Genomic DNA, 56,947 nt, shown 5'->3' with positions numbered 1-56,947 from the left:
CTTGCTTCAATAGATCCTTTCTCGACAAGAGAATGTAATACGCGTTTGGAAAACACCTGGCTACATTATCGAAACCACCAAACAGCTTGATGTGCGGATAATGAAGCTTTATTCCAAACACGCCGTTAGGCGATGTCCTTCGTCGCTTTATTTCCGCCATAACCGCTTGCAAATCCTCTTTTTTTAGTCGCCTCTTCCATTCCAAAAGATTTGCAGGGTTCGCATACTCCAGTGGGAAACCAAATCTGTTGGTTTCATGTAATGCATGTCCAAGCATATGACTGCCGCACCTTCCCGTGGATGCGATAATCAACACCTTGGAAGGGGCTTCCACTCTTGGGTAGTCATGACTTTCTGAAAATTGTTCTTCATATAGATGCATTGGATCACCTCCATATGCAAGACAGATAGACGCTACAGCCCCTGCCCCGCAGTATGGATGATAATTCGCATCTTCCCTAGTGATCCCCAATCACATGATTCGGGGGCGCCTAAGCGCCCCCGGTGTTGGCCTACTGAAACCCAAGTGATCGCTCAGTGCCAGCTACCCTTACCACCGCCGACGCCGGTGACGATGGAGACAGCCCCCGACTGGAAGTGGCCCAGCAGGTTGCTGTGGCTGTCGAAGTACAGGATGCTCAGGTAGACCGGCGTGGCCTGGAACTCGAAGCTCACGGTATCGCGGGGGTGCTGACCGCATCAGCTCGGTATCACCACGAACGCCGGTATCAGCCCTGCCAAGCGTAACGGATCACTTCGGTATCACCTCGCCTCACCCCCTTGGTCGCAACATCCTCCTGGTGGATTCTTATGAAAATAACGAATGGGGGGCGCCACCATGGACCATGCACCGCTACGGATCGCCATCATCGGCGGCGGGGTTTCCGGCCTGTCGCTGGCCTACTATCTGCAAAAACTCGGCTGCCAGAAGCTGGGGCACGAGGCGGCCCGGCAGCTCGAGGTCACCATCTTCGAGCGCAAGGCCACCCTGGGCGGCAATGCCGAGACGGTGTGGGTCGACCTGGGCTGTCGGCGCTATCCGGGAAAGCCCGACTCGCCCTACCGCCGCTGGGCCGACCTGGGGGTCAATGACGTCAACCTGGCGACCTACCACCGCCTGCGCACGATACTCGGCGAGATCGGTGAGCTGGAACGCATGAAGCCGCTGGAGAATACCGAGAGCTATTTCAGCCGTGATGGAAGCATCGCCCTGACCGATGACAAGGACCTGTTCCGTGGCGTCAGCGACCCGGCCCATGAGTTGAGCAAGGTCGATGGCGGCCGGCTGGCACTATTGATCCCCGTGGTTCACCAAAGCGCCATCGCCCTGGTGGAGAATCACCGCGTTACGCCGCGCTATACGGTGGATGACTTCTTCGATGCCTGTATCGCCGCCCCCGCCGATATGCTGGCCGCGGCGGCGGAACGTTTAAGCGTCTCCATCGACTGGCAGGACCCGGAGCTGCCGTCGCGGCTGGAGCGTATCCGCCAGACCATCTACTACCCCCGCATCTCGGCCATGTATTTCGCCGACGATCGCGGCCCGGGCGGCATGCCGCTCCAGGCCCCCTTCGAGTATTACCGCATTCAGGAAGGCGGCTCGCCCCCGGACCGCCGCTACTTCGAGCATGGCGCCCAGCACTGGCTGGAAGCCCTGGCCGCACATGTCACCAACCCGAATACACCGGGCCCCCGCGTTCAGATCCTGCGCGGTATCGAGGTGGAGGCCAGCCTCTCGACCCAGGGCGTAACACTGACGGAGTGTGCTCCCGGCGACCGCCGCTGGGACGCCGACCTGCTGATCATGGCCACCCATGCCGAAGACGCCCTGCCGCTGCTGACGTTCGGTAACGGCCTGAGCGACACCCAACGGGAGCTGCGGCATATCCTCGGCAAGGTGCGCTATACCCGCAGCTTCAGCGTTTGCCACACAGCCGCCGCCCGCCTGCCGCCCAATCGCAACCTGTGGCGCACCTACAACATCGAGGTGCGCAACCCCGAGGACACCTTCTTCCCCTACCGTATCGACTACGTGGCGAACCGCCACCAGAACGATGCGGAGAACCCCGCCTACAACCAGGCAGGCCTGCCGCAGTACTTCGTCTCCCTGGTGGATGACCTCAACCGGATTCCCCGCAGCGAGATGCTCGAGCGGCAGTCCTCTCCCCTGGACGCGCCCGTAGCGCTGGCGAACACCGCATCCGGCGAGGCAGGCTACCGGGACCGGCTGCCGCCACTGGACAGCGCCCTGGAGGCCAAGGCCTGGACCCTGTTCAAGCACAATGTGCTGGATGCCAACTGCCTGGAGGCGCAAGCGGAGATCGAGCGCTATAACCAGAGCACTGCCCGGCGGCGCTTCGAGGGCCATCAGGATGGTTGCCCGCTGCTGTTCGCCGGCGGCTGGACTCGCGGTGCCGGCCTGCAGGAGCAGTGCCTGGAGCAATCGGAGCACCTCGTCGCCCTGCTGCTGACGGCACCGGAGCGTCGGATCGAGGGTCCCCTGCGGTTAGCGTCGACTGGCAGCAAGGCGAGGCAGCGTCATCACCAGGCCAGCGGCTTCGCCACGGTGCCAGCACGCCCGTAGGGCTTCCAGGGTGCTCGCCTCGCTGCCCTTGTCGCCGCCCGCCTGCCCGCTCTCCAGCCAGTCGGCGTGGGCCTCGATCAGGGCGCGGTGGTGCTCGCCCCAGGCACAGGGCTCCGCCGCCATCAGTTGGGTCAGGCGCTGGGCATAATGACGCGCCGCGTCGGGACGCTGGTCGAGCAGGCTGACCTCCGCCGCCGCGATCAGGAAGCGATAGCCGTTGTGCCCCACGCAGCCGGCATCCAGCAGCGCTTCGCCCTGTTGTAGCGTCGCCAAGCGAGCCTCGGGCTCCTCTTCCAGCAGTGCCCGGGTGCCCAGCACCCAAGGGCCGATAAAGGCCTTCAGCCCATGCTGTTCGACCAGCTGCCAGGCACGCTCGATGCTGGCCCGCGCCTCGGCCAGCCGCCCGGTGATCAGCTCGACCCGGGCACGACTCTCCAGCAGGAAGGCCTCGAAGCGCCCCGAGCCCAGGCCACGCGCCACTGTCAGCGCCTGTTCAATCTGCTCGTCCGCCGCCTGGGGGTCGCCCTGGGAGATCAGAATCCACCCCGCCGTGAGCCGTGCGACCACCTCGGCACGCCGATTACCGACCCGCTTGCCCAGCTCGGCGGCATCGAAGCAGTCGGCGAGCGCCGCCTCAGTCTGGTTGGCATAGATGCGCGCCGTACCCAGCATGAACAAGTTGGAGGCCTCCAGGTCGGCGTGGCCATGGGTCCGACAGAGCGTTACGCAGTGGTCGAACAGCTCGAGGGTGCTGCGCATCTGCCCCTCGGCATAGTGCGCATCGCCAAGCCCGCTCAGGGCCTGGATCTCGGTGCGCACGCCGCCGCCACGGCGGGCCTGCTCCAGGGCCCGGGTGTGATAGGCCCGGCTGGTGGCGAAATCGCCCCGGGGGAAATAGAGGTTGCCCTTGAGATAGAGCGCCTCGGCCAGGGGCAAGGGGTCCTCCAGCGCTTCGGCCAGGGGCAGCAGGCCATCGAGTATCGCCTCCTCCGCCGCCAGCGCATCGAGCATGTTCAGCACCCGGGCCAGCCACAGGTCGGCGCTGATGCGCTGCCCCTCCTCCCGGGCGAACGCACGGGCCGCCTCGAAGTGCTCCCGCGCCGCCTGGATGTGCCCGGTGGCCATCGCCACCTGGCCCTGCAGCAGCATCAGCCGGTACTCATCCTTAGGCGCATAGTCGATGGAGCGGCACTGCTTCAGCAGCGCCAGGGCTTCCTCGTGCCGGTAGCGGCCCATTTCCGCCGCCACCGCCTGCAGGAAGGCATTCGGCGCCTCCAGCGAGCGCGCCCGATGAAGGTGGCGCGCCCGCAGGCCCGGTTCCGCCTCGCCGTAGAGTTCGGCCAGGCGCAGGTGCAGGCGGTCGCGCTGTATCTTGGGAATGCCTTCGTAGATCCCTTGCAGGATCAGGTCATGCACGAAGCGGTAACTGCCCTCTTCCAGCGGGCGAACCAGGCTGTAGCGCTGGGGCAGTTCGGGCTGGTAATCGGCCTGCCCCAACACCTCTTGCAGCGAGGCCAGGGAGAAGCGCTGCCCCATCACGGCGGCGATGCACATGGCCCGACGATCCAGGTCGGTGAGCTGGTCCAGCTTGGTCTGTACCAGGTTGGCGAGGCTGGCCGGCAAGCTGCGGTGGGGGTGAAACAGCAGCAGCTGGGTCAGGAACAGCGGGTTGCCCTGGGCCTGGGTGACGCAGCGGGCGGCATGCTCGGCGGGCACCGTGCCGAAGCTGGCTACCAGGGCCTCGGCCTCCTGGGCGCGCAGCGGCGGCAGCTCGATCAGCGTGAGCGGCAGCTCGGGCAGCTGTGGCCGCAGGCGGGTCTCCAGCGGGTCCTGCTCCAGGCGCGAGGTAAACAGCCAGATCACCGGCGCATCCTGGGTCTCCTGCAGCAACCCGGTGAGGGTGGCCAGCAGCGCCTCGTCGGCCCAGTGCAGGTCCTCCACCACCACCAGTTGGGGGCGATGAATGGAGCGTGCCAGGAGCACGTCGCGCAGCGCCTGTACCAAGCGCTGGCTGCGGGTCGCGGGGGCCATGGCCGCATAGAGCGACTGCGCCTCCTCCGGCTGGGCCAACCCCAGCAACGGACGCAGCAGCATGGCATGATCCACCGGTAGACGTAGCGCCGAGAGGCGGGCAAGCAGTTGCGCCTCGTCTATTGCATCACCCTGCGCCTCGCCCTTCGCCTCCCCCTGCGCCTCGCCGGACGTTTGCAGCAGCGAGCGCGTGAGCTGCATCAGCGGGCCTTCATCGGCACGGGTGCCGAAATCCAGCACCTCGGCCTGGTGATGATCGGCATGGGCCGCGGCCATCTCGGCAAATTCCGCGCTGAGGCGAGTCTTGCCGATGCCGGCCACGCCGCGGATATAGACGAGATGACCGGCCTGGTAGGCCCGGGTACTCTCCAGGATGGCTTGCAGCTGCCCCAGCTCCACTCGGCGCCCCACCAGATCGAAGCGGGCCTCGTGCGCCTCGTCCCGCGGACGGCGATAGTGCAGCCACTCCCCGCCTTCGTCATCGAAAACGAAACGCTCCGCCAACTGCACCGCCACCCCACGCTCGACCCAGACGCCGCTCTGCTCTCCCGACATCGAAAGCGGCGTATCCGTAGGCCAGTGGCCAGCCTGAAGATAAACGCCACGGGCCACCCCCTGCTCCACCAGGGTGGCGGCACACAGCAGACCGCGCTGCGCATCGCTGCGGTAGGCCCGGGGCAGCCCGAACAGTGCCGTGCCCCCTTCCTCCAGGCTGCCGCCGAAATGCTGCACCCAGCTCGCCAGCGCCGAGGGATCGGCGGCCACGGCGTGCAGCTGGATCAGCACGCGGGCGCGCTCCATCTCTTCGATATCGGAAGCGACAACGGCAGCCTCCTCAGCCTCCGCCGACAGCTCCTCGACCTCGACCTCGTAGATCTCGGCCAGATGGCGCGCGGTACGATACAGCACCGCCTTGCCACTCTCCGCCCGCTTGATGGAAGCGATGGAGACACACAAACGCCGATCAAAACAGTACTCGGCCAGCGCCTCCTGACTCAGGCCCAGCCGCTTGCGATGCTGCTTCAAGCGCTCACGATCCAGCCGCAAGCGCCCGTCTTGGGGGATGATCACTAGTGGATGTTTTCCTGCATTTATGGGGCATGAGAGGGATGGTTAGCGAACGCCCAAATTATGTGCCTGTTTGGAGCTACAAAGCAGCGGTAAATCGGTTGTTGCGCAGCCGATTGTTAGAAAACTTAGTCAAACTTGATTTCGCCACCGCCGGCATTTAACGGCGGCATCTCGCCATGCACTTTAAAAAAGGCATCTATCGCAAGAGCCTCCTGCCAGTATAAAAAACCAGATTTTAGATGCGGCGCCAACTCTTGATACAGAGGAAAGAACGCAACCTTCATCTGTTCGATCTTCGCCTCAGGCCACCGCCAAGCTGCGGAATGTCCATTATACCTTCCGTCGTAATGTATTCCGGCAGATGATGCGAACTGGGCCATTCGATTTTTGAAATTATCTGTCATTCCAATATATTGAACGTAACCATCAGCAGGGTTTGGCACCCCTAAGGAATCGCCCCAAGCAATGACATAAATTCCAGAGCTAAGCCGTACAGGTCCTAGCTCAGGATCTACCTTCTCTGAACGCCCCCCTGCTCCTGGCCAGAAGCATTCATTTATGCGCGCCCATTCAAACCACTTACCTGCAAAAGGTTCCAAAATAAAATCTTGCACTAGGACTCCTTAGCATTGCTAACACCGCGCTCTACAGAAATTCAGGAGCGCTAGCGAGTTAATTTTTCGTAGCAGCACCTTGTTATAAGACGATATTACTTAAAATAGAGCTTGTCAGCACTACCTTTACCAAAGTACTTCTCATACTCCTGAGCAGCATAGGAATCCATCATTCCTGATATATAGTCCGTCACTAATCGCGCCTTACAGTCATCGAGAGAACGCAACTCTGCCGGCAACAAAATATTCCCCTTGTTATATTTTCCATCCGAATAAACCTCAAATAGCCCACGTATTATTTTCTCGCCGCGGCGCTCATATAACTGAACATCTTTTTTCCTCAAGATTGCTTTAAATAGAAGCTTTTTTAAACCTTCTGCCAAATCAGCGTAATGCTTGTAACCTAGTCGACCGTCGACTAAATCGATATCAGAACAAAGTGTGTTTACTATTTTTGAAGTCAACTCCTTTTTAAGCACAATTGCGTACTCTTCAGAAGTACCAGCTCTATTTGCTTGCATTGCTTCAGTTTGCGCTTCTTGTGCAATATTTGAAATTGCTGAGTACGCAGACTGGAATCGCGCACTTACTTTAAACTCATGCACAATTTCGCCCAAACTAATCATGCCAAAGCTTAATGCATCCTCCAAATCATGTGCGGCATAAGCAATTTCATCAGCCAAGTCCATGATTTCAGCATCTATGCTCTTCTTTATTAAAATATCATGCTTGTCCAGCTCATCCCTTAAAAAACAAAAATCATCGTCATATAGGAATTTTTTATCATTTTGCTGTTTGTTATAAAAATACTTGGTTATAGCCATTAAGGTACGAACATTAAGATTCAAACCAGTGTAAGAATGATGTTTTATTTCAAGCGTCCGTAAAATACGAAACGCTTGAGCATTTCCTTCATATCCACCACAATCTGAGCTCAATTCATTTAATACAACTTCCCCGTAATGTCCAAAAGGAGGATTACCTATATCATGAGCCAAGGCAGCAGTTTCTGTTACAACGGTATCCTTAAGATCCAAATTATAAGCAATTGAGCGTGCAATTTGAGCGACTTCTAAACTATGAGTCAGTCGATTTCGGTTAAATTTGCTTCCGTCTACGCCGAGAAGCTGCATTTTACCTTGCAAACGTCTAAAAGAAGATGAATAGAGAACACGAGCATAGTCTCGCATTAAGGTATCTCTATTTTCTGCACGACTATCCTCGAATGTATAAACACGATACTCTAATTTAGATATTAGCCTTTCTTGGTTTTTTGCATATTCAATTAATTCACGGTCATACATAGTTATTTACTCTAATTTTATTGACCAAGCAAGTTCTTGGCTTATAACGTAGCCTTCAGCTGCGGCGTGTAGCGACAGCGTAACAGCGTCAGCTGGAAGGCAGTGGAGTTCCCCCACTCCAGGGTCGACTGAAGCGGCTTGTTAGCTGGCCTGGGTATCATTCGCACCTCTAAATCCTACCCCTAGCGCGAGTGGTGTACAGCTCAGCACTAAACCACCATCATCTCTTTCTGCCAATGACTTGACGAGCAACAAAGCAGCACAAGTTTGGTGTCCTTGGAACGATACGGTCTTTGATGTAGCTCCAAACATATCAATGGTGTCCACATAGAACTCGACATGAACCTTATTCTTGAAAGTTTGACACCTTCTATGATCGTTTTCTTGCGTTTCGTCAATCGATTTGAAATATATTCCTTTATTGAAGAAAATAAGCTCACCCGGTCTTACTAAGCTTCTTACTCTTGCTTTTGTCCACGTCGATGGTTCCAAATGGATCACATTGGTGTTGCGACTAATTTGATCAACCATCTCAGAGTATAATGCGCGCAACCGTTGGTCATCCCCAAAATCGAACCAATTATAAACACTGTTTCTGATAAAAGAGTTGCTCATTGACGAATTGAGGGGCTTAATAATGATCGCATTCTCATCAACCATTTCTTTATCGAGACAATACTTTAGAAGCCTCTGTCCTTTGTTAGATATGGCTCCAATATCCGACATTTCCGCGACACGCTTGTGATTGATGTAGCCCCATGATACTCCTACAGAAAGCCATCCATTCTTGGTATTTTTTGTTTGACCTTCTAGTGTCGCTGCCAAAGTACGTGAATTTCGAACCTGCTTAGTCCACTCACTTTTAGCGTGGCGTAATGCTCGCGCATCCAAGTTATTCGACATTGTCCGCATTGTGTGCGATTCATCGTGGTGAGCGACACACAGGACAATAAGATTATCTTCAGTGTTGTTAGAATGATCTTGATCAATATGGTGAATTTGACATCCGCTTTTCTGACATATAGCGCAGCAATACTGACTCTCATAGAGCAGTTTATTTTTAAGTGTCGGTGGAATTGCTTTTCTTGGCATAAGAATTCACTACTTGTAAGATATAACTGTTTTTATCATCTAACCCCCGCAGCACAAGCGGCTTTGTAGTGTAGGCGAAGCCGAAACGAAAATGCTGTCGCTGTGCTTGGCCTTGTTATATCTCCTGTAACTCGAGGCTATAGTAATCCTGATTCTTTCTTGCTTTCCAGACATCTAGATACCCTGTAGAGGATGCGTACCCTCCAATGACATTCTTCTTTTCAAGATCCGACCTAAGTCCAAACAAGCAATTATTGATGCTGCTAGATGATAACTTCATCAAATACACCACATTGGGATTACGACTTAACTTCGCCAAATGCATTGAAAGTGATACCCTTTCAACATCATCTTGAATGCCCATAAGATCAATAACAGCTCGGCCACTATTCGGATCAATAAAAGACCACTCTGCAGACGAAACTCGGTCTCTAACACGTTCGTTAGGTATAAGGTCAATACATTCAAGAACCACTCGGTCTGACTGCTCTAATCTAAGGACCACTCGGTGCTCTTGTTCATAAATCCATTCGTCACTTTTTCGCATAAATACTTCATAGAGTATTCTATCAGCACCTTCCACTGAGATATTCGAGTAGTCATAGTCGAATTTGTCATTTCTGTATCGCAGCCCTTTCCTATAGGAAACCGGCTTAGGAATTCCGTCAAATGGTGAGTATACCTCGCCCCAAGAAGAATTTATCAAAGCATCCGATCTGAACAGGTTATGGAAAATGGACCCATTGCCAGGAATAGACACTATGCCGATAGCAAGCCCATTATGCTCGTTTGCATAATGAGCCCACATCAATAGATTCTCTTTGTTTTCGGAAAAGCATATAACACCGATGTTATGCATCCGCATTTCGATGTACTGAGAAAAGCTCAAATCGCCGAATTCTGGATCTTGGGCCGTTGGATAATCAAAATGGCCGGCTAATTCTTCTAAGCTATCCTCGCAGAATGAAGCCTCGAATGGGTCATTCAAAACTGCTGGCTGAGATAGTCGAATGAACCCATCACTAAAGATATCTCTTGGTTCATTCATGTACTTAAACAATTGCTTCAATACTGATCCCCGGGACAAAAATATAACGCCCGCGTAATAGGCTCGAGCTTGCAAGCGCCCTAATTGACGCGATTTTTATGTGCTTATTCTCCAAACCGGAGAAACTCTATCAAACGAACCACTTCTCTTGGCGGTCTGTTTAGTGGAGCAACAGTTTTAACCGTGACTTTAATTAGACAATTTTTTCCGATCACGCTGTCAGTGGCTTTTGTAAACTGATCAACAGCCTCTTTAGTAGCGGAGCCATAGAAAAGTTTTCCTGCATTGTCAGCCAGTTCAAATTTTCGGTGCTCTGGCAAAAATCCTACCAGAGTTCCTTCAATTTCAATTGTTTTTTCTTCAATGCTTGTAGCTTCCGTTCTAACTTTCGCCCTATGGATAGAAGGACCATCAAGAGTAAAATCCAGCTCTTTTTCAACAACCCTTATAGTTGCTTTACTTGAATCCAAGTTGGAAAAAAAGTCCCTGAGAGCGATTAGCGTTCTCGGCTCTAATTCCTCTAAAATAGACTCAAAAACCGCATCGTCCTGGGCAGCAGAATCCCGAAGAAGAAGTGCAGCCTTGTCTATAACATGCGATAACTGTGAAGACTCCATTTGAATTTGTTCGCTCATTTCATCAAGAACAAAACCAAAAGAACCCCTTGCCAAGCCAGTAACCATTAGCTCTGAGCTTGCCTTGAATGGCACTTTCCCTCTTTCACCTAAATCGCCGACTTCATTGTTGGCGAAAACTTTAGCGATAAGATCCTGAAACTGCTCTAATGCTGTTCCAGCAAATTCTGCAGCAATTCCTTTTGAACCAAGCACAGGCTGCCCACCAAAAAATAGAGCAACGCTCGCGCTGTTATCAGAGACTGAGCCCTCTTTCAATAATTCTAATTTACTCGATAATTCACAAATTCGATGCTCGAGCTGCATCTCACCTACGAAATCGCCAGATTGACGCGCACTAGAAAGCAGCTCATTAAGAGTTTTAATTTCAGAAGATAGGCTGTCAACATTGAGCTTCTTAGGCATTACCTGCCTCCCTATCCAAAATCTCTAGCGCCTCATCGTCACTGCAATCAATCGGTATTTCCACCATTCCTTTCCAAAGGTAAGATTCGCGCTGGTGTGAAAACAATCCAAACCAGTACCGAGTGTTGCTCACTACATGTATAGGATGCGTGTTTAGGTCAACGAAATACGCATCGCAACAGTATTTCTGCTTTGCTTCATTGGGAAAAAAAAGATCTGTGTTTTCGTAGACCAATTTCTTCCATAACTCTAAATCATTTGTAGGTCTCAAAGCGAATGTGACTATATCCACATCTGATGGAGGTCGGCCACGGTTTAACTCTACATTCTCGACAAAGCTACCATCGAGCCACTGGAAGCCGTTACGAACACCAATACTCTTAAGCTTTCTACGATAATCCAGCAACCCTTTAAGTATAGCTCTCCTCTCAGAAGTGTGTGCATAACGAAGAATGAACTCTGTTATCGTAGTCTTATAGGGAGCCATACCAGCAGGGTCGGTTGGCCCTTGCTCGGGTATAAAAGGCGGCAGCACTCCTGATTGATTTAATTCTGGTATCACGCTTCAATCTTCCTATGTTCTTTCAGATAACGCTGGCACATAGCGCTCGGCTCTGGGGCTGCATGGAGCGCAGCGTAATGCAGTCCCTAGCAGCCGCTTGTTAGGTGCTCTCTGGCTCCCCGAGAGAATTAACACGGATAAAAAGACTTGGCTGCATCCTTTTTTGTATTCACCATAAAGTCAGTATCCTTAAGCGACTTTTCGATCAGTGCTTTTCTGTTTGGGATATGTAGAGTGGGCACTGAATCCATTGAGTCTCGAAACTTTGGCAACTTATCCCAAAGATCCCTTATCTGCTTTTTGAACGTTTTTGACTGGCAGTTAATAATGTCAGATTTTTCCGTGTACTCTGGATATACAACTATAACCGGCAAACCTAATGTATTTATTCCGCAGTCGATTTCTTCACGAATGGCTTTTGAGCTTTTTGTCACAGAGCTTAAGAACAATATTATATTCTTAGATTTACTGAGTCGTTCTCTAATTCTCGGTTTTAAAGTTTTTTCCCAATCGCTACCGTCCCTTACATTGTAATTTTTATTGTGGGAATCATTAAATGGAAAGTCTGAATCCTTTCCTTTCCATGCTCTAAGCATGCTGTAGCTTACAAAATCTCTAGTTGCATGAGCGCCTAGACCACCTTCAGTGAATGGCTCACTGACGTAAAACGCTGAATAATTTCCGTTTCGATATGCCATTTCTGCTCCTAACTCTATAAGTCTCGTTTTTGGTGCTAATTTTTAAAGCCCATTGTTGGACGATTTAATATCGAGTAAATTAATAGTATCCATTTTCTCTGGATGAATAATGATAGTTAGTTTTGCTGGATACTTGAATCGCATCTCACTAATCCTGAATGTCCAAAGCATGATCTTAAGCAAGTCTTCATCACTGATATTTTTGTGCTCTTTAATCCGCGTTATCCCTGATCCAAAAATCGGGACCGAAACGCTTTTTTGTGCGTAGATTCTATTTACCCTGTCCCAGAAGTTAATAAGAAAGCTGAGGTATTCCGGCATCGTTAACCGAGCTCGGTTTTTATCATCAAATTTCGAAAAGGCTGTTAAAAGATACTCGCCATATACACAAATGGAGCCAATTTCGAAACGTGTCTTTTTTCCGCTTTTTCTCTCCGGATTTTCGCCAACAACATCTTCATCTTCGAAAGGATAGTTTTCGATATGACGATCAAGATCAACAACCGAGGCGTCAAGATGGCTATTAATGAATATGCCGTTCAGTGATTTGCTAGATATAATCTTGTCATCCACTTGCGTATCTAAGTATTCATTAAATGCTATGACTTTAAAATCAGGTTGCTCAAATATATCCCCTTTTTTTATCGTGACATCACTTCCCTCGATTTTAGTGTGAATCTGCTGCAAGTTGTTAGATCTAACCCACAGAGCCACATAGACGAATAAAAGCAATATTAAAAATATGCCACCCACCGCGAGCTTGCAATCTTTGGGTATCTCAACAAATATAAATGTAAGCGATGCCACTACACTTATTACAGAGACAACTTCAAGAAATTGCCTGAAAATTCTCTTATCCAGAAAACTTACCTTTGCCAAAGACTTTCTCCCTTAATTTTGCCAGCCTGATCTTGGCTGATACCATTTACACTGACACCTAACGCCTGACATCACCGGCAGAAGGAAGCAGGGCGACGAGGAACGAGGAGCGGCGCTTTCTTCTGTCCGAGTGCATGTGATTGTTAGCCTGTTGTAACGAAACGCAAGGCAAGGCAAGGCAAGGCAAGGCAATGCAATGCAATGCAATGAAAATAATAGCAATAAAGCCAAGGACGACAGCTCCGAGGTAATACTTGCGCACATCCTTCTCATCGGCTAGCCACTTCTCAAGCTCGCCCTGCGTACATACGCGTTCGCCTTTGCCTTGATAGCCATAGCGCGTGACGTTGAACAAATACATAACTGAGTGAGCGGGAGTATATGCCCTTTTCTGCGCCGACTCCCACTCTGGAGGAAGTCCAGAGATGGGAATTGGCTCACCGCCAACTGTGATGCAACTTGGTCGGTGACCCTCTGTTAGAACCTTACGCATCTTTTCAACCCGTGTCTTTCTGGATATTCTCTTCTCAAGAGCAGCAAAAAGCACAAGGTCTTTGTCGTCGTTATAAATCCAGGATTCCGGAAATCCGCTTGCGGACTTGAGTCTATCAAGCCCCTCCATTGCCGCGTTTCTCACAAACCATCGGTCAAGCTTACCTGAATGCTCCAAGTATGCGTACAGCACGGTCAGAAACGGCGGTGCCAAAAATAGAGCTAGAAGATAATAGTTCATATGATTTTTAGGCTAACGCCGCAGTTTGGGGCGCCGGAGCGCCAGCGAAGGCATCCCCGCATCTCGATTTTGTGCCGCGACAACACCGCTTTGTTAGCTGATTGAGTTGTACACATTGATAAAATTGGGGATCTGAGAATGATCAGCTCCGGCGTCTTTGAGATACGTAAAAGCAACCTCTGCTCTCTCCGCATTCATTTGTGGGTCGAAGCCGGACTCTTTGAGTCGAGACTTCCACCACTTGATATTCTCCGCATGGTCGTTCTTTGAAATCTCGAAGACGATAAAAGTATACACACCTTTCTCAATAAACTCATCGCCACCGCGAGACATTTGATCTACAAACATCAGACCTCGCTTAGAACCCATTGCAGTGATCATGCTCTCAATGAAATGTGGCTTCACATTGATTCTTCGCCCAATTTCGTAGGCTACTGATTTCGGCTTTTCGGAAATAAGGCGGTAGATTATGGCTAGCGCTATTGCAATGCCAATTATCCAGTACCAGTTCATTCTGTGCCCCATAGAGTATTTCAGCTAACGCCCAATTAAGCGAGCAATTGAAGCGCAGCGTAAATTTATCCGCTGCAATTATTTGTTAGAGGAGGCGGTCTCAAGTTCCAAGCGCAACACTATTGAAGGGTGTCCGGTCCAGCGACCGACTTCTTGAGCACCTCGGCATAGACTTCCAAAGGCGTCCGCCAGTCCAATGTCTTGCGTGGTCGTGTGTTCAGTGAATCAGCAATGGCATCGAGCTCTTCCTGGCTATAGATCGACAGGTCCGTGCCCTTCGGCAAATACTGCCGGAGCAGACCGTTGGTGTTTTCGTTCGAGCCCCGCTGCCACGGACTATGGGGGTCGGCGAAATAGATCGCTGTTCCGGTCCGCTGTGTGATCTCGGCATGCTTCATCATCTCCCTGCCCTGGTCGTAGGTCATGGAGAGCCGCAGGGCGCGTGGGACCTCGTTCAGCTTGTCGCTGAACCCGATGGCAGCGGTGGTGGCCGTCGTGCCATCCAGCTTTGCCAGGATCACCAGGCGCGTGGAACGCTCCACCAGCGTGCCAACGGCGGACCGGTTATTGGCACCCATGATCAGGTCGCCTTCCCAATGGCCAGGCATCAGGCGGTCTTCGATCTCGGGTGGGCGCATGTGAATGCTGACCAGGTCCGGGAACTGGCCACGCCGGTCCGTACCCCGACTGCGTGGCCGACGCTTGCCGTTGCCCTGCCGCAAGCAGGCGATGAGCTCTTTCTTGAGAGAGCCCCGGGGCATCACACAGAGCGCGTTGTAGATGGCCTCGTGGGAGACCTGGCGGCGAGTATCATCAGGAAACATGAGTGACAGTGTGCTGGCGATCTGCTGCGGTGACCAGTATTGGCGCAGGAGATAGGCGACTAAATCGAACAGCTCGCCGCCAGGATGCAGCTTCGGTTGACGACGTGGGCGATGTCGCGTTAACCGGGTTCGATAGCCTGCCAGGCTGGCGTCGTAGCCTCTGTCAGCATCGACGGTATGGCGAGCAAGCTCCCGTGACACGGTACTTGGCGCTCGCCCCAGATGCGTGGCGATGGCCCGGATCGAGTGGGTGGTTCGCATCATCATGATGGCGGCTCGGTCTTCAGCAGTGAGGTGGCGATAGCAATGAGACATGGCAGCACGATACCTGATGGGTCAGGTGTTGCACTTGGTCATTGAGACCGCCGGATTTAGGCGCAGACTACATGTCGCATGACTGCACCGTACTGATCCTTCAACTTCCCAGAATTAACTTTGACACCTGCTTCCTTAGCTAGTGTTTTAGTTAGGCTCCACAGCTTGTTTGGATCATCTGGATGGCCTGAAGAATATTCAGACAAGCTTGCGCTGCTCACAAATTTTGCCTCGCTATCGAACCCCACTGGAGATCGTTCACCGTAGTAAATTTGGGGAGCATCCAGAGTAAGGAGATCTTTCGATGCAAACACTGGTGGGAAAGCGTAGCCTCCAATATTTGGCATGCATACCGATGCATCAAGAACCAAGTCATCCACTGCCACCCATGAGTGATCAAAGAAGCTTTGTTCATCAATTTTAACTTCCCCAATACAAAGGCTAGACTTGACTCCTTGCTCTTCAAGAAGTATGTGGAGTGCCGCCGACGTATCATGACACCCACCCCTATAATTGTTTTTCACTATCCAATTTAATACAGCCTTGAATGCTTTCTTAGCTTTGTAGTCAACGCTCGTTGAGCATAAGGAAATTCGGTCTATGTTTTTCAACCAAATCTTCGAATTCATGCTTTCCTCTAACGCCATGGTAAGCCGCCGAGACGTAGCGCAGCGTAGTGTCAGTCGGCTTCACCTAATTGTTAAATTTCACCTTGGTAACGACAACAAGAAATCGTCAGCCAGCTCAAATAAATAATCAGTTGGGTCCTCTCCTTGCTCTTTCATATGGAGCATCCTGCACAGGTTTTTATCGTCAACAACTAACATAAGTTTCCCGTGCTCACGCATTGCGCCCTGCATCATTTTGAAGGCGTTCTTATCAGCTCCAGCCCGAGTGAGGACAATTGCAACTTTTCTCAAGCCTCGTTCAAGTAGGTATTTTTCGGTTGTTAGCACCTGACCTTGCTTTATTTTCCCTACATAATTTTTAAATTCAAATATTACGTACCTGCTATTAAGGTGCTCCACTAAGAAGCTCCAGAACTCGGTCATCGGACGGACTCGACAAACAAAGTCGTACCTACTTACCCCATCATCTGTTCTTTTCTGGGCATGCCAGCCTTGCAAGTCGTTCGGAAATAAGTACTTAAGGACATCTATACAAAGCTCTTCATACTGAGACCATGTTTGCTTCCCACGCTTTGTATCTTTCAATCTGGTGCACAGCTCTGTGCCTTTGGTATCAGACGGGGGCGCCTGACGTTCATTTATAGAGCGGCTTCTATTCCAGGGCGCCTCCTTTCGGTCGGACAAATCACGAGCCAAGTCTGGATCTGCTTCAAGTAAAGAATCTAGCTCTTCCGCAAGAGCCGGAGAAACTGAAGCATAATTCCTCAAGTCAGTTCTATCTGCGAAAGAAATACTGAATTTCTCTTCCAGAACAAGCCGCATTTCTGATGGTAAAACACTTGATATGACTAACATTCCTTTCTGAGCACCACCACGCAAGCCGTTGTTGACTACACGGGCTGCGGCTGACTCTATTAGCGAAGGGCGAGCTCTTGCTGTCCTGTAATATTTGACTTCAATTGCCCATTGATCATTTCCCAAAATACCAAGAAAGTCGAAACCGGAGTCACCTCGTGGCGAATGTGACTGGATGCGAAAATTGTTCGCCTCAAGAATTCTGCGAACGAGGTCTTCAAACTGTTCCCATGTAGGCTTCGTCTTAAACATATACCATTACTTCTTTGTAAATTTAACGCCCGCATTTGCGGCTGGTTTGGAGTGCAGCGGAAAACCAGTCCGACAAAATGCGTTTGTTAGCCATTTGCCTGCTTGTTGATATCAGATAGTAAATTTCTGCAACAGTCGAAATACTTAGGTTTTAGCTTTTTGTTGCTATCGTACAATCCCTCTTTTATTACATTTCCTTCTTTGTCGAGCTTATCTCGAATATCACCAGCAGGTATAATAAAACTAAAATATTCTGGAAAAATTTCGTTAAACTCTGTAGCGTCTTCGGGTTTGTCTCCGTCATATACAGCTGAAATATTCTTGAATCCAAGACTATTTAACACTTTAGCGATTAGCTTTATTTTCGAAGCTCCACCAGCTCCGAACCCCCAAAATGGAATGGAATAATTTAGATTAAGGTCGCCAACCATTTTGTTGAAAAAAACAACATCTTCTTGGCCTTCTGTTATCACTAAATTATCTTCCGCAAACAAACAAGCGACAGACTCATAAGCAAACGCATGGGGGTTAAACAAATCACCTTCTAATTTCTTAAATATATCTCTACATTCGTCATCTAGCCTGTAAACTGTACTTCCATTTTCCTCGTCAACAACACGCGATACCTCCATGCCATTTAGAATCGCGTCAATACTGACCATTTCAGGTGAGTGCGTGGCGAACAATACCTGCCTATCTTTCGCTAATTCACCAAGAGCCAGCATTAATCTACGTTGAAGCTGGGGATGTAAACTTAGCTCAGGCTCATCAATTACCAATATTTCGTTGTCACTGGATTCAAAAATTGCATCAACAAGAAATAGCAATGAGACAAGACCTTCTCCCATTCCGTCGGAATTGTGAAAAACATTGCCTGGCTTCTCAATTTTAACGTAGTACTGTTCGTTGTCATTTTGGTCAATAGTCCAGCTAAGCTCTTTGCCATATACCTTTTTGAAAACGGCGTTAAACTGCTCATACTTATCAAGAGCATTAAACAAACGGTGACTAAAATTGTTTATCGGCTCAGCTCTATTTGTAAACTTACTAGAGTTTCGGTAATACTGATCCCTATTCCATTTTCCTGTTGAAAAATAAGGATCGAATACTCGCCTAGATGGAAGAAAGCTGATTTTTGGAGGAGTTTTGTTATCAGTAGACACCCACTCCGTCTCCGATCCGCCTTTATCGACAGTTTTCAATACTCCTGAAGCACCATCAAATTCCACCTCTATCGAAACGCGATCTCCCGCATGCTTATTCCGCTTACCCTCAGTGAAGCTTACATCCCTCACGTTAGACAACCTTCTAAAGGCTTCGATGAGAGTGGACTTTCCGCCACCATTTGGGCCAATTAAAATTGTAAGTCCACTACCAAAATCTCCATTTGGTTGAGCAAGAGTAATTTCTTGTCTAGTTTGAAATCCTCTGTACCCGTGACATGATATTTTGTTGATTACTTGCATGCTCTTCCTTTGGATGGCTAACGCCGAAGGTAACGGGCCGCTTTGGAGCATAGCCGAAGGCGGCGCGTAAAAGCGGTCCCGTTCACCGCCTGGTTATGCCTCTAGCCAAGCGTAAAACTCAGCAGGCATCTCGTCTTCAACGGCTTCGATCGACTTGATGTCGACAGTTGAATTACACCCTATCAAGGGGACTTCAATCACCTTTTCTTGATCCGACCATTCCACCAATAAATAACGCGTATTGTTCTGATCGTATGCCACCGAACTCACCCTGCCGTGACCATAAAGCTTCATCGTCTTGCCAAATTTTTCGCGCTTTTTAAGAACTACCAAGTCGCCTTTGCAGATTGAATTGAATCTTTCTGCTTGGTGCTCACTTTCTAGATAATCAAACCTACAGATTCCTTGTTCCTTCCAAGCTATATCTAATCTCTCGCCGAAATCAGCACCTGGACAGAACCCCATGAACAAAATGTAGGAGTCAGTTGGTGTAGCGTTGTTGATTGCATCCAAAACAAGCTGTGCTTCGGTGTCGCCGGTGGACAATTTGTGTTCTGCATTACGTTTTAGCTTCGCGAGGTCCGCACGCGCCATTTCACCACTTCTGACTCGTTCGATCGTTTTCTCATATTTCATTAGCTTGAGTCCTCACTGTTTCGGGTTGAGCCCTTCAGGATTCAAGGGCCCCTCATTGCTAACAGGCTTAAAGGACTCCTAGGCGCTCTTTTGGCATAACGCCTGAATTAAGCCGCGCCGCGAAGCGGCGTCGGCTTGAATGAATCGTTAGGTTGCGTCCGACGAGGGATAACCAGGAATGTGTACACGGAGGTAGTGCAGGATATCGCCCGCCGCATCCTCTGCGTGTCCGCGTACATACTCATGCTCATCATGAAGCGCTGCTGCAACGACTGGCGCAACTGCTGCCAGGTCAAGGCGCCGGCAGATACGCGCAAGGTGGCCGAAGCCAAGAATTGCGTTGCCGCGAACGTTGAAATGCGGGTGCTCAGCCAATGTAAGACAAATACTCTCGGCCCAGGCACAGTCGGGCGGGTCCATAGTTATGACGATTGGCACATATAGCAGCTCTTCCGGGATGCCTCGAGCGACTACAGCCTCAACATCTTGCTCTGTCCATCCGTCTCGAAATGGTCCCATTTCGCAACCTAACGCCCGCAGCATGCGCGGCTTTGTAGTGAAGGCGAAGCCGCAACGGAAAAGCCGTCGCCGTGCCTGCGATTGTTAGGCAATTTGCCTATTTTTGCACTGGATATGACCAAATTTGACCCGCCCTATGGATCTGGATGCACAAGCCGGCTGCCACCAAGCGCCCGGAAATATGGAAAATATGGTTAACATAGCCATCGTTGCCGGATACCTTCGATACACTTTCCAAGACCTTGCCTGAGCTGGTTGAACTAAAATCGGTAGCAAGCCGCAAGCTCACTTCTACATCTTGCCAAGACTCACCCAGGGGACGTTCAAACTTCGCGCAAACTGTTACTGTAGCACCTTCAACTGTGCAGCTGACCAAAGGGCTCGGATACCAGCTATCCCTTAAACCCTCACGGTATTCCTGTCGAACTTGTTCCAATGAAGGCTCGTAGCCCGAGTTCGCCTCCATCTCACCGATGCAGCCCCAGCAATCTCCACCACAATCTAAAGAAAGCGGGTCATCGTCAACATTGAGTTTTCTCTTACAGATATAACAGTGCATGGACCCTTTGGACTCGATTTCTGCCTAACAGTGATTGGACTGCACGCCCTGATATTGAATGAACATCCTGCGCGTTCAACAGTATTATCTGATGCGCCTCAATTCTTCCAACTCCTTGATTTCGCCAGAACCTAAGTATAGCTCGGCCACCTATGCAGAATTCGCACGCATACGCGTTTTGTCGGAGCCAATATACTGTATGCACACCTACTAATAGACAAAGAGGCAACCAGGCGCGTCAAGCGCTACACACGACGATCTATTAATCGAACCCCAAACCAGCCCAAACGCTCGCAGTCTCTCCTGCATAAACAAGCCACCCAACCACCACACAGTTAACTACCACCCCACACCAAAAAATAGCCTGAAACGGCTGCTTCCTGGTTTTGTGCCGGAATAGCCGCTGTGCCACCAGCGCACCGGGCCAGCCACCGATCAAGCCTGCGAAGAGAAGCGTGGCTTCTGGTGTGCGCCTTCTGCCCTTCCCTGCTGCGGCTTTGTCGATGCCGTACATGGCGAAGGTGATTACGCTCAGCAGGGCATATGCCGCCAGGAGCTGCATTGGCACGTGCCCTAGAGCGCTCAGGGCTGCCAGAAGTGCGAAAAACGCAGCGGCTATGGCGCATGCCAGGGTCAGCCCTTTGGAGCGCGGGGATGCATGGCGAGCCGCTTCTAGGTAGAGCGCCTTCTGCGCCCTAGGCCTGTTCTGGCTGTCACGGGTCAGGTGGTAGGCAATCGGCTCGTTGAGTGTTGGGCGGCGCCCACCGCGGGGAAAGGCGCTGATGTGGACGAATACACGGGGGCCGCCTACGGTCGGTGTGATGAAGCCGAAGCCCTTGTCGTCGTTCCACTGTGTGAGCTTGCCCTCGTGCCGCATCGAGTTATCTCTATGTCATCAGTATTCGTCGGAGAATACCACGCGGCGAAATCGACTTTTAAATCCAATAAGTTAATGGGTACTTTAGATAAAGCTGGGTTTTGTCAGGCGGGAGAGGAAATAGGGAGTCGGGGCACGCTACCGCCCCTGCTGGCAGAATTGATGATAATTCGCATCATCATTAGTGCGGCAGTCCCTGCGTACTACTTGGTCTCTAAGCTATCTTCTGCAGCTTTTTACTAACCGTAAACAACCGTTACGCTGAGATCAACGCCAACGAAAGCATGAGGGGAAATAAAAACCCCGAAGGCGGGGGGCCCACCTACGGGGTCGGTTTGGAGCCAGGTCCGCGTTACTGCTGCGGACCCGTCATTCAGCGGTGCAGGTCGAAGCGGTCGTTCTCCATGACCTTGACCCACCCTTTCACGAAGCGGTCGATCATGCGCTCCTCGCCGCCGTTGGCGGCGTACTCCTCGGCAATGGCGCGTAGTTGGGAGTTGGAGCCGTAGACGAGGTCGACGCGGGTGGCGGTCCACTTCTTCTCGCCCGTCTTGCGGTGGCGGCCTTCGAAGCGTTCCTCTTCCTCGTCGAGTGGCTCCCAGACGGTGCCCATGTCGACGAGGTTGACGAAGAAGTCATTGGTCAGCTGGCCGGGGCGGTCGGTGAAGACACCATCGTTGCTGTTGTCGCCGACGTTGACGCCGATGGCCCGCATGCCGCCGAGCAGCGCCGTCATCTGCGGTACGCTGAGGTTCAGCATGAAGGCGCGGTCGATCATTAGGTGCTCGGCCGGAATGTTGGTCGCCTGGGGCTGCATGTAGTTGCGGAAGGCATCGTGCCTCGGCTCGAGGTAGGCATGTGCATCGATCTCGGTCATCTCCTGGCTCGCGTCGGTGCGGCCCGGGGAGAACGGTACCGTGATGTGGTGGCCGGCTGCCTTCGCTGCCATCTCGACTCCCACGTTGCCGCCCAGCACGATCATGTCCGCCAGCGAGATGTTAATGCCGGAGGCGTCCTTGATCTGCTCAAGCCGGTCGAGCACTTCGGGCACGCCGGCGCGTACGTTCACGTCCCAGCCAATCTGCGGCTCGAGACGGATACGCGCACCGTTGACGCCGCCGCGGTGGTCGGTCTGGCGGTAGGTGCAGGCCGCGGCCCAGGCGGTGCCCACCAGTTGCTTGACGTTCAGGCCGGAGTCGGCGATCTGCTGCTTGAGCGTGGCGACCTGCTGGTCATTGACCAGCGGCCCTTCATGCTTGGGCACCGGGTCCTGCCAGACGAGGTCTTCGTTGGGCACATGCGGGCCGAGGTAGCGGGCTTGCGGACCCATGTCACGGTGCAGCAGCTTGTACCAGGCGCGGGCGAACTCGTCGGCGAGCACGTCCGGGTTCTGGTGAAACTCGTTGGCGATCTCGAGGTAGATGGGATCGGTGATCATCGCCATGTCGGCGGTGTTCATCACCGGCGGGTTCTTCTTGCCTTCGACATGGGCGTCGGGCACCCAGTACCCCTCCTTGACCTCGACCGGCTCCCACTGGTTGGCACCCGCGGGCGACTTCTTGACCTCCCACTGGTGGGCGAAGATGGTGTTGAGGTAGGCGTTGTCCCACTTGGTCGGCGTCGGGGTCCAGGCCCCTTCGAGGCCGGAGGTGACCGTGTACTCACCAAGGCCGGTCTCGTGCTTGTTGGCCCAGCCGATCCCCTGCTGGTGAATCTTCGCGGCCTCGGGCGCGTCGCCGACGGCATCGGCCGGCCCGTTGCCGTGCATCTTGCCAAAGGTGTGGCCGCCTACTGTCAGCGCGACGGTCTCGCGGTCGTTCATGCCCATGCGGGCGAAGGTCTCGCGTACGTCCTGGGCGGACTTCATCGCGTCGGGAATGCCATTGGGGCCCTCCGGGTTGACGTAGATCAGCCCCATCTGCACCGCGGCGAGCGGGTTGTCGAGGGTGCGGCTGCCGTCTTCCCAGGTGCCGGTATAACGCTCGTCGTTGGTCGAGAGCCACTCGGCCTCGGGGCCCCAGTAGATGTCGTCCTCGGGCGCCCAGATATCGGAGCGGCCGAAGCCGAAACCGAAGGTGCGAAAACCCATGGTCTCCAGCGCGCGATTGCCGGCAAGGACCAGCAGGTCGGCCCAGGAGATCTTCTCGCCGTACTTCTGCTTGATCGGCCACAGCAGCCGGCGCGCCTTGTCCAGGTTGCCGTTGTCGGGCCAGCTGTTGAGCGGTGCGAAGCGCTGGGCGCCGGTGCCGCCGCCACCGCGGCCGTCGATAGCGCGGTAGGTTCCGGCGGCGTGCCACGACATGCGAATGAAGAACGGTCCGTAGTGGCCCCAGTCGGCGGGCCACCACTCTTGGGAGTCGGTCATCAAGGCATCGAGATCGGCGCAGAGTTCGTCGACGTTGAGCTGCGAGAACGCCTCGGCATAGCTGAAGTCGGCACCGAATGGGCTGGCGTCAGGGTGCTTCTGGTGCAGCACGTTGAGGTTGAGCTGGTCGGGCCACCAGTGTTCGTTGCCCTGCAGACTGGGTGTGGTGCGTGCCCCCCACTCCCGGCGTTTAGACTTTTGTTCAGACACGGTCTTCTCCTCGACTGGATGGTGGCCTACAGGAGATTTGAGCCGACGTCGCCGCATCGCCTCATTTTCGTCATTCCTACAAGCCGTCAGATATCAGTGAAGGATTCAGGACCGGAACCGTCAAGGCGAAGGGAGGCTTTCACCTCGATAGAAAGAAGCTATGAGAGCAGCTAGCAGGAGCAGCGAAGCCTCAACATCTCACTAATCGACAGGGGTATCCATCCCCCTCGCGTAACTCAGCTAGCTAAAATGCTTCATCGACCGACCAGCATTGCAACTCTGGCAACCATAAGCTTCGCGACGAACTTGAACGGATATGTTGCATAGCTGGGCACATCGTTCGGAATGTCGCCGTTCTCAGGCTTGAACTTGGTTTGGATACGCATCTGCAACGGAGGTGCATTACTCCCGAACCTTGCTCGGTACACCGAGAACCAGTGCCCCTTCTGAAAGTCGAGATACATGGCTGAATTGCAGCATGTTGCGACGACCCTTTGCGTGGGAGACTCAGGCTTGATCCTGTAGGCCTGCATGAGATCGCTCCCCTTTGAGCATCTCACGCGGTCCTTGCGGTAGAGCAAATATTCTGTCCCGCCATCCGGCTCCAGAACCGGGCGTGCGCTCGGGAGCGCTTCGACCTGCCGAGCCCCTTCCTGGCAATCGTCGCAATAACAGGCTGCGCCCATAATCGGTGAGCCGGTTATCTCGAGTTCGACGCTTCCACAAGCGCAGCGAGCAATCGGTTCGTACGCGGTTGTCATCAGCGACTCCTCTCTGGTGGCGTATGACGCCATAATCCCACACTTGACTGGTGACCCGTGCTTACTCTTGAACAAGGCTCTCAAACAGCTCAAAAGGTGGGAATTTCTCGAAACTGTGGATCGCGGGTGTCATCACCCAAGGCAACTGCGGTAGCTTGATCGAATCCGACACACCATCATCCTTGACGTGCTCCAGCGATGGCTACGGGTTCGATGAGCATTCGCTAGAACATACGTTCACCAGGCAGGTTGGACGCCTGGCGAATCCACTCCGCTACCTGCTCTTCTTCGATCTGTTCGTCCTGGTGGATATGCAGGTAGCGGGTATTGGGGTCCTTGGATGCGATGGGCGGCAGCGGCTCCAGCGAGGCGCCGTTGAGAAACGCCACCTTGATGTACTTCGTGAAGCAATGGAATGTGAGGAACCACCCCTCTCCCTCGATTCCATAGAAGGGTGAGTTCCACCTCACGGCCTTGCGCACGTTGGGGACCGTACGCTCAATCAGCGCATCGAGCCGGCGCCCGACGTCTTGCTTCCACTCCGGCATGGCAGCGATGTAGGCCTGCACGGGGGCGTCGCCGTCAGCCTTGGGGATCTGCGGGTTGCCTCCCGAGAGGAGCTTTGGCTTGGCTTCTGCGGGTGGGTTGGCCTTGTCGCGTGTCATCGCCGTTTTCCTCCTTATCAGTCTGAAGGGGGCACTAGCTGCGCCTCGATAGCCCCTTTGTCGATGACGGACCACACCTCTGCGATCTTCTCGCCGCGGAACTCATAGAACACGTTTTCGGCAAAGGACACCCTTCTTCCGCAAACAGCCAAACCAAGAAATTTCCCCTTTGGTGTGCAGTTGAAGCGGAGTCGGCTGGCTATGTAGGGCGGGTTCGAAACCAGCAATTCAACATGGAAGGATAGATCAGGGATCTCGGAGAAGTCTCTCTCCAGCATGCGCCGGTAGCCCGATATCCCGAGTTGCGCGCCGTTATGCTTGACGTCTTCATGAACGAAGCGCTCCAACGCTGGCCAATCCTGGCTGTTCAAGCAGGCGATGTAGTCTCGATAGACGTTCGATAGTTCGGACTGGGTCACCTAGGGTCTCCTCTTGTACGGCAAGGCTCGCCCATCGGTTGGAAGCGGCGTCGATACCCGGAGGGTTAGGCTATGCGGAGCGGGCTCTGCTCCTACCCCGTGGCATCCAGCATGTCTTCCAGCTCGCTTTCGTTCACACCAAGCATCTGCAGGATGTTGCGCTGGGCGGCGTTGAGGATGTGCTGGCGCTCCTGCTCGCCGGGCAGGCTCTTGGCGATGGCCACGGCGCCGACCAAGGAGGCAAGTATGGCGCGGGACTTGTCGGCGATGACCTCGCGGTCGGGCTCGAAGGGCAGTTTCTTGAGCCGGCTGAGAGCGATGAGGCGGGTTTCCAGCATCTTCTTCATGCGCAGGTAGGAGGCTTCGAAGAGCGTGCGGATCTCGGCGTTCTCGTTGCCGATCTCGTTGAACAGCACCGTCTCGGGCCCCGGCTTGTGCTTGCGTTCCAGCTCCTGGAGGTTCCAGCAGTTGGCGACCAGCTCCGTCAGGTGCTTCACCGAGAGCGGCCCCTTGACCAGCCGGGCTGCACGGCTGCTCTCCAAGGTTTCCCGCACCGAGGCGTGGTAGAGCGCTTCCTTCGAGGCGAAGTGCGCGTAGAAGGCGCCGTGGGTCATCTTGGCCAGCTTCATGATCTGGCCGATGGAGACCTTCTCGAAGCCTTGGCGGCTGAACAGCTCGATGGCGGACTTGAGGATTCGCTCCCGCGATTTGGCCTTGCGGTTCGTCGAGTAGGGCATGACGGCTTCACACTCCCACGCTGAATATTATCTTGATCATATCAAGCTTGGTGTTAGCGTGGCACAACCCCAAGCTGTTCAGGAAATTACCATGCAATCACCGCTCGTCATCACCGGCATGGGCATGATCAGCCCCCTCGGTTGCGGCGTCAAGGCAGGCTGGGAACGCCTGCTTGCCGGCCGTTCCGGCATTTCCTCGATCAATCGCTTCGATACCGGCGAGCTGCCGATCAAGGTCGCGGGTTCGGTGCCCGGCATCGAGGACGACCCGGAAGCCGGCCTCGACCCGGACCGGGTGCTGGACGTCAAGGAACGTCGCAAGATGGAGCTGTTCAGCCTGTACGCCATGGCCGCCGCCGAAGAGGCGCTGGCCCAGGCCAACTGGTTCCCCGAAAGCGATGCGGATCGGCTGGCTACGGCCACCATCATCGGCTCCGGCATCGGCGGTTTCCCCACCATCACCCAGGCGCAGAACACCCTCTCGACGCGCGGCCACCGCCGGCTCTCCCCTTTCACCGTGCCGGCCTTCCTGGCCAACCTGGCGGCGGGCAATGTCTCGATTCGCTATGGCTTGCGCGGGCCGATGGGCTGCCCGGTGACGGCCTGCGCGGCCGGTGTGCAAGCCATCGGCGACGGCATGCGCATGATCCGCAGCGGCGAAGCCGAGGTGGCCCTGGTGGGCGGCGCCGAGGCCTGTATCGACCCGCTCTCGCTGGCCAGCTTCCACGCCATGAAGGCGCTCTCCACCGAGCAGGACGCCCCCACCAAGGCCTCGCGGCCCTTCGACCAGGCCCGCAACGGCTTCGTCATGGGCGAAGGTGCGGGGCTATTGGTGATCGAAACCCTGGCCCACGCCGAGGCGCGTGGGGCAACGCCGCTGGCCATCCTCAGCGGCTACGGCACCAGCGCGGATGCCCACCACATCACCGCCGGCCCGGTAGATGGCGCTGGGGCCGCTGCGGCCATTCGCGCGGCGCTGCGGATGGCGGGGCTCTCCCCCGAGGCGATCGACCATATCAATGCCCACGCCACCTCGACACCAGTCGGCGACCGCGCCGAGGTCGCGTCGCTGCGCAATGCCTTCGGCGAGGCTCTCGGTGGCATCCCGATCTCTGCCACCAAATCCTCGACTGGTCACCTGCTCGGTGCCGCCGGCGGCGTGGAAAGCATCTTCTCTGCCCTGGCGGTGATGCACGACCGCCTGCCCCCTACCCTGAACCTGGAGAACCGCGACGCGGACCTGCACGACCTGGATATCGTCTCGGGCTCGGCACGCGAGCATGCGACCCAGCATGTGCTGTGCAACGGCTTCGGTTTTGGTGGGGTGAATGCGGCGCTGATCGTCAGCAAGGTGTAGTTAGCCCAGACGCCAGGAACCTACAAACGACAACACCCCGAGCCTGTAGCTGGCTCGGGGTGTTGGGTTGTCTTACGAAGTCTCAATGACAGTGAACTCTACCTACGCTGTTATCCATGTGGCAGCACTGCCCTGGCGGGGAACTCTTGCGGCAGCCTCCGCCATGGGCCAGAACGCTGCTGCTGAACACCAACAGCGCAAAAGCAACGATTACAATTTTCATAGCTTCCCCTTCATTTAATTATTATCGGAAGTCCTGCACTGCCAGATTGCCTGAACCCCATCTTCGGCGGCAACTCACAGTCTGTACGCGTTGGCGCAGGAATAACTCCAACGCGATTCAGCACGCCCGCTACCAGGCGTACTCGAGGCTTTCATATGCGTTGCGCTGCTCCCGAGACTCTAGTGACGATGACCGTCACTTCCGTAGCTTCGCAGGTGACTGTAACGCCGGACCTGCTCGTCATCGAGCACCGTAAGCATGTGCAGGTGGTATTCGAGGTGTACCGCCCGCAGCTGGCCCCAGAGCCGAGCCGCCTGTTCGGTCAGGCGGTTGACCTCCTCAAGCGTCGCATGTCGTTCTGCAAAGAGCCGGTCGAGTTCGCGCTCGCTTTCGATCACCTGCTCGCCGAGTTCGATGGATCGAGCGCGCATGTTCGCGTAGGCCTGTTCGGTTCGCTCCCGCTGCTCTTCGGTCAGGTTCAGTGCATCGGCCAGTTCCAGCACGTGCATGGGACCTGGATAGCCGTTCAACTCCGCCGGCAGGGCTTGCGCCATCCCTCTGCCCAGCCGAAGCCCTTCCATGTCGCTGGCGGAGAGCGCCTTGATCTCGCGTGAATGAAACCCGGCGTAGGCGCCATGCTCTACCGCTTCCCCCTGGGCCGCCCCGGTGGTCAGAACTAACAGCACAAAAGCCAGCAGACGTGTCATTGGAGTGCCCTCTCTCGGTTTTCGGTTGCACCTAGAGTGGGCCCGGCAGCATCATTTGGGTATGAGCGAGATCATATCCAGTCAGCCACCGGGCATCGCCTCGACCCTGGAGACGCTAGCCGGCCGCCCTGGCCATCGGCGGCGACTTGCCGCGGGGGAGATGCTGTTTCACGCCGGGGAGGCGGTCACTTCGGTGTACGTGATCGTGTCCGGCCAGGTTCGGCTGATGCGGGTGAGTCAGGTGGGCGCGGAAGTGACCGTTGACCGCGCCGGCCCCACCCGCTGGTTGGCCGAAGCATCGCTGTTCGCGGAACGCTACCATTGCGATGCGTTGGCTGATGCAGCGGCCTGCCTGCTCAGCTTCCCCAAGGCAGCCGTGGTCGAAGGCATGCAGCGGCAACCGGCGCTGGCCGCCGATCTCATGATCGATCTGGCCCGGCGGCTGCATGAGGCACGCCTGCGCATCGAGATCCTCAACATACCCAGCGCTCAGGAACGCCTGCTCGCCTATTTGCAGGCGCACGCCAGCGGTGAAAACGCGGAGTTCACACTGCCGGGTAGCTGGAAAGCCCTGGCAGGTGAGATCGGGCTGACGCACGAATCGGTCTATCGTGCGCTGGCACAGCTTCAGCGCGAAGGAAGGATCCAGCGAGAGGGTCGGCGGGTCTGGTTAGCGCCCTAAGAACCTGAATATCGTCTTAGGGGGAGCCCGCTAGCACTGCAGCAACATTCCTTTTCCTCGGAACCTTATTCGTAGTGGCTCCAGAGCCTGAGCACCTTCACGGTTCGCTCGTCTTCGAGCACTTGATAAACCAAGCGATGCTGGATATTGATTCGCCTTGAGTAGGCACCTGCAAGATCGCCGATGAGTTTTTCAAAGGGTGGCGGTTTCCGGTAGGGATCTTGCGAAATCAGCTCCAACAGCTCCTGGGCCTTGGGCTTCAGGCCGCTAGCGGCCAGTTTTTTTGCATCCTTCTGAGCCTGCTTGGTGTAGACCAATCTCCATGTCACCAGTCAAGCTCCCCATCACACTCATCGACGGACGTCTCCATTCCCTTGCGGATAGACTCCCGCATGCCGGGCACCGAGAGCAGGTACAGCGTTTCTTGTATGGCAGCCCAATCTTCTTCTGACACCAACACGGCCTTGTTCCGCTTGCCCATGATGACAATCGGTTGGTGAGACTCGGCAGTTTCGTCGATCAACCGATAGAGATTGCTGCGCGCTTCCGTTGCGGTAATTCCGGACATGACACACCTCAGGCGTTAACTACCTAACAGCAGTGTACGCCTTTGGGTACGTACGTCAACACGTGCGTAATATCCATCACTCCGCGACGATGCGGTCCCGCCCGCCCTGCTTGGCCCGGTACAGCAGCCTATCCGCCTTCTCGATCAGCGAGGCCTGACCGCCGCCGTCCGCCGGATTGGCAGTTGCCACTCCCATGCTGACGGTGACGAGGTGGGAAACATCGGATGCTCGGTGAGGGATGGATGCGTCACTGATGGCTGCCCGGCAACGCTCCGCAACCTGCCGGGCGGATTCCAGATCCGTCTCGGGCAAGACGAGCGCGAACTCCTCGCCGCCGAAACGCGCCAGCAAGTCGCGCGGCCGCAGGATCGACGCGGCGAGGATCTGTGCGACTCGGCGCAGGCAGTCGTCCCCGGCGAGATGGCCGTAGTGGTCGTTGTACTGCTTGAAGCAGTCGATATCCAACATGATGAACGAGAGTGGCTGGCCGCTGCGCCGGGCACTTGCCCACTCTGTCTCCAGCACGGAGTCGAGCAGGCGGCGGTTGGCGACCCCGGTAAGGCCATCCTGATACGAGAGTTCCTCTAGCTCCCGTTGCAGCCGCAGCAGTTTCTCTTCGTTCTGCTTGCGCTCGCTGATGTCGAACATGAAGCCAATCAGCGCTTCCACCTCGCCCGCGCCGTTGCGTACCACATGCACGACGTCACGAATCCACACGTAGGTGCCGTCCGCCTTCAGCGCGCGGTAGTCCGCTTCGTGGTCGACTCCCGCCTTGGACTGCGCGACGCAGAAGTTGACGACGCGGTCGCGGTCCTCGGGGTGCATGCGCGCTATCCAGTCGTCGATGCCGACCCAACTATGCGGCGCCCACCCCAGCAGGCTTTCGATCTGTGGTCCGATATAGGCGAAGCGCAGCGTTTCCCAGTCGATCTTCCAGGGGATGGCCTTGGTAGACTCCAGCAGCGTTTTATAAACGGCGGTGTCTACGTTCATCTCTACGACATCGTCACTCATGGATTCATGGCCTCCGCAAATTGCTATGCGCGTCCATGCAGGATCTCACCTTGCTCCATGACTCTGCCACGGGCAACCGGAGCCAGGGCAGGAATACGACCAATAGACGCTTGGGCGAGTGCGTTGCAGGATGCGAGTGCCGCGATGAGATGATCAGTCAGCATGGGGGGCGGCACGCTCAGCCCAGAGTGTCCGGCGCGTCGGTACGCGCGCGCCTGATGCGTGCCTTGATCCGGCTGAGGGCCACCGGTGTGACCCGGACGTAGCCCGCGATGTCCCGGTCGGTCACTCGCATGGCGATGTGTGGGTATTCCTCGATGAAGCGCTGGTAGCGCTCTTCCGCGGAGAGGGTCAAGAGGTCGCGCTCGCGGGCTTCCTTGCGGAAGCCGTAGAGCTCGAAGGATCGCCTGAGTGCGCGCTGCCATTGAGGATACCTGTCGCCGAGCTGGTCCAGGAGGTGATACGGCAACGATTCGACCGACGCCGCGCAGGCAGCAATGGCGCTGAAGCTGGTGGTGCCCCCCGGCGAAAGCGCGGCAAGACTGGCAAAGAACCTGTCTTCTGCGGCAAAGGCCTTGACCCAGGCATCGCCTTCGCAGGTTTCGTAGATCATCTTGATGATCCCGCTTTCCACGAAGTAAACGAAGGGATGCACCACGCCGGCCCGAAAAACGGTATCGCCGGGAAGTAACCTCTTGCGCCGAAGCGAAGGTTCGACGCGCTGCCACTCGGGAAGTGAGCAGCCGGCCAGCTGCTCGAGAATGTGCTTCGCTGTACTCAAAAGATCCCCATGCGCATTAACCTGGGCGCTGCTGCTTCTCCACATGTCGCCCGAAGTTATCTAGGATAGCCTGCCAGCCTTGGCGCTGCATCTCCGGCGGGTTCTCTGGGCCAGGGTCGAATACCGACCTTACGAGTACGCCGTCGGCGAGCTCGATGAACTCTCGACTTCCCTGCCGTCGCTCATCCGATACTCGATGAGCTGAAGTGGCACGATGCGGGTGTAGGGTCATGAGATGGGTTCTTTTGCTTTCGTCATCAAGAGCCAGTCACCCGTATGCGGGCAGCCAGGAAACGGGACTATCGGTCGACGCGCATGTACTTGATAACCGAGCTTTTCGTACAGCCGGTGGGCGGCAGCATTCTGTTCCGCCACGATCAAGCTAAGCGTCGTCGCATGTGAGTCAGCGGCAAGTCGATCCGCCTCTTCCATGAGCATGCGCCCCACCCCCTGGCCGCGACACGCCGAGTCTGTCGCCACGGCGTTGACGTACCAGGAGCCGGGAACCAGCGCTTCCATCTCGACGAGCGACCGGACGACGGCAGGGATCTCATCCAGCGGCCCGGTTTCATAGGGATCGGGTAGCCGATAGCCGAGCAACATGCCGGCGATTACACCATCGCATTCCGCGACATGAGCATTGATATAGCTGAACCCACTTTCGGTCCCGGCCACTCGACGAGCGCCAAACGCCATGACGTCCTCGCCTGGGTCAGCCATGCGCTCCCAGAGATAGGCAGGTATCCCCTCGCCCGCCACGTTCATGAGTTCGGCCAGTTTCGGAGCGTCTTCAGCCTTGGCTTTGCGTATCGTCGTTTTCATGGCTCTGCTTTCCACGCAATCGTTGCGGATCGTCTGGACGGCATTCGTGACAACGTTAACCGATAGCACTTCCTGATCGTCTACCGGTCTGGCAACCTGCGATTTGTTCAGCCGTGGATACCATTCGCGAGGCCCACACCCACACCAAGCGACAGGCCGCCCCTCTGCATAAGCTAGGATACCCGGCACATCGCCTGCATCCACGCAAGCCTTCATTGCCCGACGATTCCCCTCACCTTGTTGCTTCTTCCAATCGGGAAATGACAGACGCCAGTGCATGCACCAGCAGCCCTTGCAACCCTCATAGGCACCTAATAGCGCCTCAAAGTCGTGCCAAGTTGCTGTGGTTAATGGTTTGAACGACAAAACCATTGGCCCCCCTTGCCTATATCTTGATGCTGAACCGATTAGAGATGCGAGAAGTATTGAGGAGGTTCTTGCCGGTCGTTCATACCATCGACATAAGTGATGGGAACGTTCGACAGTTCTTCCTCGGTGACCCCTTCCAGGCAACCTATATTGACACCATACATCTTGCCGATCGGCGTGTCGTTGCCAACACCAAAAGCTCGCACACCACATACTTTACAGAAGAAGTGCTGATTCTTTTTTGTATTGAAGAGGTACTCAGTGAGATAATCCTCTCCTGTCAAGAGACGAAATCCGTCCTCCTTCGCAACAGCAGGCCAGAACCGATTGCGTCGGCAAATGGAGCAGTTACAGCGAAATGAGCTTTGAGTAAGGTCCAAATCCGCCTCAAAGCGGACTTCACCACAATGGCAACTGCCTTGATAGGTTTTCAACATACCCATTCTCCTGCATTATCGGGCGGCCCAGCCTTCGCTGTACGACTCAACGCCTCCTTTGGAGGACGACATGGGTGGCCCTGTCGGTAGCCGACCTCTCCACACACTGGTAGCCGAGAGCGCGCATGTCGATATCGGCGAACAAGTGCTCCCCTGCGCCGAGCAGAGCAGGCGTGATGGCAAGGTGGAGTTCGTCGACCAATTGCGCCCTTAGATATTGTTGAAGCGTAGCCACGCCCCCACCGAGACGCACATCCATACCGTTGGCAGCCTCTTTGGCGCGCTCCAGCGCCACATGGATGCCTTCCGTGACGAAGTGGAACGTGGTGCCGCCTGCCATTTCGATGGGGTCGCGAGCATGATGCGTCAGCACGAAGACAGGCGCATGAAAAGGCGGGCTGTCTCCCCACCAGCCCTTCCACTCTTCGTCCTGCCAGGGGCCGCGCACGGGGCCGAACATGTTGCGGCCCAGGATCCAGGCGCCGACGTTCTCGAAGCCGCGCACCACGAAGTCATCGTCGGTTCCGGTTTCACCACCCTGCGTGCCCAGCACCCTTTGCTGAAACGTCGCGGTCGGAAACACCCAGTCATGGATCTCCATGCCATTGAGGCCCATTGGGTTTTCCAGGCTCTGCTCGGGGCCGGCGGCAAACCCGTCCAGCGAAATACTGAAACATGACACGCGCAGCTGAGTCATCGTGATCTCCTGAACGGGAACGACACACAATCAGTCATCGAACGGCCCGCTCGGATTTCGACATCCAAGCTGACCGGACTCGAGCCGGAGTGCCAGCGCTCTTGCCAACTCACCCGCCCAGCTCGCCGGCACCAGCGGATGCCCTGAAGAGGCACTGACCAGCACGATATCGATACTGGGCAGTGCCGGCATTTCATGAATGGCATCGACTTCGATCAAATCAGACGGCAAGGAAGCCGTGGCCGCCGCGGTGACGGCCTTGCCCTGTCGAACCAGAGCCATCAAGGCGCCGGCGTTGGCACTGAGTGCCTTGATGCGATAGGGCCGGTGCGTCTTGTTCAAGCCATCCAGAGCCGAGCTATGAAATTTGCAATCGGCTTCATAAAGCGCCAGGGGCAAGGCTTCGTGCTGCTGCCAGTCGAATTCGGGGTGCTGTATCCAGATCCCCCTATCGAGCATCAGCACATGGCCTTCATCACTATTGACCGCGCGAGTCAGGATGGCCAGGTCCAATGCCCCTTCATCCAACAGGTTTCTCAGCTTGGTGGTAGGCGCACAGGTCAGCTGCAATTGGACGTTTGGGTGCTGGTCATGAATGGCATTGACCAACAAGGGAAGCAGGCTCTGGGCGTAGTCGTCCGGACTGCCGATGCGCAACGTCGGCAAAGCGGCGTCCGTTCTCAGTTGCACTAGCGCTTCGTCGTGCAGGGCCAGCAAGCGGCGAGCATAGCTGACGAGGCGTTTGCCGTCATTGGTGAGCTCCAGGTTGCGACCTTCCTTGAAGAACAAGCTGCAGCCGGCCTGCTCTTCCAGTCGCTTCATTTGCATGCTGAGCGCGGCTTGGGTTCGGTGCACCTGGCGAGCAGCCCGGGTCAGGCTACCGGTATCGACAACGGCGATATAGGTGCGCAGGAGATCCATGTCCATGTAAGGGGCCTCTATCCATCAGCCCCACTTATGGCTGATATTATTTCTATTCGTTTGTCGAGCTTCAGGAAAAGCGGAACACTGTACCCCAGTGTTCGAGGATAAATACCAGAACGGCTCCCCTCTCATGCAATTCACTGGAGACGACGATGATCTTGCACGATTACCTGCCTTCCGGCAACGGCTATAAAGTACGCCTGCTGCTTAATCTTCTGAATCAGCCCTATGAATATCGTCATTACGATATCGTTCAGGGAGAAACCCGCGCCCCCGAATTCCTGCATAAGAGCCCTGCCGGCAAGATCCCGGTGCTGGAACTCGACGACGGCCGATTTCTCAGCGAATCAAACGCCATTCTCTACTACCTGGCCCAAGGGAGCGACTATTGGCCGGAGGACCACTGGGATCAGGCTCAGGTTCTGCGCTGGATGAGCTTCGAGCAGTACAGTCACGAGCCCAACATCGCCACACCGCGCTTCTGGCTGACTCACCTTGGTCTGAACGAAGAGCGCAGGGCGCAGTTGGCCGGCAAGCAGGCGTTGGGGCGCGCAGCGTTGGCGGTCATGGACGAGCACTTGGCAAAACGGGCCTGGTTCGTCGCGGACCGCTACACCATCGCGGATATCGCGCTCTACGCCTATACCCATGTGGCCCAAGAAGGGGGATTCACACTGGAAGACTACCCCAGCGTCTGCCGATGGCTGGATCGCGTCGCGTCCCACCCGAACCACAGTCCAATCACCGCAGAATAGGAAAATTGTGACCGGGAAGCTGACGGCGCTGCTTGCCGTCAGCTGGCCTTGCAAGCTCGATGTCTAATGGCTTTTATGCCTCCGTCGTTGTGCAGTTGGCTGAGAGTCGGCGTGTCTTCAGTGTTCGTTGCAGCGTACGAGTTCGGCTCGCCAAACCAAACTTCTAACTTAATAATAGAAAACCATCAATCGGATTATACTCACTAGCCGCTCTCATTAACGAAGCAGCCGTGAACTGAGGCACGCCATAGACCTCGACCTTCTTTCCATGCACTTCACGAATCTTATTTACCAGCAGGTCGAAATCGCCATCACCCGACACCAGCACTATGACGTCTGCCCGCTCGGCGTACTCGATGGCATCAAGGGTGATGCCAACGTCCCAATCGCCTTTTGCGGAGCCGTCCGACCTCTGGATGAAAGGCTTCAGCTTTACCTCGAACCCGATGGCCCTGAGAATGTTCTGAAACTCTCGCTGCTTCTGGTCGCCCCGGTCTATGGCGTAGGCAAAGGCTTTCACGACCTCTCTTCCTGCAGTGGCCTCGGCCCAGAACTTGTTGTAGTCGAAATTACGCCCGTACGCTTCCCGCACTGTGTAGTAGACATTCTGGACATCAACGAATATCGCAACTTTTTCCATCTCATGTACTCATTCTTGTTGAATAGTGGCACCAAACGCAGCGCCCCGGGCCAGTGCTGGCCCGGGGCGCTGCGTGTCGCAAAGCTGACAGCTAAGCGGCTTACAACGCCACCCCTGCCCTGGCGGCGCGGTGGGCATGCAGCTTCTTGTAGCTCTCGATCAAGCGCTGATGCTTCTCCAGGCCTTCGAGCTGCATGTTGGTCGGTGTTAGCCCGTGGAAGCGCACCTCGCCGCTCACGGAGCCGACAACGGCTGCCATGGTCTGCTCGCCGAACATACGCGTGAGGTTGTAGATATAGTCGTCGAGCTCCAGCTCGTCGTCGAGCACGATCTCCAGCACCGCGGCCACGGCCTGGTAGAACAGCCCGCGCTCTACGGTGTTGTCGTTGTACTGCTGGAACATCTCGACCCGCTCCAGCGCCTCTTCATGCTGCTGCAGGGCGAGGTTGATCAGCAGCTTCAGCTCGAGGATGGTGAGCTGCCCCCAAACGGTGTTCTCGTCGAACTCGATACCGATCAGGGTGATGATGTCCATGTGGTCGTCGAGCTGGCTCTCTTCCAGGCGCTCCAGCAGGTCGGCCAGCTGATCGTCGTTCAGGGCGTGCAGGTTGAGGATGTCCTCACGGTAATCCAGGGCCATGTTGGTGTTGTCCCAGATCAGGTCGTCCACCGGGTACACCTCGGAATAGCCCGGCACCAGGATGCGGCACACCGGCGCGCCCAGGTCTTCGTGCACGGCCACGTACACTTCCTTGCCCAATTCTTCGAGGATGCCGAACAAAGTGGCGGCTTCTTCTGCGTTGGAACCGGAGAAGTCCCAGTCGCTGAATTCGACGTCGCTCTTGGAGCTGAAGAAGCGCCACGAAACCAGCCCCGAGGAGTCGATGAAGTGCTCGACGAAGTTGTTCGGCTCAGAGACGGCCTGCGAGTTGAAGGTCGGCGGCAGGAAGTCGTTGAGGCCCTCGAAGCTGCGGCCCTGCAGCAGCTCGGTGAGGCTGCGCTCCAGCGCCACCTCGAAGCTGGGGTGGGCACCGAAGGAGGCGAACACGCCGCCGGTGCGCGGGTTCATCAGGGTCACGCACATCACCGGGAACTGGCCGCCCAGTGAGGCATCCTTGACCAGCACCGGGTAGCCCTGGTCCTCCAGCGCCTGGATGCCTTCGAGAATGGCCGGGTAGCGCTGCAGCACCTCCATGGGTACCTCCGGCAGCGCCAGCTCCTGCTCGAGGATCTCGCGCTTCACCGCCCGCTCGAATATCTCCGAAAGGCACTGCACCTGGGCTTCCTGCAGCGTGTTGCCAGCGCTCATGCCATTACTGAGGTAGAGGTTCTCGATCAAGTTGGAGGGGAAGTAGACCGTCTCGCCGTCCGACTGGCGCACGAAGGGCAAGGCGACGATGCCGCGCTCGACCTTGCCGGAGTTGGTGTCGATCAGGTGCGAGCCGCGCAGTTCGCCCTCGGGGTCGTAGATCTCGCGGGTATACGCGTCGAGGATGCCTTCGGGCAGCTCGTCGTTCGGCCCCGGCTTGAACCACTCCTCGTTGGGGTAGTGAACGAAGGCGCTGCCCGCGATCTCTTCGCCGAAGAACTGGTCGTTGTAGAAGAAGTTGCAGCTCAGGCGTTCGATGAACTCGCCCAGCGCCGAGCATAGCGCGCTCTCCTTGGTGGCGCCCTTGCCGTTGGTGAAGCACATCGGCGAGGCGGCGTCGCGGATGTGCAGCGACCACACGTGGGGCACGATGTTGCGCCAGGAGGCGATCTCGATCTTCATGCCCAGCTCCGCGAGGATGCCGGACATGTTGGCGATGGTCTGCTCCAGCGGCAGGTCCTTGCCCTCGATCCAGGTGTAGGCCTCCTCGTCGGGCTGCACCATCAACAGCGCCTGGGCGTCCTCGTCGAGGTTTTCCACCGTCTCGATCTGGAAGTCCGGGCCGGTCTGCACCACCTTCTTGACCGTGCAGCGGTCGATCGAGCGCAGGATGCCTTCGCGATCCTTCTCGGAGATGTCTTCCGGCAGCTCGACCTGGATCTTGAAGATCTGGTTATAGCGGTTCTCGGGGTCGACGATGTTGTTCTGCGAGAGCCGGATGTTCTCGGTGGGAATGTCGCGCGCCTTGCAGTACACCCGCACGAAGTAGGCCGCACACAGCGCGGAAGAGGCCAGGAAGTAGTCGAAGGGGCTTGGCGCCGAGCCGTCGCCCTTGTAGCGAATGGGCTGATCGGTGATGACGGTGAAATCGTCAAACTTGGCTTCAAGTCTGAGATTTTCGAGAAAATTGACTTTGATTTCCATGACGGGCTACCGGTGGGAAAGTGTCGCAGGCGCAGGCCGAGGCGCGCAGTCTACCACACCATCCAGCCCCTTTCGGCAACCGGTAGCACAACAAGAAGGTCTGGCGGAATACGGTAGGAGTCGGGCGAGTGGGATCGAGAAGGGCCTGACTGGAGGGCAAACAAGAATCTACCCGGCAAACAACAAGGTAGCATTCGCATCCTTCTTGTTTGCCGGGTAGTTCCCTGCATACTTATGTCTGTTACTTCTGAGCCGTCTCAGCGGCTTTCATTACTCAATTTAACGTTGAGTAACGTTGAACGCCAATAGACAAAGGGCTAAGGGTATGACCGCTCTGGTACTGCCTGGCAGGCAGCCGACACCCAGTCTTCCTTTCCTGTCGACACCGAACCTTGGCTCGTGACTGACTACCTTCCCCCCGTGACATCGAGCAGCGCACCGGTCGAGTAGGAGGCTTCGTCGGAAAGTAGCCATAGGATGGCGCGGGCGACCTCATCGGCCTGACCGCCGCGCTGCATGGGTACTGCTGTCTTTACCCGTTCGACGCGGTCGGGCTCGCCGCCACTGGCGTGGATCTCGGTGTAGATTACGCCCGGGCGCACGGCATTGACGCGAATGCCTTCGCCCGCGACCTCCTTGGCCAAGCCGATGGTGAAGCTGTCGATGGCCCCTTTGGCGGCGGCGTAGTCGACGTACTCATTGGGCGCGCCAAGCCGTGAGGCGATGGAGGAGACGTTGACGATCGCCCCACCCTGGCCACCGTGACGGGTCGACATGCGCCGAATCGCCTCGCGTGCACAGAGAAAGCTGCCGATGACATTGATCGAGAGAACTCGGCTCAGGCGTGCGGCGTCCATCTCTTCGACGCGCGTCTGCGTTTCCAGGATGCCGGCGTTGTTGACCAGCGCCGTGACCGGGCCGAGCCGTTCGTCGACTTCTTCGAAGAGACGCACCACGTCGGCCTCGGCGCCGACATCGCCCGCCACGGCGATCGCCTTGCCACCGGCACGGGCAATCTCTTCGACCACAGCGAGCGCCGCGGCTTCGTTATGCCGGTAGTTGACGCACACGGCATAGCCGCTGGCGGCACCCAGGCGCGCCGTTGCCGCACCGATCCCTCGGCTCCCGCCGGTAATCACCAGGACCTTTTTCAATGTGATTCCCTCGCTGTCCCGTGGCAGTCATGCTGCCCAGAAGGCAAGCATCCAATCATCGCTACGCATCTTCCCATACTATATGGGAAGTCATACCGCAGCCCGACCATTCTGGTGCCCAGGTGGCACACTGACTCGAGGCGCAGGGAGGGAATCAGCAGGCTATAACCTACCCATCAAAACCAGAATGAGCAGTATGATCAAAACCAGCCCGAGCCCTCCGCTGGGGGCGTATCCCCATCCCCTGCTGTGGGGCCAGGCGGGTATCACGCCGATCAGAAGCAAAATCACAATTATTAGCAAAATTGTTCCTATTGACATGTTGAATCTCCCAGCAGTGAGTGGCGGGACAGTGCTGAAGCAGATGCTCGCAACATATCAATGCGGCTTACATTGGGGTGCTCAATGTGTAAGCGTCAGGCATGTCCTTTATTGACACTAGACCATAGGAAGACGGCCGTCTTTACGCCTGCCCCTCATCTGCTGCACTCAGCTGCGGTCGACGATCTTGGAAATCCGCTCGCTGCCGAACGTGAACTCGGAGACGCCATTCAGTTCGATCAGGCTTCCCGCCTTCGGTCCGCCGGGAATGTCCTGCGCCAGGCGGCCGTGGTAATCGATCTCGGCCGTGGCGCCGTCCTGGCTGAAGGTCAGGCTGGTAACACGCTGCACACGCTCGGAGAAGAATCCCTTGGCATGCTCGGCGAGTTGCCGAAACTCGTCACTGCCGCTCGCCGAGGTGGTGAGTTCGTCGCCCGAGTAGTTCTCGAAGATGATGTCGGGGTCAAGCACGGCCAGCATCGAGTCGATGTCGAAGTGGTTGTAGGCGGCGATGTATCGCTCTATCAGATCACGCTTCGCCGAATCGTCCATGAAGCTCTCCTGTCGAGTCACCGAAGGGAATCGGCGTTCAGGTACTGATCGTATTGCTGAAGGTTAGCCGGTTGCCAAACGGATCGCCTGGCGTCATGTCCTGCATGGAGCTGTAACGAAACGCCTCGAGTTCCTCGGCCTCGATCCGCAGCGCGGCACCGGGACTGCAGCCGCCGTGGTGTTCGACCTGATCCGGTGTGTCTTGTATCCCTGGTTCATGCAGGTTCCCTCACTCAGAGAGCCTGGCCTCGGCGCTCCATAGCCCTCATGCTGTGCATAGAGCGTCGCCAACCAAGGGAGTCTTTGCAAGATGCAGGCAGAGAGCCATTCCCGCCAGCACGAACCATCGAGCCGTCAGCTTCGCCTGGTGTACGACGGAGAATGCCCGATGTGCCGTGGCTACGTGCGTTGGCAACGCATTCGCAAGGAAGTCGGCGAGCTTGAACTGATCGACGCCAGGCAGGACAGCGAAGCGCGCCGGGAGCTCACGGACTTGGGCATCGACCTGGACCAGGGCTTCGCTCTGCAGATTGGCGAACGCTGGTACCACGGCAGCGAGGCCCTGCACCGCCTCACCCTGCTTGGCACCCGCAGCGGCGTGTTCAACCGCTTGATGTATCGGCTTTTCGCGAGCCCCGAACGCACCGCGCGATTCTATCCGCTGCTTCGGGTGTGTCGAAATGGGCTGTTGAGGATGTTGGGGAAGAAACGTATCGACAATCTGACGCGAAAGTGAATCTGGCAATGTGGAGCGTTCAAGGCATTTCCAATCCCCGGCGCTGGTGCCACTCGGCAATACTCTCCTCCGGGTAGCCCGCGAAACACTTGTCGCCTGCCCTGGCCTCGACCTCCACCCATGGGGCCTTACTGTCCAGCAGCAAGTGCACCCGCTCGGGCGGGACCGGCAGCTCACTATCGATTGCCGAGGCGAAAGGGTGCACCAGCTCTGGCCAGCTTGGGTCATAGACCCACAGCGCAGAGGCGCAATGCCTACAGAAGTGGCGCTCACCGGAACTCTTTTCGCCGTCGATCACTGCCTGGTAAATACCTTGGTGCTCGCTTCCCTCGACCCGTAGCGTCTCGGCAAGCCCGCTCAGGTTGATGGCGTAACCGCCGCTGCCTGCCGTCTTGCGGCATATGGAGCAGTAGCAGCGCTGATAGGGATAGGGATGTGGTGACTCGACGCTGAAACGAACTGAGCCGCAGTGACACGAGCCTTCAAGCAACATGGCGCTCCTCCTTGGCTTAATGACCGGATCCACTCACTGCAAGAAACAGGGCTGATTAGCAGCGACCGTCACGCCGACGGGCGCCTTCTCATTGGACCTTGCTTCGGTAGACACACTACGCTCCTGTATAGCCCCTGCCATTACCATGGACCCCGTTGCCATCGGCAGCAAGAAAAGGAGAGCTTCATGAGCCGTATACTGATGGTACTGACTTCCCACGACCGTCTCGGCGATACCGGCGAGCCGACCGGTTTCTGGCTGGAGGAGCTGGCGGCGCCCTACTACGCCTGCCTGGACGCCGGCGCCGAGGTGGTGCTGGCCTCACCCAAGGGTGGCAAGCCGCCACTGGACCCCAAGAGCGACGCCGAGGAGAGCCAGACCGAGGCGACCCGCCGCTTCCAGCAGGATGCCGAGGCCCAGCAAGCACTGGCCAATACCCACCGCCTGAGCGAGGTCAGTGCCGACGATTTCGATGCCATTTTCTACCCCGGCGGCCACGGCCCGCTATGGGATCTGGTTGACGATACAGACTCCATCCGCCTGATCGAAACCTTCTGGGCACAGCAAAAGCCGGTAGCCGCCGTTTGCCATGCCCCCATCGTGCTGGTGCACGCACGCGATACCGATGGCAACCCGATCATTCGCGGCAGGCAGGTCACCGGTTTCACCAACGAGGAGGAAGAGGCCGTGGGCCTCACCGAGGTCGTGCCGCACCTGGTGGAAAACGCACTGAAGGAAGGCGGCGCCCACTACTCCAAGGCCGATGTCTTCACGCCCTACACACGCCAGGATGGCCTGTTGATCACCGGCCAGAACCCGCCCTCCTCCGAACCGACGGCCCGACTGCTGCTGGAGGCACTCGGGAAGTAACACCTCAATTTCGTTCAATACCGCGCCCTAGCGACGAGGCAGGCTTGGCTCATTGCCACCCAGGAGGATGACGATGAGCCTTGCCATGATTCTGCCGATGTCGGCGTTTGCCCTTGCGGCTTCGATCTCGCCGGGGCCGGTAAATCTGGTGTGCCTGAGCAGCGGCACGCGATATCCCCTCTCGCAGGGACTGGTGTTCGTTACCGGCGCCACGCTGGGCTTCGTGGTGCTGTTCGTGGCAGTGGGACTGGGACTCTATTCGGTGCTGTCGGTGGTGCCGGGGTTGGAACAGGCTCTACGCTGGGCGGGGGTGGCGTTTCTGCTCTACCTGAGCTGGCGGTTGTTTCGCGACGACGGCCGCCTGCCGGAAGGCGAAGCCCAGCGGGCACCGGGGTTCATGACGGGGGCACTCATGCAGTGGCTCAACCCCAAGGCGTGGCTGGCATCGGCCTCGGGCATCGGTGCCTATACCAGCGGCAGCGATCTCAACCAGGTGTTGCTGTTCGCCGCGCTCTACCTGCCGATCTGCTGGTTGTCGTTGGGTAGCTGGGTCTACGCCGGGGCCTTCCTGCGCCGCTACGTTCACCGGCCCGAGATACTGGTGACAGTCAACCGCACGCTGGCGGTGCTGCTCGCCGGTAGCTGTGCCTATCTACTGCTCGAGTGACGGCTGGCGATACTGATTCGGCGTGGCCGCCACCAGGCGCTTGAAGGTGCGCTGGAAGTGCGGCTGGTCGGCGAAACCGGCGTTCAATGCCGCTTCGGCGATGGGCGTACCGCCTTTCAGTTCGCGCTGGCCGAGTTGGATGCGTCGGTTGATCAGGTAGGCATGCGGCGTGAAGCCGAAATGACGCTTGAAGGCACGAATCAGGTGGCCGGGGCTGTAGCCGGAGCGCTCGCACAGGTCATCGAGGGAGATATCCTCCGCCGCGTGCGCGTCCAGGTAGGCAGCAAGCTGCCGCAGGTTCGCTGGCGCCCGTGGCAATGGCCGTGCCGGCTGACCGGCCAGTTCGTGCATCAGGGCGGAGAGGTATTCGACCACGACCGTTTGCCTATCGAGCAGGTCGCGGCTCGGATCGAGCAAGCAGGTCGCCATATGGCAGTAGCCTTCATACCATGTGGGCGCGCGAATCACGGCGGTGGGAAAATCCTGCCAGCGCGGCGACGCCAACAGCCCGGCCTGATAGCGCAGCTCGATCAGCCAGTCGGTATCGACGTAGAGCATCAGGTAGGCCCAAGGCCGATCGTCGATGGCGCTGCAGGCGTGCATCCAATCGGGATTCATCATCACCAGGGTGCCGGCATGCACGTGGTAGCGATCCTCCCGGTAGCGGAAGGTGCTCTCCCCCGCGGTAATGGCGCCCAGCGACCAATGCGTATGGCTATGCGGTGCATAGCAGATCTTGCGGCCGTCTTCGACCTTGCGCAGCTCCACGTGGGGCATGCGCGGGTCGCGCCAGAACAGGGGCTTGGTGGCATCCGACATGGCGGGCTTCCGAAAGTACCGATGCCTCAAGATAACGCTCGCCGGGCAGCGCTGCCACCATTGCCGCTTTGCAGAAAAGCGAACGACGTGGGAAATGCACAGGTTCGAGCAGCTAGCCGAGCACACGTACACAGCATGGCGGACATGACCAAGGAGCTGCAAAGGATGAGTTGACTACTGCTTGCGGCCTGCACAAGTGCTAGGCTAATCGCAAATCCGTTTGAGACGGCCCAGCCGATCGAATTGACGTCGTCTAATTCTATTGCAGGCAAAATCAGACCTATACCTTGCAAAATTTCAAATTCTCCTTCTCTCGCGCGCGACACCCGCTCAAGCGTCCTCACCGTCTCGCCCTGGCGACACTGGCCCCGCGCAGCTTCGCCTTTTGCCATACCTTCGGGCTCACGCTATGGATTGCTTTGGACGAGGGCAGAGGCTGGTCGTTGATTCTGCCAGGGCTCTTCCTGCTGCTGTGGCCTGCGGTGGCGTACCTCCACGCGGCAAGAGCCCAGAACTCGAAGCAAGCCGAATTCAAGAACCTGCTGTTCGATAGCGTGCTGTTTGGCGTTTGGTGCAGCGTATTGGATTTCTACGTTCTGGCCACCCTTTCCATCGGCCTTGCCTGCTTCATGAACAATATGGTGGTCGGCGGCCTGCGCCGAATGGCTACCTCAATGACGCTGTTTGCCGGCGGAGCCCTGGGCTGGGGGGCTTTGACGGGTTTCGATTTCCGACCTTACGTCAGTGCCGGGCTGGACATTTACCAGGGCGCAGGCGCAGTGGTCTACTTCCTGGCGATCGCCCACGTCATGTACGGGCAGAATCGCAAGATCGGTCGCAGCATCGTCGAGATCAAGTTCCAGAACCGGGTCTTTCATGCCCTGCTCGATCTCGGTGTCGTGGCCAATCGTGCCTCGAACATCCATACCTTGCTGGACGATTCCCTGAAGCATCTGCATGCCGATTTTCCCGAGTACGGCTTTGCCGTCTTCCTTCAGGAGCAGCAGCGCCCCGAGGTGACACGCTACGCGGCCGTTGCCGGTCTTCGCCTTGGCACCGAGGACGAGCGTCAACTGGGCGGCCTGTTGGCGACGCTCCAGGCGCGGCAGGAGAGCACGATCAAGCTGCGCGCGAAGACCGACGGCGAACAGCTGTACGCCACCCGGATGGAGGGTCGTCTTAGCATGTACGATGGCTGGCTGATCGTACGCGCGCCCAAACTGGACGCTCCCCTGGAGCGCATGCTGACCCTGTTCGTCGACCAGTTGGCAGCGGCCACCGAGAATAAACTGCTGCATCTGGCGCTGAAGAAAACGGCGGAACGCGACGGGCTGACCGGGCTGTACAATCGAGGCTTCTTCGAATCGGCGCTTCAACTGAGCATCCAGGGCAAGTCCCAGTCGCCGAGCCTTGATTTTGCCGTGCTGATGATGGATGTCGACGGACTCAAGGAGGTGAACGATCGGTATGGCCACGTCGCTGGCGACCAGCTCATCACCACTGTGGCCGAACGTCTACAAGTGCACTGCCGTGCCAGTGATATCCTGGCGCGCTATGGCGGCGACGAATTCATCGTCCTGTTTCCGTCCGCCGACCTGGGCGCAGCAAACCGCCTGGCCGGCTTGATCAGGACCCACCTGGAAGGCCAGCACTGCATGATCACTACCGCTCAGGGCGAGCATGTGGCGTTGAAGCTTCGCTTGAGCCTGGGCAGTGCCAGCTCCACCGAAACGCCCGCCCAAGAGGTTTTGGGCCTGGCCGACGAGCGTATGTACGACGACAAGAGCCAGCGCCGCAAAGCAAGGGTTCACGGCTGATAGCAGGGTAGCCGACCACCCGCCCCGTGCCGCTGCGAAGTACCAGGGTTCGCGCTCCTTTTGCGGTCCTTCCTGGCTCGCAGCAGCGTGTTCCAAGCCTTTGTTCAAACAAAAATTTACAGGCAGCCTGCTTAGCGATCAGGCACGCACGGCCACGGTCAGGTAGTAAGTGTTCTCGAGAATGGCCGTACCGTCGATGGCGCGGTTGTAGCGCTCGAATACCTTGTGAAGATCCTGCCGCAGGGCCTCTTTGTCGCTCTTCTCGGAGGCCCGTATGGCCGGGCCGAAATAGGCCAGGAAAAGTTCCACGGCATGGTCCACGGAACGGTAGTACTGCCAGGCCGTACGCTTCTCACTCTGGATCGAGCGCGTGTCCTGCCCAAGCAGTTCCGCCAACCCGTTATCGGTTCCCCAGCGCAGCGGCGGGGTGAGCCCCGGCGGCGGTGGCATGTGCTTGGCGTTGGTAGCGAAGAAGTCACCGCTCCAGCCTTCCGGGATGGGCGTCGCCAGACCGATCCTGCCGCCCGGTCGCAGCACACGCAGCATCTCCTGTGCTGCCCGCCTCTGGTCGGGTGCGAACTGCACGCCGTAGATCGAAAGCACCACGTCGAAGCTGTCATCGGGGTATGGCAGGGCCTGGGCATCGCCCACTTCGAACTCGACCTCGAGATCGTCGGCCGTGGCACGCTGCCTGGCGCGTTCGATCAACTCAGGCACGTAGTCGATACCGGCCACCTCGCAGTATCTTCGCGCGGCCACCAATGCCGCCGTACCGCTACCGCAAGCGATGTCCAGCACCCGCTCGCCGGGGTGCGGATCCACCGCTTCGCAGAGGGCTTCTGCCATGCAGACGTTCTGCCGGGCGATCTGGTGAAAGTCGCCAGTCGCCCAGGTTCCCTGCTGAGCCGCGGTTATGGCCTCGTAGTCGATCGAGTCGCTCATTGCGCACCACCCCGGGCATTCTCAACCCTGTGCTTTTGTCGGTGCTCCCAGTCTAGCAGCCAGTGTCGGGGTCGGCTTTGCGAGGACCGTGGCGAGCATCAGAACTCGCTCCAATCCTCCTCCGCCGTGGAGCGCTGGCGAGAACTCGACGGCTTGGGGTCGGCCAGCCGAACGAGCTGATGCGGCCCTGCCTTTTCCTCCACCTTGTCGCCTCGTTGCTCGCCCTGTGCATCGGCCTGGCGGTCGACCCTTGCCGTTGTCGAAGTGGCCCGCTCGTCGACGCGGAAGGTAGCGATCAGCGCGGCAAGCCGGCTAGCTTGATCTTCCAGCGAGGCGGCAGCGGCACTGGTCTGCTGCACCAGGGAAGCGTTCTGCTGGGTCACCGAATCCATTTCGTTCAGCGCGGTATTGATCTGCTCGATGCCGCTGTTCTGTTCCCGCGTGGCGGTGGAGATCTCGGCCATCAGTGCGCTCACCTGACGGATCGAGTCGACGGTCTCGTTGATGGTCTGGCCACTACGCTCGGCCTGCTCGGCACCGCTGGTGATACGTGAGGTAGTGGCTTCGATCAGGCCGCGGATCTCCTTGGCCGATTCCGCACTGCGGCTGGCCAGGGAGCGCACTTCGCTGGCCACCACGGCGAAGCCGCGGCCCTGTTCCCCTGCCCGGGCCGCCTCGACCGAAGCATTCAGCGCCAGGATGTTGGTCTGGAAGGCAATGGAGTCGATCACGCCGATGATGTCGTTGATACGCTTGGCGCTCTCGGCGATCTCACGCATCAGCTCGACGGTACGCTCGACTTCCTGGCCACCAGCCTCGGCGGTTTGCGACGCGGAAGCGGAAAGCCGGTCGGCCTCGATGGCCGTGTCGGTGTTCTTGCTCACCGTGGAGGCCATCTCCTCCATGCTGGAGGCGGTCTGCTGCAGGGCCGAGGCCTGCTGCTCGGTACGCGAAGAGAGATCCTGGCTACCCGTGGCAATCTCGCCGGCCCCGGTGAAGACGTTCTCGCTGCTGTCGCGCAGCGAGACCACCAGCGTCTTGAGCTTCTCCTGCATACGCCCGAGCGCACTATAGAGCTGACCGATCTCGTTGCGGCCACGTTCCTCGATGCGTGCCGTCAGGTCACCATCGGCGATGCGCTCGAAGTGCGTTATCGCCTCGCGCAGCGGCGTGACCACCACGCGCATCAGGGCGAGGCGAATGAGGAAGGCGGCCGCCAGCGCCGCCACCAACAGCGTCGTAGCAGTGATCCCAACGCGCCGATCCAGGGCCTCGACCTCTTCGATGGAGCTGATGCTGCGCTCCTCGATATAGTGGATAAAGGCGTCCATGGCCTCGTCCAGCTCCGTGCCCAACTCGGCCAGTTGGTCCTGGCTACGCTGGACCTGGAACGGCGCGGCATCCAGCAGCGGAACCAGGCTCTCGTTGACGAGCGCCTCGTAGGCCTCGGTGATGGCCGTCACGTATGGCGTACGGATATCCGCCGGATCGAGAGGCACCTCGCGAAATTCAGCGAAGCGCTGCTGTGCCGTTTCTATCGCTATCACCGCCAGCTGCTGGTTCTCACGGGCCTTGTCCGGGTTGCCCTGGGTACTGAGACTGGCATAGCGGTCCAGGAAGGCTTGCGCGCGCAGCACGTTCACCTGCGCACGGTTGGCCGTGTCGGCCAGCTTCATGTTGGTTTCCGCTAGCTCGTGCAGGGCCGCTTCGCTTTTGGCATTGGAGTAGAACCCCAGCCCACTGATCAAGCCGATCATCAGCACCAGTAGCGCGAGTGCTGCTGTCAGGCTCCATTTGATGGATAGGTTCTTCATTGATAGCCCCTTGCATGGCGCGTTCTGTTTTTTTGCGATTCGGGTGGTTTCACTTATCCCATCGGCCCGCGAAGCGAAAAGTTGAGAAAACGTGGAAGACAAATTCGATCTCTGGATATAGAGCAACGGCATAAGCGCGCGCCAGCAATTCCGCTTCGGTCTGGCCCGAACCGGCCGACGATCCGGTCAGGGCGGGTAGAGACGGCGGCGGCATGAGCACATCTCGCCGCGTTGGCGCTATGCTGTGAGCCATCAGGAGTTCTTGTGCACGCAAAGGGAGAGCCAATGGGAGAAAGGATGCAGGCCTCACGAGACACGAAAGAGGATGAAGTCACGGAGCCGCATAGCCTGGTCGAACTCATGCAAGCCATCGAATCGATCGACACACCCTCTGGGCGCATCCGCTTCGACGAGGTGCTGGACGCCATCGGCCGGCGCGCCTTCGGCCCGCTGCTGCTGCTGGCCGGCCTGGTCACGCTGATGCCCATCGTCAGCGGCATTCCCGGTGTGCCTACACTGATGGCCTTGTTCACCCTGCTGGTGTGCGTACAACTTCTCGTCGGCCGGCGCACCTTCTGGCTGCCGGGTTGGCTACGCAACCGTACACTGCCCAGCGACAAGGTTCGCACCGGTCTCGGCTGGATGTACAAGCCTGCCCAATGGATCGACCGGTTGTTGCATCCGCGCATCTCATTCATGACCGGCCCACGCGGCATTCAGCTCACCGCACTGGCGTGTTTCGTGCTTTCGCTTGCCATGCCGCCCATGGAGCTGGTGCCGCTGACGGTCAATATTGCTGGCGTGGCATTGACCCTCTTCGGCCTGTCGATCATGGCACGTGACGGCCTGCTGTCGATCCTGGCTTTCATCATTACCGGTGCAAGCCTGTTCACCATTCTCTACAGCCTGCTGTAGGAGTGTCACATGCTCCCGCTCGAACGCCTGCAGTCAGCCCAACGCCTCATTGCCGATACCCTCGCTCCCACGCCCCTGCTGCTCGACCATGTTCTGTCGGATCGGCTCGGCCGTCGCGTATGGTTGAAGGCTGAGCTGTTCCAGCGCACCGGCTCGTTCAAGCCGCGCGGCGGCCTGCACTGGGTGCGCACGGCCAGCCAGAAGGAGTTGGCCGGAGGTCTGGGGGCGGTTTCAGCGGGCAATCATGCCCTGGGGCTCGCCTGGGCGGCGGGCCAGGCCGGCGTGCCGGTCACCATCGTGATGCCGGAGAACGCCAGCCAATTCAAGGTGGATGGCAGCCGTGAGCTGGGCGCCGAGGTAATCCTGCACGGCGATATCAATGCGGCCTGGGAGCGGATGCATGAGCTGGTGGCAGAACGCGGCCTGACCCTGGTGCACCCCTACGATGACGAGCGCATCATTGCCGGCCAGGGCAGCGTGGGGCTCGAGATCCTCGAGCAAGCCCCCGAAGCCACGGCCATTCTTTGCCCGGTGGGCGGCGGTGGCCTGATCGCCGGTATCGGTTCGGCTACCGCGGCACTGCGCCCCGAACTGGCGGTGATCGGCGTCGAGCCCAGTGGCGCCGCCAGCATGGCCCAGGCCTGGGCCCGGGGCCAACCCGCACGGTTGGCTAGCGTCGAAACCTGTGCCAAGAGCCTGGGCGCGGCCATCGTCGGTGAACACACCTACCCCATGTGCCGCGAAACCGTCCGGGCTCTGGTACAGGTCGACGAGGCCGCTATCGGACGCGCCATGCGCCATCTGCTCTACCAGGCCAAGCTGATGGCGGAACCGGGAGCCGCGGTGGGAATCGCCGCCCTGTTAGACAGCGCGGTCACGCTGCCGCCGGCAGGCGATGTCGTGGTGGTGATCACCGGCGGCAACATGAGCCGGGAAGAGCTGGAACCGTTCCTTTGATTCCAGCCGCTCCCGGCTGTTCGGGGCATCACGCCAGAATGAAGTAGACACAGGCCGCGGTGAGCCCGCCCATCGTCCAGTTGAAGATTCGCCAGGCGCGTGGCGTATCGAGCCACTGGCCGATGGCCACGCCGAAGCCCGCCCACAGCGCGATGCACGGCAGCCCGACCAGCTCGGCGAAGGCAGCCAGCAACAAGGCGTTCATTATCGGATCGCCGCCCTCCGGCAGAAAACCTGCTATCAGTGCCAGGCCCATCACCCACGCCTTCGGGTTGGCGAACTGGAAGGCCGCCGCCTGCCAGAAACTGAGCGGTTTGCCTTCACTCCTTTGGCGTATATCGGGCGGCGGCGCCGTGGCGATCTTCCAGGCCAGGTAAAGCAGATACGCGCTGCCAATGACGCGCAGGGTCATCTGTACCGCCGGGTAGCGCTCGAAGATCAACCCCAACCCCAGGGCGATGCCGGCGAACAATAGAAAACAGCCGCCCAGGATGCCAAAGATGTGCGGCAGGGTGCGCATGAAGCCGTAGTTGGCTCCGGAGGCCGTGAGCATCATGTTGTTAGGGCCGGGAGTGATGGTCATCGAGATCATGTAGAGGGCCGCAGGCCCGAGGAACGCCAGAGCTTCCATGTCATTGAACCCATACAATTAAGAAATTCGATTGGATAGTGCGCACAATTGTCAGCATAATGAGTCCAGATACCGCGTCAAAGGTTTTATTGTCACCATGACAATGTGGGTCCCACAGCTTGCTGAAGATGGCATTCGCTACCGTGCCATTGCCGAATCCATCGCCGTGGCGATTCAATCCGGCGAACTCTCCGCCGGGCAGAAACTGCCTCCCCAGCGCAGGCTGGCCGACCGCCTGGGGGTCACCGTGGGCACCGTGACTCGCGCCTATGCCGAAGCCGAGCGCCAAGGGTGGGTCGTGGCCCGAGTGGGCAGCGGCACCTTCGTGCGCGGCAACGAGGCTCCGTCAGGCCAGGACTTCCTGGCCAGCCGTCCCGTCGAGGACGGCATCGTCGACCTCAGCCTGAGCCTGCCGCCCCCGCATCCGATGCGTGTCGCCACCCTGGGACGCGTACTGCATGAGATAGCCGAGCAGCCCGAGATTCTCCAGCGCGCGGTGGAGTACCAACCGGACCGCGGCGTACCTGCCCACCGCGAGCAGCTTGCCGACTGGATGACCCGCCTGGGCATGCCCGCCGAGCCCGAGCCGCTGGTCGTCACCCAGGGTGGACAGCATGGGATCAATCTGGCGCTGCAAGCGCTGACGCGGCCAGGCGAGCGCATCGCCGCCGATGTCCTCACCTACCCCGGCCTGATCACCGCCGCCAGCCAAGCGCACCTCAAGGTGCTGGGCGTGCCGATGGACGACCAGGGCATGGACATGGACGCCCTGGCCCGGCTCTGCGTTCAGCAGCCGCCACGCCTCGTCTATGTCACGCCGGACCAGAACAACCCCACCGGCACGCCGTTGAGCGAAGCCCGGCGCGAGCGTCTGGTGGCCCTGGCACGGCGCCACGACTTCTGGATCGTCGAGGATGGCGTGCAGTACCTGCCCGAGGCTGAGCGCGGCACGCCGATTTATCGCCTGGCCCCGGAGCGCACGCTGTTCATCTTCAGTACGTCGAAAGTGCTGGCCGGCGGCCTGCGCATCGGCACCCTGCTGACGCCGCCGGCGCTGCGCGACCGGCTGGGCACGACGCTGCGAGCCCAGAGCTGGATGGTGCCGCCGCTGATGGTCGAGGCGGTATGCCGCTGGGTGGCCTGCGGCGACAGCGACATTCTGCTCGAATGGTTGGTTCAGGAGCTGGGCGAACGCCAGAAACTGGCGCGCCAGCGCCTGGCCGGCTACGCCACGAGCGGCCGCCTTCATGGCAACAACCTGTGGCTGCCGCTGCCGGAAGGGCTGCGCAGTGCCGTGTTCGTGGAAGCACTGACACGACGCGGAGTGCTGGTCAGCAGCGCCGAACCCTTCTGCGTCGGCAGCGAACCCGCGCCCCAGGCGCTGCGGCTCTGCCTCAGTGCCGCGCCCTCGCGCGAGGTCCTGGCCCAGGCGCTCGATACGCTGGCCCAACTGCTGGCCGAGCCCCCCGCCGCCCCTTGGCAGACACTGTAGCTCCAGGGTTTGACGACTAACGAGTCAGCTCGGCGGCGGCATACCAGGCAATCATGCGCTCCTCGTCGGTAGGGATGACCCATAGTCCCACTTGGCTGTCGGCGGCGGCGATATTGGTCGCATGGTCGGCGTTGGCACCGGCATCCAGCCCGGCGCCGAGCCACTCGCAGCCCTGCACGATGGCGGCACGCACCGGGGCGGCATGCTCGCCGATGCCGGCAGTGAAGACGAGATGATCGAGCCCGCCAAGTGCCGCCGCCAGGCTGCCGATCTCACGCACGATGCGGTAGACGTACAGCTCGATGGCCTCCGCTGCCTCGGGTGCCTCGCTGATCAGCAGTTCGCGCATGTCGCCGCTGATGCCGGAGACGCCGAGCAGTCCTGACTGCTTGTAGAGCATGCGCTGGACGGCTTCGGCGGACATGCCCTCCTGCAGGATCAGGTGCAGCACCAGGCCGGGATCGAGGCTGCCGCTTCGCGTGCCCATCATCAGTCCTTCCAGCGCGGTGAAGCCGGTGGTGGCGGCCACGCTCCTGCCATCACGTAGCGCACACAGGCTGGCTCCGTTGCCCAGGTGGGCAATGACCACGCGCCCGCCCGGCGTCGCCTGGTGGTGCTTCGGCAATACCTGCTCGGCCAGGGCACGGCTGACGTAATCGAAGGAGAGCCCGTGGAAGCCGTAGCGAATCACGCCTTCCTGACGGAACCGGCGCGGCAGTGGGAAGGTCTGGGCCACCGCTGGCTGGGTGGCGTGAAAAGCGGTATCGAAGCAGGCAACCTGGGGCAGCGCCGGACGCAGGCCAGCCAGCGCCCGCACCGGTGCCAGGCCATAGGGTTGATGCAGCGGCGCAAGCGCCACCAGCGCCTCCAGCTCGGCAAGACTCGTCTCGTCGAGACGCACCGGGTCGCGATAGCGCGCACCACCATGGACGATCCGATGGCCCACGGCGCGAAGATCGCCCAGAGCCGGGTTCGCTTCGATCCATTCGAGCAGGCGAGCCAGGGCACCTTGGTGACCCAGCATGGGCGGCACGTTGCGCAGCGCGGCTGTGTACGCTTCATCAGCAGCCTCGTCGAAACCCGCTCCCAGCTCGACCCGCGCCTGGTCACCGAGCCCCGAGAACTGGCCGCGGCAGCGCAGCGTCAGGCTCTTGGGTTTCTTCGCGTATGCCGCCTCGAACAGAGCAAACTTGACGCTCGAGGAACCACTGTTGATGGCTAGTATCTCGCCGCTCATGCCCTGGCCTTCTTCTGCTGTTCGGCCACTAACAGCGCCAAGGCGCAGGAGGCCATGCGGGTAATGGCATCGTCGGCGCGGCTGGTGAGCACGATGGGCACCCGGGCGCCGACCACCAGCCCGGCGCCGGTGGCATCGGCCAGATAGGTGAGTTGCTTCATCAGCATGTTGGCCGACTCGAGGTCCGGCGCTACCAGGATGTCGGCGCGCCCCGCCACCGGCGAGACGATACCCTTGGCGGCAGCTGCGGCCTCGGAGACGGCATTGTCGAAGGCCAGCGGGCCGTCGAGCACACCACCGCGAATCTGACCGCGCTCGGCCATCTTGCACAGGGCAGCGGCCTCCACGGTGGATGATATCTTGGGGTTGACCGTTTCCACCGCCGACAGGATCGCCACCTTGGGCAATTCGTTGCCCACCGCATGAGCCAGCTCGATGGCGTTCTGCACGATGTCTTTCTTGTCGCTGAGGGTGGGATAGATGTTGATCGCCGCATCGGTGATGAACAGCGGCCGAGGGTAGGTCGGCACGTCGAAGGCCATCACATGGCTCAGGCAGCGCTCGGTGCGCAGGCCGGTGTCACGCTTGACTACCTCGTGAAGCAGCTCTTCTGTGTGCAGCGCCCCCTTCATCAGCGCCTCCACCCGGCCTGCCCGGACCAACGCCACGGCCTCGGCCGCCGCGGCATGGCTGTGCGGTACGTCGATGAGTTCGAACTCGCCGATGTCGATACTGGCAGCTTCGGCGGCGGCATGGATCTTTGCCCTTGGCCCCACCAGTACCGGATGGATCAGCCCCTGGCGCGCCGATTCATAGGCTCCAAGGATCGAGACCTCGTCCACCGGGTGCACCACCGCCATGCTTACCGGGGCGGGATGCTCGGCGGCACTGAGCATCTCGTGCAGGCGCGCCCGCTCGGCCAGTCGTATCCGCGGCAGCACGGCACGTGGCCGCCGAATCTTCTCGGTGGGCGCCTGGACCTCCGCCTCGCCCTCGATGACGGTCTCGCCGTTCTGGTTAGTGCACAGGCACTCAAAGGTGATGCGCTTGTGCTGGCCATCCTTGCTCTGGGCGCGAACGCTGACCCTGAGTACATCGCCGAGGCGTACCGGCTTGCGAAAGCGCAGGGTCTGACCCAGGTAGATGGTGCCCGGCCCGGGCAGCTCGGTGCCCAGCACGGTAGAGATCAGCGCCCCGCCCCACATGCCGTGGGCCACCACTTCCTGGAAGCGCGTGCTCTTGGCGAAATCGTCATCGAGGTGGGCCGGATTGATATCGCCGGACATGATCGCGAAGAGCTTGATGTCGTCGAGGGTCAGGCGCTTCTCGAGCGATGCCGAATCGCCAACCTGTATCTCCTCGAAGGTGCGGTTTTCGATATGACCGTTATCCGTCCACTGCCCCTGACTGTCCATGCGCTGTGCCTTGATCGAAGGTGGGATGAACCGAGCGGCGCCGAATACTGCAACGCAGCAAGCCTCAGCCGATAGCATCGGTCACGCTCAAGGCGAAGGCAAGCGCTTGCGCCCCTCGAGCGAGGCACCACAATGAATGGGAAAGCCAGAACAATAATGAGGCCCACCACATGCACCGTTTCCTCAACGACCCCACGCTTGCCGTCCCTGTCTTCCCGGGTAGCCACATGGCGATGGATGGCCACTACATCTTCCTTTCCGGATTGACGGTGACCGACATTCAGGGTGGAGAGGCCGTGCTTGGCGACATCGCCGAGGAGACCCGCTGGGTGATGCGCCGGCTGTCGCGCATGCTGGAGTATGCCGGCGCCTCGATGGCCAACGTGGTACGGGTGGACATCCACCTGACCAACCTGGACACCATCCACACCATGGATGCCGCCTACGCCGAATTCTTCGAGAACCACCGCTACCCGGCGCGTACCTGCACCGAATCGCTACGCCTGAGCGGTGGCGCCAACGTGGAAATCACGCTGATGGCGCGCCAGCCGGATTCCGACCCTTACCGCGATCGCGAAGCCGATAACGAGACATGATGCAAGCGTCACCGCCTACCCATCTCGACAAAGATAGGAGGTTACAGCATACTGGCCACGCCTGAGAGTGGGAATGATACTCAATAGCCACTTGATTTTTCTTAGCGAGCCGATGTGCCGAATGCACCAGCCGTTCGGCATTGTGCTTTCCTCCTACTGAGTGTTGAAGCCCGAACATGGACAGCTACCTTCCAAAGATACTCTGCTGCACGGCACTGGCTTTCAGCTACGCCGTTGCCCAAGCCGAAGAGATCACCATTACCGACATCGCCGGCCGCGAGGTCACCGTCGAGGTTCCCGTGGAACGCGTCATCCTCGGCGAGGGGCGCCAGATCTACCTGCTCGGCGCCCTGCAGCCGGAAGACCCCTTCGCTCGCGTGGTGGGCTGGCGCGAGGATTTCTCGCAAGCCGACCCGGACAGTTACGCCCGCTACGCCGCCAAGTTCCCTGAGCTCGAGGCATTGCCGACGTTCGGTGGCTTCAAGGACGGCACCTTCGACGTGGAGCAGGCGGCGTCCCTCAACCCCGACGTCGTATTGATGAACCTCGAGGCCAAGGCGGCCACCGAAGACGCCGCCTACGACGAAAAGCTGGCAGAACTCGGCATCGCCATCGTCTATGTGGACTTCCGTGAGGATCCGCTCGGAAATACCATCCCCTCCATGCGCCTGCTGGGCCAGTTGTTTGGCGAAGAGGAGGATGCCGAGGCCTTCATCGAATTCTCCGAGTCGCAGATGGAACGGGTCACGCAGGTGATCGAAGCCGAGGTCGCGGACGATGAGCGGCCGAGCGTCTTCGTCGATCGCGCCGGCGGCTATTCGGACGATTGCTGCATGAGCTTCGGTCCCGGCAACTTCGGTGAGTACGTCGAACTCGCCGGCGGCAGCAATATCGCCAAGGACATCATTCCGACGACCTTCGGTACGCTGAATCCCGAGCAGATCATTGCCGCCGATCCCGATCAGGTAGTCGTCACCGGCGGCAACTGGGA

The 56,947-nt window shown here is 57.9% G+C and carries 58 protein-coding genes (2 of these 58 running past the window's edge); 13 read left to right on the top strand and 45 right to left on the bottom strand.

Annotated elements, in window-relative coordinates; genetic code table 11:
- Positions 1–382, bottom strand: the 5' end (the start) of a protein-coding gene (locus ACUY1T_RS17360; protein WP_446024831.1) for a Stf0 family sulfotransferase. It extends 425 nt beyond the left edge of the window; only the first 382 of its 807 coding nucleotides appear in the window; the start codon lies at positions 380–382; its stop codon lies beyond the left edge, outside the window.
- Between the two features lie 152 nt (positions 383–534).
- Positions 535–675 (bottom strand): VapA/VapB family virulence-associated protein, encoded by a 141-nt coding sequence (locus ACUY1T_RS17355; protein WP_446024830.1) that lies wholly within the window; start codon positions 673–675, stop codon positions 535–537.
- A 163-nt stretch (positions 676–838) separates the two neighbouring features.
- Between ACUY1T_RS17355 and ACUY1T_RS17350 the strand changes: the two genes are divergently transcribed.
- Entirely contained in the window at positions 839–2,584 is a 1,746-nt protein-coding gene (locus ACUY1T_RS17350) for an FAD-dependent oxidoreductase (RefSeq protein ID WP_446024829.1), read from the top strand.
- Here the strand turns inward: ACUY1T_RS17350 and ACUY1T_RS17345 are convergent.
- The 22 genes from ACUY1T_RS17345 to ACUY1T_RS17240 form a co-directional block, all read right to left on the bottom strand.
- Positions 2,507–5,686: an ATP-binding protein gene (locus ACUY1T_RS17345; RefSeq protein WP_446024828.1), complete on the bottom strand. Its 3,180-nt coding sequence runs from the start codon at positions 5,684–5,686 to the stop codon at positions 2,507–2,509. The two genes, ACUY1T_RS17350 and ACUY1T_RS17345, sit on opposite strands and share 78 nt — an antisense overlap.
- 125 nt (positions 5,687–5,811) lie before the next feature.
- The gene (locus tag ACUY1T_RS17340; protein WP_446024827.1) at positions 5,812–6,300 is read right to left on the bottom strand and encodes a hypothetical protein; all 489 of its coding nucleotides are present in this window, start codon (positions 6,298–6,300) and stop codon (positions 5,812–5,814) included.
- Positions 6,301–6,395: 95 nt separating this feature from the next.
- Positions 6,396–7,604: a dGTP triphosphohydrolase gene (gene dgt, locus ACUY1T_RS17335; protein ID WP_446024826.1), complete on the bottom strand. Its 1,209-nt coding sequence runs from the start codon at positions 7,602–7,604 to the stop codon at positions 6,396–6,398.
- A 141-nt stretch (positions 7,605–7,745) separates the two neighbouring features.
- A complete protein-coding gene (locus tag ACUY1T_RS17330) occupies positions 7,746–8,696 on the bottom strand; it encodes an HNH endonuclease (RefSeq protein WP_446024825.1) in 951 nt (316 codons plus the stop codon).
- 115 nt (positions 8,697–8,811) lie between these two features.
- Positions 8,812–9,765, bottom strand: a complete 954-nt coding sequence (locus ACUY1T_RS17325; protein ID WP_446024824.1) for a DUF2971 domain-containing protein — start codon at positions 9,763–9,765, stop codon at positions 8,812–8,814.
- 83 nt (positions 9,766–9,848) lie between these two features.
- Complete coding sequence (locus ACUY1T_RS17320) at positions 9,849–10,784, bottom strand: hypothetical protein (RefSeq protein ID WP_446024823.1); 936 nt, start codon at positions 10,782–10,784, stop codon at positions 9,849–9,851.
- Positions 10,777–11,346, bottom strand: a complete 570-nt coding sequence (locus ACUY1T_RS17315) for a DUF6932 family protein (protein WP_446024822.1) — start codon at positions 11,344–11,346, stop codon at positions 10,777–10,779. The genes ACUY1T_RS17320 and ACUY1T_RS17315 overlap by 8 nt, the downstream gene beginning before the upstream one ends.
- Before the next feature lie 128 nt (positions 11,347–11,474).
- Positions 11,475–12,044 (bottom strand): TIR domain-containing protein, encoded by a 570-nt coding sequence (locus ACUY1T_RS17310; protein WP_446024821.1) that lies wholly within the window; start codon positions 12,042–12,044, stop codon positions 11,475–11,477.
- 42 nt (positions 12,045–12,086) lie between these two features.
- Positions 12,087–12,923: a macro domain-containing protein gene (locus ACUY1T_RS17305; protein ID WP_446024820.1), complete on the bottom strand. Its 837-nt coding sequence runs from the start codon at positions 12,921–12,923 to the stop codon at positions 12,087–12,089.
- Between the two features lie 58 nt (positions 12,924–12,981).
- Entirely contained in the window at positions 12,982–13,656 is a 675-nt protein-coding gene (locus tag ACUY1T_RS17300) for a hypothetical protein (protein ID WP_446024819.1), read from the bottom strand.
- 93 nt (positions 13,657–13,749) lie between these two features.
- Entirely contained in the window at positions 13,750–14,169 is a 420-nt protein-coding gene (locus ACUY1T_RS17295; RefSeq protein ID WP_446024818.1) for a DUF1198 family protein, read from the bottom strand.
- A gap of 119 nt (positions 14,170–14,288) precedes the next feature.
- Positions 14,289–15,308 carry an IS30 family transposase gene (locus ACUY1T_RS17290; protein ID WP_446024817.1) on the bottom strand — a complete coding sequence of 340 codons (1,020 nt, stop codon included), beginning with the start codon at positions 15,306–15,308 and terminating at the stop codon, positions 14,289–14,291.
- A gap of 56 nt (positions 15,309–15,364) precedes the next feature.
- On the bottom strand, positions 15,365–15,937 hold the full coding sequence (locus ACUY1T_RS17285) for a lasso peptide biosynthesis protein (protein WP_446024816.1): 573 nt from the start codon (positions 15,935–15,937) through the stop codon (positions 15,365–15,367).
- A 78-nt stretch (positions 15,938–16,015) separates the two neighbouring features.
- Positions 16,016–17,044: a restriction endonuclease gene (locus tag ACUY1T_RS17280; RefSeq protein WP_446024815.1), complete on the bottom strand. Its 1,029-nt coding sequence runs from the start codon at positions 17,042–17,044 to the stop codon at positions 16,016–16,018.
- Between the two features lie 86 nt (positions 17,045–17,130).
- Positions 17,131–18,510, bottom strand: coding sequence for an ATP-dependent nuclease (locus tag ACUY1T_RS17275; protein WP_446024814.1), 1,380 nt, complete (start codon positions 18,508–18,510; stop codon positions 17,131–17,133).
- A 93-nt stretch (positions 18,511–18,603) separates the two neighbouring features.
- A complete protein-coding gene (locus ACUY1T_RS17270; RefSeq protein ID WP_446024813.1) occupies positions 18,604–19,146 on the bottom strand; it encodes a hypothetical protein in 543 nt (180 codons plus the stop codon).
- A 1,340-nt stretch (positions 19,147–20,486) separates the two neighbouring features.
- Positions 20,487–21,101, bottom strand: a complete 615-nt coding sequence (locus ACUY1T_RS17265) for a DUF1294 domain-containing protein (protein WP_446024812.1) — start codon at positions 21,099–21,101, stop codon at positions 20,487–20,489.
- A 373-nt stretch (positions 21,102–21,474) separates the two neighbouring features.
- Positions 21,475–23,676 (bottom strand): catalase/peroxidase HPI, encoded by a 2,202-nt coding sequence (katG, locus tag ACUY1T_RS17260; RefSeq protein ID WP_446024811.1) that lies wholly within the window; start codon positions 23,674–23,676, stop codon positions 21,475–21,477.
- Between the two features lie 254 nt (positions 23,677–23,930).
- On the bottom strand, positions 23,931–24,437 hold the full coding sequence (locus ACUY1T_RS17255; RefSeq protein ID WP_446024810.1) for a GFA family protein: 507 nt from the start codon (positions 24,435–24,437) through the stop codon (positions 23,931–23,933).
- Between the two features lie 224 nt (positions 24,438–24,661).
- The gene (locus tag ACUY1T_RS17250; RefSeq protein ID WP_446024809.1) at positions 24,662–25,102 is read right to left on the bottom strand and encodes a DUF1801 domain-containing protein; all 441 of its coding nucleotides are present in this window, start codon (positions 25,100–25,102) and stop codon (positions 24,662–24,664) included.
- A gap of 17 nt (positions 25,103–25,119) precedes the next feature.
- Positions 25,120–25,521: an ester cyclase gene (locus ACUY1T_RS17245; RefSeq protein ID WP_446024808.1), complete on the bottom strand. Its 402-nt coding sequence runs from the start codon at positions 25,519–25,521 to the stop codon at positions 25,120–25,122.
- A gap of 92 nt (positions 25,522–25,613) precedes the next feature.
- The gene (locus tag ACUY1T_RS17240) at positions 25,614–26,258 is read right to left on the bottom strand and encodes a TetR/AcrR family transcriptional regulator (protein ID WP_446024807.1); all 645 of its coding nucleotides are present in this window, start codon (positions 26,256–26,258) and stop codon (positions 25,614–25,616) included.
- 91 nt (positions 26,259–26,349) lie between these two features.
- Here ACUY1T_RS17240 and fabF point away from each other — a divergent pair, with 91 nt between their 5' ends.
- On the top strand, positions 26,350–27,615 hold the full coding sequence (gene fabF / locus ACUY1T_RS17235; protein ID WP_446024806.1) for a beta-ketoacyl-ACP synthase II: 1,266 nt from the start codon (positions 26,350–26,352) through the stop codon (positions 27,613–27,615).
- Between the two features lie 402 nt (positions 27,616–28,017).
- On the opposite strand, the gene ACUY1T_RS17230 is transcribed toward fabF, so the two are convergent.
- Positions 28,018–28,545 (bottom strand): Spy/CpxP family protein refolding chaperone, encoded by a 528-nt coding sequence (locus tag ACUY1T_RS17230; RefSeq protein ID WP_446024805.1) that lies wholly within the window; start codon positions 28,543–28,545, stop codon positions 28,018–28,020.
- Positions 28,546–28,606: 61 nt separating this feature from the next.
- Between ACUY1T_RS17230 and ACUY1T_RS17225 the strand changes: the two genes are divergently transcribed.
- Entirely contained in the window at positions 28,607–29,227 is a 621-nt protein-coding gene (locus ACUY1T_RS17225; protein ID WP_446024804.1) for a Crp/Fnr family transcriptional regulator, read from the top strand.
- A gap of 65 nt (positions 29,228–29,292) precedes the next feature.
- Here the strand turns inward: ACUY1T_RS17225 and ACUY1T_RS17220 are convergent, their stop codons facing one another.
- The 8 genes from ACUY1T_RS17220 to ACUY1T_RS17185 form a co-directional block, all read right to left on the bottom strand.
- On the bottom strand, positions 29,293–29,556 hold the full coding sequence (locus tag ACUY1T_RS17220; RefSeq protein ID WP_446024803.1) for a Txe/YoeB family addiction module toxin: 264 nt from the start codon (positions 29,554–29,556) through the stop codon (positions 29,293–29,295).
- Entirely contained in the window at positions 29,553–29,795 is a 243-nt protein-coding gene (locus ACUY1T_RS17215) for a type II toxin-antitoxin system Phd/YefM family antitoxin (RefSeq protein WP_446024802.1), read from the bottom strand. The genes ACUY1T_RS17220 and ACUY1T_RS17215 overlap by 4 nt, the downstream gene beginning before the upstream one ends.
- A 76-nt stretch (positions 29,796–29,871) precedes the next feature.
- Positions 29,872–30,810 (bottom strand): GGDEF domain-containing protein, encoded by a 939-nt coding sequence (locus ACUY1T_RS17210; RefSeq protein ID WP_446024801.1) that lies wholly within the window; start codon positions 30,808–30,810, stop codon positions 29,872–29,874.
- 178 nt (positions 30,811–30,988) lie between these two features.
- On the bottom strand, positions 30,989–31,591 hold the full coding sequence (locus tag ACUY1T_RS17205) for a Crp/Fnr family transcriptional regulator (protein ID WP_446024800.1): 603 nt from the start codon (positions 31,589–31,591) through the stop codon (positions 30,989–30,991).
- A 228-nt stretch (positions 31,592–31,819) separates the two neighbouring features.
- Positions 31,820–32,785 carry an N-acetyltransferase family protein gene (locus tag ACUY1T_RS17200; RefSeq protein WP_446024799.1) on the bottom strand — a complete coding sequence of 322 codons (966 nt, stop codon included), beginning with the start codon at positions 32,783–32,785 and terminating at the stop codon, positions 31,820–31,822.
- Between the two features lie 35 nt (positions 32,786–32,820).
- Positions 32,821–33,219 (bottom strand): GFA family protein, encoded by a 399-nt coding sequence (locus ACUY1T_RS17195; protein ID WP_446024798.1) that lies wholly within the window; start codon positions 33,217–33,219, stop codon positions 32,821–32,823.
- 46 nt (positions 33,220–33,265) lie between these two features.
- Positions 33,266–33,916: a dihydrofolate reductase family protein gene (locus ACUY1T_RS17190; protein WP_446024797.1), complete on the bottom strand. Its 651-nt coding sequence runs from the start codon at positions 33,914–33,916 to the stop codon at positions 33,266–33,268.
- 30 nt (positions 33,917–33,946) lie between these two features.
- Positions 33,947–34,843, bottom strand: a complete 897-nt coding sequence (locus ACUY1T_RS17185; protein WP_446024796.1) for a LysR substrate-binding domain-containing protein — start codon at positions 34,841–34,843, stop codon at positions 33,947–33,949.
- 149 nt (positions 34,844–34,992) lie between these two features.
- Between ACUY1T_RS17185 and ACUY1T_RS17180 the strand changes: the two genes are divergently transcribed.
- Positions 34,993–35,595, top strand: coding sequence for a glutathione S-transferase family protein (locus ACUY1T_RS17180; RefSeq protein ID WP_446024795.1), 603 nt, complete (start codon positions 34,993–34,995; stop codon positions 35,593–35,595).
- 163 nt (positions 35,596–35,758) lie between these two features.
- Here ACUY1T_RS17180 and ACUY1T_RS17175 read toward each other — a convergent pair whose 3' ends face one another.
- The 5 genes from ACUY1T_RS17175 to ACUY1T_RS17155 all read right to left on the bottom strand — a co-directional run bounded on the left by ACUY1T_RS17175 (position 35,759) and on the right by ACUY1T_RS17155 (position 40,555).
- Entirely contained in the window at positions 35,759–36,235 is a 477-nt protein-coding gene (locus ACUY1T_RS17175; protein WP_446024794.1) for a LabA-like NYN domain-containing protein, read from the bottom strand.
- A 100-nt stretch (positions 36,236–36,335) separates the two neighbouring features.
- Positions 36,336–38,528 (bottom strand): OsmC domain/YcaO domain-containing protein, encoded by a 2,193-nt coding sequence (locus ACUY1T_RS17170; protein WP_446024793.1) that lies wholly within the window; start codon positions 38,526–38,528, stop codon positions 36,336–36,338.
- A gap of 407 nt (positions 38,529–38,935) precedes the next feature.
- Positions 38,936–39,682 carry an SDR family oxidoreductase gene (locus tag ACUY1T_RS17165; protein ID WP_446024792.1) on the bottom strand — a complete coding sequence of 249 codons (747 nt, stop codon included), beginning with the start codon at positions 39,680–39,682 and terminating at the stop codon, positions 38,936–38,938.
- A gap of 162 nt (positions 39,683–39,844) precedes the next feature.
- Positions 39,845–40,003, bottom strand: coding sequence for a DUF3309 domain-containing protein (locus ACUY1T_RS17160; protein WP_263583565.1), 159 nt, complete (start codon positions 40,001–40,003; stop codon positions 39,845–39,847).
- A 168-nt stretch (positions 40,004–40,171) separates the two neighbouring features.
- Complete coding sequence (locus ACUY1T_RS17155; protein WP_446024791.1) at positions 40,172–40,555, bottom strand: nuclear transport factor 2 family protein; 384 nt, start codon at positions 40,553–40,555, stop codon at positions 40,172–40,174.
- Between the two features lie 310 nt (positions 40,556–40,865).
- Between ACUY1T_RS17155 and ACUY1T_RS17150 the strand changes: the two genes are divergently transcribed.
- A complete protein-coding gene (locus tag ACUY1T_RS17150) occupies positions 40,866–41,291 on the top strand; it encodes a DCC1-like thiol-disulfide oxidoreductase family protein (protein WP_446024790.1) in 426 nt (141 codons plus the stop codon).
- Between the two features lie 19 nt (positions 41,292–41,310).
- On the opposite strand, the gene ACUY1T_RS17145 is transcribed toward ACUY1T_RS17150, so the two are convergent.
- Positions 41,311–41,784, bottom strand: a complete 474-nt coding sequence (locus ACUY1T_RS17145) for a GFA family protein (protein WP_446024789.1) — start codon at positions 41,782–41,784, stop codon at positions 41,311–41,313.
- 186 nt (positions 41,785–41,970) lie between these two features.
- On the opposite strand from ACUY1T_RS17145, the gene ACUY1T_RS17140 reads away from it, so the two are divergent.
- Together ACUY1T_RS17140 and ACUY1T_RS17135 are read left to right on the top strand one after the other, a co-directional pair.
- A complete protein-coding gene (locus ACUY1T_RS17140; protein WP_446024788.1) occupies positions 41,971–42,654 on the top strand; it encodes a type 1 glutamine amidotransferase domain-containing protein in 684 nt (227 codons plus the stop codon).
- Positions 42,655–42,727: 73 nt separating this feature from the next.
- The gene (locus ACUY1T_RS17135) at positions 42,728–43,321 is read left to right on the top strand and encodes a LysE family translocator (protein ID WP_446024787.1); all 594 of its coding nucleotides are present in this window, start codon (positions 42,728–42,730) and stop codon (positions 43,319–43,321) included.
- On the opposite strand, the gene ACUY1T_RS17130 is transcribed toward ACUY1T_RS17135, so the two are convergent.
- A complete protein-coding gene (locus tag ACUY1T_RS17130; RefSeq protein ID WP_446024786.1) occupies positions 43,307–44,140 on the bottom strand; it encodes a helix-turn-helix domain-containing protein in 834 nt (277 codons plus the stop codon). The genes ACUY1T_RS17135 and ACUY1T_RS17130 overlap by 15 nt on opposite strands.
- Before the next feature lie 287 nt (positions 44,141–44,427).
- Between ACUY1T_RS17130 and ACUY1T_RS17125 the strand changes: the two genes are divergently transcribed.
- Entirely contained in the window at positions 44,428–45,957 is a 1,530-nt protein-coding gene (locus tag ACUY1T_RS17125; RefSeq protein ID WP_446024785.1) for a diguanylate cyclase, read from the top strand.
- A gap of 138 nt (positions 45,958–46,095) precedes the next feature.
- On the opposite strand, the gene ACUY1T_RS17120 is transcribed toward ACUY1T_RS17125, so the two are convergent.
- On the bottom strand, positions 46,096–46,899 hold the full coding sequence (locus ACUY1T_RS17120; protein WP_446024784.1) for a class I SAM-dependent methyltransferase: 804 nt from the start codon (positions 46,897–46,899) through the stop codon (positions 46,096–46,098).
- A gap of 98 nt (positions 46,900–46,997) precedes the next feature.
- On the bottom strand, positions 46,998–48,713 hold the full coding sequence (locus tag ACUY1T_RS17115) for a methyl-accepting chemotaxis protein (protein WP_446024783.1): 1,716 nt from the start codon (positions 48,711–48,713) through the stop codon (positions 46,998–47,000).
- A 297-nt stretch (positions 48,714–49,010) separates the two neighbouring features.
- Between ACUY1T_RS17115 and ACUY1T_RS17110 the strand changes: the two genes are divergently transcribed.
- Together ACUY1T_RS17110 and ACUY1T_RS17105 are read left to right on the top strand one after the other, a co-directional pair.
- Positions 49,011–49,628 carry an exopolysaccharide biosynthesis protein gene (locus ACUY1T_RS17110; RefSeq protein ID WP_446024782.1) on the top strand — a complete coding sequence of 206 codons (618 nt, stop codon included), beginning with the start codon at positions 49,011–49,013 and terminating at the stop codon, positions 49,626–49,628.
- Between the two features lie 9 nt (positions 49,629–49,637).
- Positions 49,638–50,585: a threonine ammonia-lyase gene (locus ACUY1T_RS17105; protein ID WP_446024781.1), complete on the top strand. Its 948-nt coding sequence runs from the start codon at positions 49,638–49,640 to the stop codon at positions 50,583–50,585.
- A gap of 28 nt (positions 50,586–50,613) precedes the next feature.
- On the opposite strand, the gene ACUY1T_RS17100 is transcribed toward ACUY1T_RS17105, so the two are convergent.
- Positions 50,614–51,216, bottom strand: coding sequence for a LysE family translocator (locus tag ACUY1T_RS17100; protein WP_446024780.1), 603 nt, complete (start codon positions 51,214–51,216; stop codon positions 50,614–50,616).
- 97 nt (positions 51,217–51,313) lie between these two features.
- Here ACUY1T_RS17100 and ACUY1T_RS17095 point away from each other — a divergent pair, with 97 nt between their 5' ends.
- Positions 51,314–52,708 carry an aminotransferase-like domain-containing protein gene (locus ACUY1T_RS17095; protein WP_446024779.1) on the top strand — a complete coding sequence of 465 codons (1,395 nt, stop codon included), beginning with the start codon at positions 51,314–51,316 and terminating at the stop codon, positions 52,706–52,708.
- 16 nt (positions 52,709–52,724) lie between these two features.
- Here ACUY1T_RS17095 and ACUY1T_RS17090 read toward each other — a convergent pair whose 3' ends face one another.
- Complete coding sequence (locus tag ACUY1T_RS17090; RefSeq protein ID WP_446024778.1) at positions 52,725–53,945, bottom strand: acetate/propionate family kinase; 1,221 nt, start codon at positions 53,943–53,945, stop codon at positions 52,725–52,727.
- The gene (locus ACUY1T_RS17085) at positions 53,942–55,360 is read right to left on the bottom strand and encodes a bifunctional enoyl-CoA hydratase/phosphate acetyltransferase (RefSeq protein ID WP_446024777.1); all 1,419 of its coding nucleotides are present in this window, start codon (positions 55,358–55,360) and stop codon (positions 53,942–53,944) included. The genes ACUY1T_RS17090 and ACUY1T_RS17085 overlap by 4 nt, the downstream gene beginning before the upstream one ends.
- A gap of 170 nt (positions 55,361–55,530) precedes the next feature.
- Between ACUY1T_RS17085 and ACUY1T_RS17080 the strand changes: the two genes are divergently transcribed.
- Complete coding sequence (locus tag ACUY1T_RS17080) at positions 55,531–55,956, top strand: RidA family protein (RefSeq protein ID WP_446024776.1); 426 nt, start codon at positions 55,531–55,533, stop codon at positions 55,954–55,956.
- A gap of 176 nt (positions 55,957–56,132) precedes the next feature.
- Positions 56,133–56,947, top strand: the 5' portion of a protein-coding gene (locus ACUY1T_RS17075) for an ABC transporter substrate-binding protein (RefSeq protein WP_446024775.1). 319 nt of this gene lie beyond the right edge of the window; the window shows 815 of its 1,134 coding nt (coding positions 1–815); the start codon lies at positions 56,133–56,135; the stop codon falls past the right edge of the window.

Source organism: Billgrantia sp. Q4P2 (genome assembly GCF_052806135.1).
The sequence above is the reverse complement of the archived record's forward strand: the minus strand, read 5'-3'. Positions and strand labels throughout refer to the sequence as shown.

Coding starts and splice junctions, on each gene's coding strand:
- ACUY1T_RS17350 (WP_446024829.1), top strand. CDS start 839: ATGGACCATGCACCGCTACGGATCGCCATCATCGGCGGCGGGGTTTCC.
- dgt (WP_446024826.1), bottom strand. CDS start 7,604: ATGTATGACCGTGAATTAATTGAATATGCAAAAAACCAAGAAAGGCTA.
- ACUY1T_RS17330 (WP_446024825.1), bottom strand. CDS start 8,696: ATGCCAAGAAAAGCAATTCCACCGACACTTAAAAATAAACTGCTCTAT.
- ACUY1T_RS17320 (WP_446024823.1), bottom strand. CDS start 10,784: ATGCCTAAGAAGCTCAATGTTGACAGCCTATCTTCTGAAATTAAAACT.
- ACUY1T_RS17310 (WP_446024821.1), bottom strand. CDS start 12,044: ATGGCATATCGAAACGGAAATTATTCAGCGTTTTACGTCAGTGAGCCA.
- ACUY1T_RS17300 (WP_446024819.1), bottom strand. CDS start 13,656: ATGAACTATTATCTTCTAGCTCTATTTTTGGCACCGCCGTTTCTGACC.
- ACUY1T_RS17295 (WP_446024818.1), bottom strand. CDS start 14,169: ATGAACTGGTACTGGATAATTGGCATTGCAATAGCGCTAGCCATAATC.
- ACUY1T_RS17290 (WP_446024817.1), bottom strand. CDS start 15,308: ATGTCTCATTGCTATCGCCACCTCACTGCTGAAGACCGAGCCGCCATC.
- ACUY1T_RS17285 (WP_446024816.1), bottom strand. CDS start 15,937: ATGAATTCGAAGATTTGGTTGAAAAACATAGACCGAATTTCCTTATGC.
- ACUY1T_RS17280 (WP_446024815.1), bottom strand. CDS start 17,044: ATGTTTAAGACGAAGCCTACATGGGAACAGTTTGAAGACCTCGTTCGC.
- ACUY1T_RS17275 (WP_446024814.1), bottom strand. CDS start 18,510: ATGCAAGTAATCAACAAAATATCATGTCACGGGTACAGAGGATTTCAA.
- ACUY1T_RS17270 (WP_446024813.1), bottom strand. CDS start 19,146: ATGAAATATGAGAAAACGATCGAACGAGTCAGAAGTGGTGAAATGGCG.
- ACUY1T_RS17265 (WP_446024812.1), bottom strand. CDS start 21,101: ATGCGGCACGAGGGCAAGCTCACACAGTGGAACGACGACAAGGGCTTC.
- ACUY1T_RS17255 (WP_446024810.1), bottom strand. CDS start 24,437: ATGACAACCGCGTACGAACCGATTGCTCGCTGCGCTTGTGGAAGCGTC.
- ACUY1T_RS17250 (WP_446024809.1), bottom strand. CDS start 25,102: ATGACACGCGACAAGGCCAACCCACCCGCAGAAGCCAAGCCAAAGCTC.
- ACUY1T_RS17240 (WP_446024807.1), bottom strand. CDS start 26,258: ATGCCCTACTCGACGAACCGCAAGGCCAAATCGCGGGAGCGAATCCTC.
- fabF (WP_446024806.1), top strand. CDS start 26,350: ATGCAATCACCGCTCGTCATCACCGGCATGGGCATGATCAGCCCCCTC.
- ACUY1T_RS17230 (WP_446024805.1), bottom strand. CDS start 28,545: ATGACACGTCTGCTGGCTTTTGTGCTGTTAGTTCTGACCACCGGGGCG.
- ACUY1T_RS17225 (WP_446024804.1), top strand. CDS start 28,607: ATGAGCGAGATCATATCCAGTCAGCCACCGGGCATCGCCTCGACCCTG.
- ACUY1T_RS17215 (WP_446024802.1), bottom strand. CDS start 29,795: ATGTCCGGAATTACCGCAACGGAAGCGCGCAGCAATCTCTATCGGTTG.
- ACUY1T_RS17210 (WP_446024801.1), bottom strand. CDS start 30,810: ATGAGTGACGATGTCGTAGAGATGAACGTAGACACCGCCGTTTATAAA.
- ACUY1T_RS17200 (WP_446024799.1), bottom strand. CDS start 32,785: ATGGTTTTGTCGTTCAAACCATTAACCACAGCAACTTGGCACGACTTT.
- ACUY1T_RS17195 (WP_446024798.1), bottom strand. CDS start 33,219: ATGTTGAAAACCTATCAAGGCAGTTGCCATTGTGGTGAAGTCCGCTTT.
- ACUY1T_RS17190 (WP_446024797.1), bottom strand. CDS start 33,916: ATGACTCAGCTGCGCGTGTCATGTTTCAGTATTTCGCTGGACGGGTTT.
- ACUY1T_RS17185 (WP_446024796.1), bottom strand. CDS start 34,843: ATGGACATGGATCTCCTGCGCACCTATATCGCCGTTGTCGATACCGGT.
- ACUY1T_RS17180 (WP_446024795.1), top strand. CDS start 34,993: ATGATCTTGCACGATTACCTGCCTTCCGGCAACGGCTATAAAGTACGC.
- ACUY1T_RS17175 (WP_446024794.1), bottom strand. CDS start 36,235: ATGGAAAAAGTTGCGATATTCGTTGATGTCCAGAATGTCTACTACACA.
- ACUY1T_RS17170 (WP_446024793.1), bottom strand. CDS start 38,528: ATGGAAATCAAAGTCAATTTTCTCGAAAATCTCAGACTTGAAGCCAAG.
- ACUY1T_RS17160 (WP_263583565.1), bottom strand. CDS start 40,003: ATGTCAATAGGAACAATTTTGCTAATAATTGTGATTTTGCTTCTGATC.
- ACUY1T_RS17155 (WP_446024791.1), bottom strand. CDS start 40,555: ATGGACGATTCGGCGAAGCGTGATCTGATAGAGCGATACATCGCCGCC.
- ACUY1T_RS17150 (WP_446024790.1), top strand. CDS start 40,866: ATGCAGGCAGAGAGCCATTCCCGCCAGCACGAACCATCGAGCCGTCAG.
- ACUY1T_RS17145 (WP_446024789.1), bottom strand. CDS start 41,784: ATGTTGCTTGAAGGCTCGTGTCACTGCGGCTCAGTTCGTTTCAGCGTC.
- ACUY1T_RS17140 (WP_446024788.1), top strand. CDS start 41,971: ATGAGCCGTATACTGATGGTACTGACTTCCCACGACCGTCTCGGCGAT.
- ACUY1T_RS17135 (WP_446024787.1), top strand. CDS start 42,728: ATGAGCCTTGCCATGATTCTGCCGATGTCGGCGTTTGCCCTTGCGGCT.
- ACUY1T_RS17130 (WP_446024786.1), bottom strand. CDS start 44,140: ATGTCGGATGCCACCAAGCCCCTGTTCTGGCGCGACCCGCGCATGCCC.
- ACUY1T_RS17120 (WP_446024784.1), bottom strand. CDS start 46,899: ATGAGCGACTCGATCGACTACGAGGCCATAACCGCGGCTCAGCAGGGA.
- ACUY1T_RS17115 (WP_446024783.1), bottom strand. CDS start 48,713: ATGAAGAACCTATCCATCAAATGGAGCCTGACAGCAGCACTCGCGCTA.
- ACUY1T_RS17110 (WP_446024782.1), top strand. CDS start 49,011: ATGCAGGCCTCACGAGACACGAAAGAGGATGAAGTCACGGAGCCGCAT.
- ACUY1T_RS17105 (WP_446024781.1), top strand. CDS start 49,638: ATGCTCCCGCTCGAACGCCTGCAGTCAGCCCAACGCCTCATTGCCGAT.
- ACUY1T_RS17100 (WP_446024780.1), bottom strand. CDS start 51,216: ATGGAAGCTCTGGCGTTCCTCGGGCCTGCGGCCCTCTACATGATCTCG.
- ACUY1T_RS17095 (WP_446024779.1), top strand. CDS start 51,314: ATGACAATGTGGGTCCCACAGCTTGCTGAAGATGGCATTCGCTACCGT.
- ACUY1T_RS17090 (WP_446024778.1), bottom strand. CDS start 53,945: ATGAGCGGCGAGATACTAGCCATCAACAGTGGTTCCTCGAGCGTCAAG.
- ACUY1T_RS17085 (WP_446024777.1), bottom strand. CDS start 55,360: ATGGACAGTCAGGGGCAGTGGACGGATAACGGTCATATCGAAAACCGC.
- ACUY1T_RS17080 (WP_446024776.1), top strand. CDS start 55,531: ATGCACCGTTTCCTCAACGACCCCACGCTTGCCGTCCCTGTCTTCCCG.